We start from the raw sequence: 57,671 nt of genomic DNA, 5'->3' as shown, positions 1-57,671 counted from the left end.
CGCACAGCCGGTCATCGCGTACGCGGCCGGGCTGGCCCTGCGCCTGCCCGCGCCGCAGTTGCTCGCCGTGGTGGTGTGCGCGGGCCTGCCGACGGCGCAGAACACGTTCATCTTCGGTCAGGAGTACGGCGTCGGCGAGACGGTGGCCAACCGGGCGGTACTGGTGACCACGACGCTGTCGCTGGTCACCCTGGCCGCGGTGGCGGCGCTGCTCGGATAGGCCCGTCACGTCAGATCGACGAGCTGCTGGGGCGCGGCCGCTCCACCAGCGACCTCTGGCTCCGCACCTGCCTGCTGGCGCCGGTGAAGTCGCGGTTCGCCGCCACCGGTCCCGCCTCGCACCCAGTTGCAGGTCTGGGGATCGGTGCTCGTCGGCCCCGAAAACCGGTCCCACCCGTTCGACCACCGCTGGTAGCGTGCGCCGAACATTGAAGATCACGGGGGAAACATCGAAATGAACCGAAATCGACTCATCCTGATCGGCTTGGCCGTCACGGCGGCGATCGCAGTGTCCGGCTGCGATCCGCAGCCCGAATCCGCGGACACCGCGACCTCGCCGTCCCCGGCGGCCTCGAGCGCCGCGCCGACCGGCGGCACGGCCAGCGCGACGACCAGCACCGCGGCCAACGACGCGGTCACGGTGAAGGCCTGCGCCGACATCAGGAAGGACATCAAGGACAACGCGGCGAAGATCACCAAGGCTGAGAAGATCGGCCCGCCAGCCGGGCACTTCGCGGTCAGTGCCCAGTGGGCCGCCGGCTCTGTCGCGATCCTGGCGCACTCGATCGGCGCCAACGAGGCGGTCACCGCCGCCTCCGAGAAGATCCAGGACGAGATGATGGCTCTGAGCGACGCGTACAACAAGTCGGCCGACGCCAAGCCCAGCAAGAAGGCCCTGGACGCCGCCGTCAAGGAGCTGGACGCGGCCTGCTCGGCCAGCTGACCGAATCGACCACGCAATCGGCGGCGACCCTCATCCGGACGGTCGCCGCCGATTCGCGTGTCGGCCGTGCCCAGACGCCGCCAGCGAGCAGAACTCCGAGGAGCGGACGACGCGCATAACGCCGCGGGCACAGCCGACGGTGACTGCCCCGGCCGTGCCCGCACCGGCGCGGCCGGATCAGGGGCGAAGCCACCAGGGGCTGGTGTAGGCCACCGCGAAGTCGTTACACGGGTGACCGGCCGGGCCGGGGGTGCCGTTGGGCAGGGACGGATCGGAGATCCGCAGCACCACCCAGTCACCGTCGCTCACGTCGAGCGGAACGGTGAAGTCGGTGACCTGACCGTTGACGGTGTCGATGACGTCGACGACGGTCGGCGCCGAGGTGCCGGGACGCAGCACCTGGATCCGCAACGGCTTGCCGTCCCAGGCCGAGCCGCGGTCAAGGTCCAGCAGGAACCGGACGTCGCCGGCGGTCACGTTCAGCACCCCACCCATGCGTACGCCGTTGGCGGTGGCGTCCACCCGAAGGCCCGAGACGCGGGTGGCGAAGGACCGGCGGGCGGCCATCGCCTCGAACACGGCGGCGCGGGTGTTCTCCGCGACCCACAGGCCGCTGCGGCCCTTACCCTCGTGAAAGCCCCAGGTGGTGCCGTGCTCGTCGGTGACGCCGGTCAGCGCCGGCCGCCAACCCGCGTTCAGGCACGCCACCAGCGGTGACGTCACACCCGACGACCACCCTTCGAAGAGGAAGTCGTCGGTCCGGTTGAACATCTCCAGGCCCACGAGCTGATCCCGGGCCGAGGAGTTGAAGGAGAAGTTGTCGAACCGGCCCGCCTCCCGACCTGGGTGGTTGAAGCTCGCCAGTCCACCGGGCCGGCCGGTGAGCCAGTTGTACAGGCTGCCGGGGCTGCTGGCCCGCAGCAGGTCGGCGAAGTCGGAGGTGTTCCAGACGTTGATGTGCCCCTGCAGAGGATGCGACCACTCGAACCCGCGGATGGCGGTGAACCGCCCCGGATCGTTGGCCGCGTTGGCCAGGTCACCAGTGGTCCGCCACTCCGACGAGCTCAGCCCGTCGATGGCGAAGAGCGTGGCGTGGTCGGTCAGCGCGGCGACGTCCAGACCGGCCTCACGCATCGAGGCGAACGCCGCTTCGGCGCTGCCGTCACCGTCCGACATGACCGTGTGGTTGTGCATGTCGGCGTGGACCAACATCGTGCCCTGGGTGATCCGGGATGAACGGCCGGCACCGACCGCCGCGGTCGGGGCGCCGGCCCTCGTCGTGTTGGCTGCCCGGGCCGCGGCCGGCAGCGCGGCCAGCATCAGTGTCCCGCCGGCACCGGCCAGCAGCGTCCGCCGGGCGAAGCCGGTGGGGACCGCAACCTGACCGTACGGCACCTCGTCGTCGGATCCGTGGTCGTGGTGGCAGTGGTGCGGGTGATGTCCAGTCATGGATACATGGACACCGATGGACCTGACGGGGACGTCACGCCGAGCCGTCAGTCGGACGAACAGTGTTCGAAGGTCGCCGAACCGATACCGGTGACAGCCGCCGCCGTGACCGACGGGACGGTGTCAGTGGATGACCGATCAGAAACCGTCCGCTCCGTCGTCAGTTCTGGTGGCCCTCCTGCCCGAATGGAAGGATTCATGACCATGACCGACGCTCGACCACGGGGCGACGACGAGGCCACGTTCATCGCGGCGGTCCGCTCCCGGGACACGGCGCGCTTCGCACAGCTGACCGAGCGGCACCGCCGGGAGTTGCAGGTGCACTGCTACCGGATGCTCGCGAACTACGAGGACGCCCAGGACCTGACGCAGGAGACGTTCCTGCGAGCGTGGCACAAGCGAGAGTCGTTCCGCGGCCACGCGGCCCTGCGGACCTGGCTGTACCGGATCGCGACAAACGCCTGCCTCGACTTCCTGGAGAAGCGCGACGACCGCACGCCCGTGACTGCCGAACTGCCGGACGAGGGCTCGGAGGTGCGCCACCTGCAGCCCTACCCGGACCAGATGCTCCCTCCGGACCCACAGGAAGCGGTGGTGGCGCGGGAGACGATCGAACTGGCCTTCATCGTCGCCGTCCAGCACCTGCCGCCGCGGCAACGGGCGGTGCTCATCCTGCGCGACGTTCTCGGCTGGCCGGCGTCGAAGGCCGCCGACACTCTCGAGTTGACCGTCGCATCGGTGACCAGCGCGCTGCAGCGGGCACGCGTGACGATGCGGGAGAAGCTGCCCGACCGCCGCCTCGACTGGCGGAGCCCCGCCACGCACGAACTGTCGAAGGACGAGCGCGCCGTGGTGAAGTCGTACATCGATGCTCATGAGCGCAATGACCTCGACGGTCTGACCGCTCTGCTGCGTGACGATCTGCGCTTCGCGATGCTTCCGACGCCGGGCACCCTGGTCGTCACCGCCAAGGAGGCGGTCGACGGCTGGGTCTCCAACGGGCTCTTCCAACGCGGCTACGACGACTGGCGCTGTATCACCACGACGGTCAACCGCATGCCGGCGGCCGTGCTGTACCGCCGGACTCCCGACGACCCGAGGTACCGACTCTTCAACATCGCGGTCCTGCACATCGTCGACGGGAAGATCGCCGAGCTCACCGGTTTCGACGCCACCGACAAACCATGGCTGGACCTGCCCCCGACGCTCTGAACACGGCCACCCGTCGGTGATCCACACGAGGTCGCCGAACTCGGGGTATCCGGGGCCGGTTGATACCGCCGGGTCGGCCATGTCGAGTCGATCACGCCGATCCGACCACCCCGCCGGCGTTGCCGGCGGGGCAGCGAGCACGTCGGCAGGCGGTCGACCTGGTCGTACGAGCTGAGCACTCGGCTCGTGTCTAACGTCGCGTCTCGTATCGGGTCAGCACGACGCCGCCGGGAAAGGTTCGCGTCTCCACGAGGTTCAGGTTCACCCAGCTGTCCAGCTCGGTGAAGAACGGTGTGCCGCCGCCCACCAGGACCGGATGGGTGACCAGGAGGTACTCGTCCACCAGCCCGGCCCGCATCGCCGCCGCGGCAAGCGTCGCGCCGGTGATGTCCATCGGGCCGCCGTCCTCGGCCTTGAGCCGCTTGATCTCGGTGACCGCGTCGCCGGCGACCAGGCGGGTGTTCCAGTCGACCGTGCTGATCGTCGAGGAGAACACCACCTTCGGCATGTCCCGCCAACGGCCGGCGAACTCGATCTCCGCCGCCGTGGCGCCGGGCTGCTGGTCAGCGGTCGGCCAGTGGGAGCTCATCGTCTCCCACAGCTTGCGCCCGTACAGCGCCAGGCCAGTCGCCCCCACCCGGTCGGACCACCACTGGAACAGCTCGCCGCTCGACGACGAGTCCGGTCCCTCACCCCCACTCCAGCCGAGGTCATCGCCGGGCGCGGCGATGTAGCCGTCCACCGTCACATTCATCCCGAAGGTCAATTTCCGCATGCTGCCAGCCTCCCGTGGGTTGATCTCACAGGTACAGACGGACGCGGCGCGCAAACCTCATCGGTCGAAGCGCCGCATTCCTTCATCTGCCCCGCCGGCGGACGATCAGCGCCAGGACGCCGAACGCGGCCGCCGTGATGGTGCCGACGGCGGCGATGCCCGACGTGGCGGTCGCGTCTGCCTCACCCCAGCTCGCGAGTACCGTCAGCAGCACCACGGTCAGGAGTCCACTGCCGGCGGTGAGCCAGATCCAGCGCGCCATGACGCCCTCCCGGCCGCCCTCGTTGCCCGTGTGGTCCGGGAGATTCATCGCAGTCCCCTTGTCCGCGCTTCGCCAGTCGGTCGTCCTGACCGGGCGCTTGCCGCCACCTACCCTGCTAAGTAGACAGTCAGCGATGAGAATATGCGAATGGGAGAGCGCCGATGAGATTCCCATGCTCATACCGACAATACGGTCATGTTGATGAGAATCGGACTTGGCCTGGCCTCGATCATGATCTAGCGTGACGCCGTGCCGGGCAGGTGAGCAGCGACGGAACAGCCAGCTCCACTCGCGGACGCTCCCGGCCCGAAGGTGGCGTGGCATCGTCCCGGAACCCACGGAACAGCGTCGGATGAGCACGCCCGGAGACGCCGGCACGGGTACCCAACTCGTTCGAGGTGACTCTCATCGGTGCGCTACGGCCATGGGTCGGAAGCGCGGCGCGGGGGTAGGTCATCGTGGATGACGCGGCGGGAGGAGCGACGGTGACCCAGGAGGAGACGACGCTCGTCGATGTCAGCGCGCGCCGACCCGACGCCGGCGGCGAGCGGGGAAACCTGGTCCGATACTCGGTGCTCGCCTCGCTCGCCCGACTGGCCGACGAGGGTGCCCGCGTAGGGCTGGTTCTGCTCGCCGTCGAGACCACACAGAGCGCCGGGTTCGGCGGTCTGCTGGTCGCTTCGATCATGCTTCCGCACGTGGTCGCAGCGCCGCTGGTCGGCGCGGTGGCCGACGCCACGTCCCGGCGCAAGCTGTTCTACAGCGGAGCCCTTCTGGTGTACGCCGCCGCGCTCGCGCTGACCGCGGTGGCCACCGGTTCACTCCCCCGCTGGGTGGCCGTTGCCGCCGCACTGGCTGCCGGCTGCGTCGGCCCGCTGCTCAGCGGCGGGCTCACCAGCCTGCTCAACGAGCTCGTCCCCGGGCGCCTGCGCAGCGCGTACGGTATCGACTCGACCCTGTACGGTCTGGCCGGCATCGTCGGACCATCGGCCGCAGCCCTGCTGGCCGGCGCGTTCGGCGGCCGGATCGCGGTCTACTGCCTCGCCGGCTCGGCCGCCACCGCCTCGTTGCTGCTGTGGTCGCTGCCGTTGGCCCGACGCGACCGCTCGGAGAGGAATCGTCTGCGCGCGGCCAACGTCCTCGGCGCCGCCAAGGTCATCATCGACCGGCCGGCCCTCGGCTCGGTCACGCTCGGCAGCTGCCTCGGGCAGTTGGGTGCCGGTGCGCTGCCGGTGACCGCCACGCTGATGGCGCAACGGGCCCACAGCACCTCGCTGACCGGCGTCATCCTGTCTCTCATCGCCCTGGGCGCGCTGGCCGGCTCGCTGCTGTACGTGTATTTCCCGATGCGCTCGTGGTCACCCGAGAACGCCATCCTCGTCTGCCTGCTGGCAACTGCCGTCCCCTTCGCCGCAGCCGCCGTCTTCCACGACACCCCTGCGGTCTACCTGCCAGCCTTCGCGATCAGCGGCCTGGTCAACGGCCTGATGTTCTGTTCCCTGTTGGTGGTACGTGGCCGCGAGGCGCCGCCCGAGCTGCACACCCAGGTGTTCACCGTCGGCGCCGGACTGAAAAGCGCGTCCGGCGCCATCGGTTCCGCAGTGGCCGGCGGGGTGGCCGGCGGCGGCGTGGCCGCCCTGCTGGCCGGGGTGAGCCTCTGCCACGCGCTCGGCGGGCTCCTCGGTGCTGCGGTACTCCGCGCGCCACGGCGGAGACGGCTACTCGACACGACGCGCTGCGGATCGGCTCGGTAGACCTGGGCGACCGGCCGTCGTCCCGCCTCGCCGGGCGGTCGCCGCAGTCGTGGTCGACGAGCCCGACCGGCGCGTACGCGACCCGTCTGCGGAAGCTGGACGCGGTACATCTGGCGAAGGAGTGATCCCATCAGTCAACCGACGACCGAGGTCGATCCCACGACTGACCGGCGGACCGCGGTGGCGGCGCTGCTCGCGCTCGCCGTGGGCGCGTTCTGCTACGTCGCGATGGAGACGATGCCCGTCGGCCTTCTCCCCCTGATCTCGGAGGATCTCGGGGTGTCGCTCGCCGACGCCGGGATGCTGGTCACCGGCTACGGGTTGACGGTCGCCATCGTCTCCGTGCCGCTGGCGTACGTCACTCGCCGGGTACAGCGACGGCTGCTGATTTCCGTGCTGCTGGGTGTCTTCGTGGTGGCGACCCTGCTGTCGGCGGTAGCGGTGGACTACCTGATGTTGCTGGCGGCGCGGGTCGTCGTGGCGCTCAGTCAATCGGTGTTCTGGGCGGTGGTCGGGCCGGCAGCGGCCAGCCTCTTCCCGCAGCGGGTACGCGGCCGGGCCATGTCGACGGTCTTCGGCGGCTCGGCACTCGCACCGATGCTCGGCGTATCGGCAGGGACCTGGCTGGGCCAGCAGACCGGTTGGCGGTGGGCCTTCGTGGCGCTGGCTGGTTTCGGCCTGCTCGCGCTCGGGCTGGTCGTCCTCCTGATGCCAACCACACCGGTCGGAGCCACACACGCCGCGACCGGCACCGCGCCGAGCGTCCCGCGCTATTGGATCTTGGTCGCGACCACCATCCTCTCCATCACCGGGCTGTTCACCGCGTTCACCTACACCGCCCCATTCCTCACCGACGTGAGCGGCTTTCCCGCGGCGGCGATCGGCCCCCTCCTGCTGCTGCGGGGCCTTGTCAACCTCGGTGGAATCGCGGTCGCCGGTGCCGTGGTCGACGGCAGTCAGCGAGGGACCACGGTGGGCTCGCTCATCGTTCTCGTGGTCTCGCTGGTCGGCCTGTACCTGTTCTCCGGCTGGCAACCGGCTGTGGCCGTGATGCTCGCCCTGTCCGGCTTCGCACTCGGCGCGCTGACCCCGGCCCTACAGAACCGGGTGCTGGAGGTGGCCCCGGGCAGTTCGGACCTGGCGTCGGCCGGCAACTCGGCTGCCTTCAACGTCGGTATCGCCGGTGGGGCGCTCCTCGGCGGGGCCGTGCTGTCCGGAACGGGCGTCGCCGGCACCGCACTGGCGGGCGGGCTAATCTCCGCCGCTGCGCTGCTGATCGTACTGGCCGAGCCGCTGATCGCCCGCGACAGCCGGCGGCAGCAGGCCGTCGACGGCTCGGGTAGCGCAACTGTCACCAACGACGCGTGAAGGGGCCTTACGGCGCCCGGTCTTGCACCGCCGATGCCCACCGGTGATCGTGCACGACGACGCGGCCGCCGCGCTCATCGACGACACGTTCGCCGCCGGACACGCTGCGCGATGTGGGCGGGGAACGCCGGTGCGGACAGCCAGAAGATCCCTGCGCGTCTATCGTTGGATCCACGCTCCCGGCCGTCTGAGTGTCGGGTCTGGATGGTCACGAGATGAGCCAAAAGCCGTGAACGTTGCCGACGAAGCGGAGAACCGCAGGGTCGCGCTGATCCGGGAGCTGGCCGCGGGCGGGCTCGGTGTCGTAGCGACCTCGTTCCTCGCCGTGGTGTTGTTCCCCGCCGAGGAGCCCGTCGGGCGTGTGCTGGTGATGGCAACGGCCTGCGGTCTGCTGGCCACGTCGTTGAGGGATTGGCGCGCGGCACTGGTCACGGCGACGATCGCCGAGGGTGTCTTCCTCACTGTGCTCACTGATGGCGCTCCGCCGGCTCCTGCCCCGTTAGGCTTCACCCCGGTCTTCGTGGTGGCGGTGGTGTTGGGCGTGGGTAACCGGCGCCTGCGACTGCTGGCGCGCGGTGACGAGGCCCACCGCCGGCGGTAGTCCTGGCAGTCCGGTCGAGCCCGGAAGTGCCGGTACGATGGGTTCCGGTGCGCCGGGAAGTCTGGTCGGCAGGTGGATCCGACCCGTCTTCCGGAAGCTGGCTGCATGACATCGAACCCCCAGTCGCCCCCTCGCGTCCTCGGCCGCGGATCCTGGACCGAAGCACGTCGCATCGCCGACGTGCTTCGCAAGGAGACGATCGGCGGCGCGCTGCTGCTGACCGGCGCCGTCGTCGCGCTGATCTGGGCGAACTCGCCGTGGGCACATCGCTACGAGGCAATGACGGGGCTTGTCGTCGGCCCCCACGCGCTACACCTTGACCTGTCGCTGGCGACGTGGGCCGCCGACGGGCTGCTGGCGGTCTTCTTCTTCGTCGCCGGTCTCGAACTCAAGCGTGAATTCGTGGCCGGTGACCTGCGTGATCCCCGTCGGGCTGCGGTCCCCGTCGCCGCAGCGGTCGGCGGCGTACTCGTCCCGGCCCTGCTCTACGTGATGCTGAACGCAGGTGGCGCGGTGCAGGGTTGGGCGGTCCCGACCGCCACCGACATCGCGTTCGCTCTCGCCGTGCTGGCAGTGATCGGCCGGCATCTGCCGAGCGCCCTGCGTACCTTCCTGCTGACCTTGGCTGTGGTGGACGACCTGCTGGCGATCGTGATCATCGCAGTCTTCTACACGACCCATCTCTCGGTGCTGCCGCTACTGGCCGCCGCGGTGCCGCTGGGCCTGTTCATGCTGCTGGTGCAGCGTCGGGTGCGTTCGTGGTGGCTGTTGCTGCCGTTGGCGTTCGCAACGTGGGCGCTGGTACACGCCTCCGGCGTGCACGCCACCGTCGCCGGGGTGGTGCTCGCCTTCGCCGTCCCGGTCCTGCGCTCCAGAAGCGCCGGCCCGGGGCCCGGCTTGGCCGAGCACTTCGAGCACCGATTCCGGCCGATCTCCGCCGGCTTCGCGGTGCCGGTCTTCGCGCTGATGTCCGCCGGGGTGGCTGTCGGTGGACTCGCCGGCCTGGCGCAGGCGTTCAGCGACCCCATCGCCGTGGGCATCATGCTCGGCCTGGTCGTCGGCAAGCCGCTGGGCATCCTGCTGGCGACCTGGCTCGTTGCCCGGATCACCCGGGCTGAGCTGGACACCGGACTGGCCTGGATCGACGTGGCCGGACTGGCCGTGCTGTCCGGCATCGGGTTCACCGTCTCGCTGCTGATCGGCGAACTCGCCTTCGGCATCGGTAGCGACGCCGACGGCCGGGTCAAGATCGCCGTGCTGGCGGGTTCCCTGATCGCCGCGGCGCTCGCCACGATCATTCTGCGCATGCGCGATCGCGCGTACCGGCAGATCCTCGAGACCGAGCAGGTCGACCGCGATCATGACAACGTTCCCGACGTCTACCAGCGGTAGACCGGGGCCCGGCGGCGGCGTCCACCAGATCGACGTGGCCGATCGCGCGTATGGTCGGTGCATGCGCGCGAGCGATGTGGCGACCTCGATCGAGACCGTTACCGAGGACATGCCGGCCCGGGAGGCCGCGCGGATCCTGGCGGCGCAGGACCTGCCCGGCCTGATCGTGGTGGATCCCGCGGGCCGGCCGTCGACGGTGTTGGCCGGCACGCAGGTGCTGCGGATGGCGTTGCCGTCCTACTGCCAGGACGATCCGGCGTTGGCTCGGGTGATCGACGAGGCAGCCGCTGACGTGATCCTGGAGGGCATCGGCAACCGCACCGTCGCGGACCTGCTGCCCCGCAACCGTCTGGATCTGCCGGCCGTCAGTGCCGATGCCACCCTGCTCGAGGTGGCATCGGTGATGGCTCGATCGAACGTGCCGCTGGTCGCAGTCGTCGACCGCGACCGGGTGATGACCGGTGCGATCACCCTGGACGGGTTGCTCGACCGGATGCTCGGCACCTGAGCGTCAGAAGAAGCGCAGCCACAGGTACGGCACCGCGATCGCCACCGAGATCACCGTGACGATCAGACCGTACTTGGTGAATCCCCAGAATGTGATCTTGTGGCCAGCACGTTCGGCGATGCCGAGCACCACCACGTTCGCGGACGCGCCCACGGCGGTGGCGTTTCCGCCGAAGTCAGCACCGATGGCGAGCGCCCACCACAGCACCTGGCCCTTGTCGAGCCCGCCTTCGGCGTTCACCAGTTCGCTCACGATGGGGCTCATCGTCGCCACGTACGGAATGTTGTCCACGATTGCCGACAATCCCGCCGACGCCCACAGCAACAACATCGTGGCCGGCCACAGCTTGCCCTCGACAGCTCCGGTCGCCGACCGAGCGATGGTGTCGATCACGCCGGTGGCGACCAGGGCGCCGACCATGATGAACAAGCCGGCGAAGAACACCAGTGTCGGCCACTCGACATCCTTGGCAACGTCCTGCGCGTCCAGCCGGGACAGTGCCAACAGCAGCAGGCCGCCCAGGATGGCCACCACCGACGGTTCCAGGTGCAGCACCGTGTGCAGGCTGAACGCGAGCAGCACCGCGCCCAGCACCACCAGGCTGATCACGACGAGCCGCCGGTCGCGAATCGCATCCGCCTCCCGCAGCGCCATCACCCGGGCGGCGCGCTCGGCGTCGTAGCGGAACGCCTTGCGGAACATGATCCGGCACAGACCGATGAACACGACGATCACGATCAGCACCAGCGGCGCCATCACGTTCAGGAAGTCGGTGAAACTCAACCCCGATCGACTGGCGATGATGATGTTCGGCGGGTCGCCGACCAGGGTGGCCGCGCCACCGATGTTGGACGCGAGGACCTCGGCGATCAGAAACGGGATCGGCGGTACGTCGAGCCGCTCACAGACCAGCAGGGTCACCGGCGCCACCAGCAGGACCGTGGTGACGTTGTCCAGTGCCGCCGACACCGCGGCGGTCACCACGACCAGGATGACCATGATCGGGAACGGACGACCCCGGGCCTTCTTGGCGCTCCAGATGGCCAGGTACTCGAACAGCCCGGTGCGTTTCAGCACGCCGACGATCAACATCATCCCCAGCAGGAGGAAGATGACGTTCCAGTCGATGCCGGCCTCTTCGGAGAAGAACGCGTGCTCGGCGTCGGTCGCGCCGACCGCCAGCATGATCGACGCACCGCCCAGGGCCACCGTCACCCGGTTGATCTTCTCGGTGGCGATCAGGACGTAGGCGGCGACGAATACGACCACCGCGATCCAGGCCAGGGTGCTCATGAGGCGTCTCTCCTGTTCTGGTCAGCCGTCGTCGCAACGCCGACCAGGCTTCCCGGCACACCCGAGATCAACCTATCAGCTTGGCAGGTGGACAACCGGGATGCAGGCCCTGGGCGAGGGGCCCGACCGGTCGATGAGCTGGCCGAGGCCAGCAGGGCTCGGGGACAAGCGTCGGTTGTCGCGGGGCCTCGTCGGCGGCGTCACCCCGTGTGCGTCTGCCCGTCCACGGGCTCGTCGTCGACCTTGGACGCGGCAGAAGTCGCAGGCTCGCCGGCCGACCGACTCGGAACCGCTGCCCGTCGACGGACCCGACGCAGGGCGTTGTGCCAGTTGGGCGTGTCGGCGGTGTCATCGAAGGCCCGTGCGATCACGACGTCGGTCGAGGAGTGCGCCAGGATCGAGATGACGATCGTCAACGCGACCAGGTGGAAGATCTCGTCTGCCGCGCCGATGCCAGACTCGATCACCAACAGTCCGTACACGACCGACGCGAAGCCCTTGGGCCCGAACCACATCGCCGCCGCCTGCTCCCGCAGGCTCAGCCCAGAGCGCAGGAACGAGATCCACAGCGCGATCGGCCGGGCGACCACGATGGCCAGGACGGCGAAGACCCAACCGGCCAGGGAGATGTCGCCGAGGAAGTCGACCGAGATCAGGGCCCCGAAGACCAGCAGCGCCCCCAGCTTGAGCAGTTCGGCGACATTCTCCCCGAAGTGCTCGAACGCGGCGCGCTCCCGAGGCCCGAAGGTCGCCACGGTGATGCCGGCGGCGAACGCGGCGAGGAACAGGTTGCCGTGCGTGGCCTTGCCGAGCGCCAGCACCAACAGCCCGATCGCGACTCCGTTCAGCGGCGCGTACGCCGCCGAGGCGGCGAAGAAACGGGTTCGCTCCAGGGCGAGCGCCGCCAGCGGCACCAGCACCCCGATCGCCAGGCCGACGGCCAGTTCAGTGGTCAACTCGCCGAGGTGCAGGTCGTCGGAGCCGGCCGCGACCGCGAGCAATATCACCACGAAGGGCAACGCGAGCCCGTCGTTGACCCCGGACTCGACATTGAGCAGATGCCGCAACCGTGCGGGCACCTTGTCGTTGCCGACCAAGGCCGCCGCGAAGACCGGATCCGTGGGCGCCAGGATCGCCCCTACCAGGAGGGCCTCCGCCCAGCCCAACCCGGCCACGTAGTGCGCCAGCGCCGCCGTCACCAGCAACGTCAGGGGCAGGCCCCAGCCCAACGCCCTGCCCGGGAGTTTCCACGCGCTGCGCAGGTCGGCCCAGCCCACGCGCATCCCGTCGGTGAACAGCACTGCGAACAGGGCCAGCTCGGCCAGTTGCGCCACGATCGGCGAGTCGGCCCGTAGGTCCAACACGCCGGTGGTGCCGTCACCGAGGACAAACCCGGCGACCAGGAACAACGCCGCGGTGGACAGGATCGTCCGGTGCGCGAGCGCCGACACGAGCACGGCGGCGAGCAGGACAGCCGCGAAGCAGAGGAGCAGCACGGAAACCTCCGGGGGGCAGGGTTCGACACGGTGCCGACCAGACTTCCCGGCGCTCCAGAGATCTCGCAGATCATAACGGCCCGCCGAGCGCGCCGCTCCTGCCATGGGGAGCCACCCGTGCCGCACCGCGCATGCGGGGCTCCCTGCGCGTGCGGGCGGGGAGTACGGTGAGCCACAGGTGTGCCGGGAAGTCTGGTCGGCGGTCATCGATCCATACCGACCGAAGGGCTTCGGGCTATGACCGATCTCGCGCTGCGCGCTGTCGACCTCACCAAACGGTACGGCCACCTGACCGCTCTCGACACCTTGAACCTGGACGTCATCCCGGGTGAGGTGTTCGGGTTCCTCGGTCCCAACGGCGCCGGCAAGTCGACCACCATCCGCCTCCTGCTCGGCCTCGCCCGACCCACCGCCGGCCGGGCCGAGGTGTTCGGCGTCGACGCCGCCGATGTCGCCCACGCCCACCGACACCTCGCCTACGTGCCGGCCGATGTGGCGTTGTGGCCGCAACTGACCGGCGCCGAAATCCTGCACCTGCAAGCCCGAACCGGTCCCGGCACCGACCTGGCCTACCGCGACGAACTCGTCGACCGCTTCGCTCTCGACCCCTCGAAACCGGCGCGCACCTACTCGACGGGTAACCGGCAGAAAGTCGCCTTGATCGCCGCGTTCGCCACCCGGGCCCGGCTGTTGGTGCTGGACGAGCCGACCAGCGGCCTGGACCCCCTGATGGAACGTGAGTTCCGCACAGCGGTCCGGCAGGCCCGCGACCGCGGGCAGACCGTCTTCCTGAGCTCCCACCAACTCGCCGAGGTCGAAGCCGTCTGCGACCGGGTCGCCATCCTGCGCGCCGGCCGGCTCGCCGAGGTCTCCACGATCAGCGACCTGCGGGATCTGCACCGCGCCGAAGTGACGATCACCTACAGCGGCGTGACCCCTGATCTGAGCCAGATTCCCGGCGTCGAGGCGGTGGAACCAGCCGGCGAGCGACGACTGCGGTTCACCCTCAACGGCGAACCCGGCCCCGTCCTGCGCGCGCTCGCCGCCGCGGAGGTCACCGCCCTGACCATGCGGGAACCGAGTCTGGAGGAGATCTTCCTCGACTACTACGGAGCGGAGGCGGCCCGATGAGCCTTGACACCCGTTCCGCCCCGGCCGAGCGCCAACTGACAGCGGACCCCAGGCCGGGGCGGGCTGTCACGCGGCTGGCCATCCGTCATGTTCGCCGCGGTGGACTCATCGTTGTCGGCCTGGCCGCCGGAATGACCGCGTTGGTCGCCGCCACGTACGGGCAGGTGATGGCCGACCCGGCGGCGGCCGGCAGCCTGCGGGCCCTGGCCGGCAACCCGGCGATCCGGACGCTGTTCGGCGCCCCGGTCGGCCTCGACACCGCTGGCGGATTCACCGTGTGGCGGGTCGGCACCGTCCTCGCGGTCCTGCTCGGCGCCTGGTCGGTCCTCGCGACCACCCGGATCACCCGCGGTGCGGAGGATGCCGGCCGTTGGGACCTGCTGCTGTCCGGTCGTCTTCCGGCACCAGCTGTTCTGCTGCGCCACCTGGGGCCCGTGATGGCCGTCAACGCGGCCGCCGCCACCGCCATCGCGGCCGCACTGCTGCTGTCCGGCACGGGACCGGCAGGCGCCCTCCTGCACGGCGCCGGCACCGGCCTGCTCGGGATGTTCCTCACCGCGGTCGCAGGACTGGCCGCCCAGGTCTTCCCCGCCCGGTCGCCGGCGACCGGCGCAGCCGTGGCGGCGCTGGGCTGCGGCCTGCTGATGCGGATGATCGGCGACGGCGTCACGGCACTCGGCTGGTTGCACTGGCTCTCCCCGTTCGGGCTGCTGTCCCTCAGCGGCCCCTACGTCCACAACCGTGTCCTGCCGCTGCTCCTGCTCGCCGCCGCCACCGCCCTGATCACCGTGCTGGCCCTGAGCGCAGCCCGTCGCCGCGACGTGCACGACGGTCTGATCCCCGCAACACCCGGACGACGCCCGCGAACCCTGTTGCTGGCCAGCGCGGAAGCGTTCGCGGCACGCCGGGTGTTGCGACCGCTGACCGGCTGGCTGATCGGCGTCGGTGCCTATTACCTGCTGATCGGGTTGACCGCGGTGTCGATCACCGAATTCCTGCGCGACAACCCGGCCATGGCCGCCGAGGCCGCCCAGGCCGGCTTCGCAGGGTTGGGCAGCGTCACCGGATTCACCGCGACCCTGTTCGCGATCCTGGCCATGCCCGTCGGTGGCTTCGTCGCCGTCCGGATGACCGCGTTCGTAACCGCCGAGACCGACCGGCGCCTGACCCTGCTCGCGAGTCAACCGATCACCCGGGCCCGGCTGATCGGCACCGAACTGGCCGTCACCGCCGTGGCTGCGGCGATCCTGGCCACCTGCGCCGGTCTGGCGACCTGGCTCGGGGTGACCGCCATCGGCGGCGAACTGGCCGCAGGCGCCGCACTGCGCGGCGCCTGGAACATCCTCCCGCTCGCGCTGCTCAGCCTCGGCGCGGCGGCGTTCGCGGTCGGCTGGACGCCACGCCTGACGATGCTCCTTGGCGGGCTTCCCACCACCGGTGGGTTCCTGCTGCTCGTCATCGCCGAGAGCATCGCCGCACCGGACTGGGTACGCGACATCTCCCCGTTCGCTCACCTGGCGCCCGTACCACTGACCGAGGCCAGCACGACGGCCCCGGCGGTGATGCTGGCCATCGCCACGCTCCTGACCGTGCTCGGCGTCGCCGGCTACCGTCGCCGAGATCTGCGTTCTTGAACCGGGGGACGCGACGTGATTCACCTCGCAGCATTTGCCTCTCACGTCAACGTGAGGTTCTAGCGTGGTGGTATGCGAATCAACGGCTCCACAGCTCTCGTGACCGGCGCCAACCGCGGCCTCGGCAAGGCCTTCGTCGAGGCACTCCTCGCCCGCGGCGCCACCGTCTACGCCACCGCCCGACGCCCGGAGAGCATCGACATCCCCGGTGCGACCGCCCTCCAGCTGGACATCACCGATCCGGCGTCCATCGAGGCCGCGGCGGCCAAGGTCGGCGACCTCGACATCCTCATCAACAACGCGGGCACCTCCACCGATGCCCCGCTGCTCGGACCCTCCACCGAAAACATCCGCAAAGACTTCGACACCAACTTCTGGGGCACCCTCAACGTCACCCGCGCCTTCGCGCCGAGGCTGGCCGGTGGCGCCATCCTCAACGTCATCTCGGCGCTGAGCTGGTACACCTTCTCCCCCGGCAGCAACGGCTACGCCGCCTCGAAGGCTGCGGAGTGGTCTCTGACGAACGGCATCCGACTCGAGTTGGCCGACCAGAAGACCCTGGTCACCGCCCTGGCGCTGGCGATCGCCGACACGGACATGATGGCCGGCATCGACATTCCCAAGCTCCCGCCCCACGAGGTGGTCAGCCAGGCTCTCGACGGGCTGGAGGCGGGCAAGATCGAAGTCATCGCCGACAGGCCCACCGCCAACGTCAAGGCCTCCCTCTCCGGCGACCCCGCCCTGTTCTACGCCGACATCACCGGCAATCTCTTCGCGTGACTCCGCAACCGCGCACGTCTTCGACAGGATCGCCGCTCGTGCGCCGTAAGCAATCGGTAATCCGGCCTCGCCTGGCGACGACGGGTCCCGGTGGTTTGACTTGAACCGTGACTCGCCGTCTTCTCCGCGCTCCCGTCGCCTGGATCGTCGTTGCCGTGCTGGGCATCGGCGTGGCAGGAGCGCTCTACTGGTTCCAGCCGTGGCGGTTGTTCACCGACAGGGTCGTGACGGAGACCCTCTCCACCGTCCCGCAGCCGTCTCGATCCTCATCCGAACCTGCGGACATCCCGGTGGCGCCGGTCGTTCTCGCGGAGGGCACCTTCATCACCCACGAGCACGACACCAGCGGGACGGTCCGGATGGTCCGCAACCCGGACGGCAGTCACCAGCTGGAGATCGACGGGCTGGACACCAGCGACGGTCCTGATCTACGGGTGTGGTTGTCCGATCAGAAGGTTCGCGCAGGCACCGCCGGGTGGCGGGTGTTCGACGACGGCCGGTACGCGGAACTGGGCAAGCTCAAAGGCAACCACGGCGACCAGGTGTACCGGCTGGCTGCCGGGGTCGACCCGGCGCAGTTCCGCAGCGTCAGCATCTGGTGCAAGCGATTCGCCGTCTCGTTCGGCGCTGCGGAACTCGCCGCCGTCCCGTCGTAGCTGACGTCGGTTATCCAGCAGAGCGGCGGATGAGGGCGCCCAGCCAACCGGCGACCGCGAAACGGACCACGCCGAGCATGAGGACCGTGGCGAGGGGCGGCCGCGGGGTCGCCCAGCGAAGGCGCAGGGAGCTCGCATCGTCCGGCACGCGGACAGAGTACGAGGCAGCTCCGGTTACGGCCGTCCGGTGGCAGTGTCAGCGACATGTCCAGCATATAACCGGCCCGGACTGTTGTCAGTCGGGTGAAAAGCCCTGTTGAGCTGCGGTTTCGCGGCTATACCCTCACTCATCGTGATCACCGACGACTGTTGGACGGCACTCCGGCCGGCCTTGGATTCCTCGACGGACGACGGCCAGCTTCGTACCCCCAGGGTCTTCTACATTCACGGCAACCCCTGGTTGGACGGGCCGGCCGGAGACCCCGTGGCACGGGGCCTGGCGGGTAACCCAGCGGCGCCGGTCGACGTGCTCCTGCGCCTGCTCGACAACCACGCCGAGGCCGTACCGGCGGCATTTCGGCGACGGGCCGACCTGCCGTCCGCGGTCGTCGCGGCGGCGATGCGGCACCCCGTGGCCCGAGTACGCGGCGCGCTCGCGGCCAACCCCCACGTCGACCCGGTGATCCGGCTCCGCCTCCTGGACGACCCCGAGCGTCGCGTCGTCGACCTTGTCCGTGCGGATCCGGACCTGGCGTTGCCGGACCGCGCGTTCCTGCCGTACCTGGATCGGCTCGTCGAGCAGTTCCGGCGTGACCTCTTGACGGCCGTCGAGCTCCGGGGCGAGGTGATCGAGGTGGGGATCCGCGACCAGCGATCGGTGTCGGCCGTCGCCACCCACCCCGAACCTCTGGTGCGCGCCGCCGCCGTCGACCTGCTCGGCCTCGTGCGGGAGACGTCCCGCAACCGGCTACGCGAAGCCCTGCTACAGGACGACGTGCCGGAGGTGCGGGCGGCGACCGCTCACTTCTTCGCTGAGCGGGAACGGGTGCAGGAGCCTGCGGACCTGCCCGGCAACGGGTACGCGTACCGGGGCATGCTCAGCGAACGGCGGCTCTCGCCCGCGCTGATCGAGTACGTGCTCGCCGACCGGGACGGCTGGCACGGCGCCGAGGCGATGGCGACCAACCCGACGCTGCCACCGGAGGTGGTCGAGGCGTTGTTCGAGCACCCGTCGGCAGACGTCCGGCGCGGCCTCGCCCAGCGCGACGACCTGACCGGCGCGCAGTTGGCGCGGCTCGCCGCGGACCCGGACGTGTCCGTGCGCACCGCCGTCTCCGTCCATCCCGGACTCAGCGAGAAGGACCGCGCGGCGATCGACATCGACGTGACCACGGCACCGTGGGATCGCCGTGTCGACCTGTGCTGGCACCACCGACCGGCGTTGCCGTCCCCACCACTGCCACCGTCGGCGGAGTCGGTGCGCTTCGCCACGTCGGTCAACCCGCTGCTGCGCCGGCGGGCTGCGGTCGATCCACGCCTGCCCGCCGACGCCGTCACCACGCTCGCCGACGATCCCGATCCCGCCGTACGAGCCCTCCTCGCCCACCACCATCCGGCCGCGCCACCCGACCTGCTGCTGCGGGTGTTTCGCGAGTACGAGCACCGCCGCTGCGACCGCGGTCGGCTGCTGGCCCTGCCGAACTTCCCGACCGCGGCGCTGGCCCGGTTCGCCCACGACCGGGATCCAGCGGTCCGGCGGCTCGTCGCCCGCGATCCGGAGGCAGATCCGGCGATCGTCGACCGGCTCACCCACGACCCCGACGCGACGGTACGCGAGGCGATGGCGGCATGCCCCCGACTACCGGTGGACCGAATCGTCGACCTGCTCGACGACACCGAGCTGGCCGAGTCCGCAGCGGCGAACCCGGCACTGCCCGTACCCGTGATGCGGGAGCGAGTCGGTTCGCCCTCCCGCTGACGGTGCTGACTCGCTATCCGAGCGGCGCGCCGGGGTGCGCGGGAGGCGAGTGTCGCGGTATCTGGTGGCGGTGCCGGCAACGGACGACAATGAGCCGATCGGTGCAGGCAAGGCGGACGGGAGCAACCGGTGAAGCAATTCGCGGTCGTGGTCGGTGCCGGCTCGTTCAGATCGAATGACGGCGCCGCGATCCGGTTCCCTCATCGCTGGACAGCCGAGGGGGTCACGGTCGAGGCGGATTTCACCGGCGCCCACCTGTTGCACCTCGCTGCGGCGGGCTGCGTCCTGAACGACATCTATCGGGAGGCGGGCGTACTCGGCATCCGGATCGACGGGGTACGCGTCACGGCCGAGGGAGGCTTCGACACGCAGACGTGGACATCGAGCGGCATCACCTACCAGGTCGAGTTGCGCTCACCCGCGTCCGGCGACGAACTTGCCATGCTGCTGGACCGGGTCGACGATGTCGCCGAGATACCGCGGGCGATCCGGGCCGGGGCCACGGTACGAAGAGGCTGACCCGCCATGCGTCGTCGTCGCGGAGAGCGGGTCCACGGTGACGACACGATCACCGCGTCTCGGTGCTCAGATGGCGCCGCGCTCGTCGAGCGGCCGGCGGCGCAGGTTCGGGTTCGACAGGGCCGGGGGCAGGTAGGCCTGGTCGAGCCGGGTGACATCGGTGCCGGGCGCGACGATCTCGTCGATCCGGTCGAGGATCTCGTCGGTGAGCGTGACGTCGACGCCCGCGAGCAGGTTGTCGAGGTGCTCCATCGTGCGCGGTCCGAGGATTGCGCTCGTCACGCCGGGGTGAGCGATGGTGAACGCCATGGCGAGGTGGGTCAACGGGATACCTGCCTCGTCGGCGAGCGGGATGAGTTGTTCCACGACGCCGATCCGGCGTTCGTCGGTCAGGTGCTTGGAGAAGCGGGCACGGCGCAGGTCGTTCTGCGCACCCCTGCGAACCCGGCCGGTGAGCATGCCCTGCCCGAGAGGGCCCCACACCAGAGTGCCCATCCCGTAGCGCTGCGCGGCCGGCAGCACTTCGCTCTCGATGCCCCGGTTGAGGATCGAGTAGGGCGGCTGCTCGGTGTGGAAACGTTCCAGGCCGCGCCGCTCGGCGACCCACTGGGCCTGGACGATGTCGGACGCGGGCATCGTGGATGACCCGATCGCCCGGACCTTGCCACTGCGGATCAGGTCGGACAGCGCGGAGAGTGTCTCCTCGATGTCGGTGTCGGGGTCCGGCCGCTGGATCTGGTAGAGGTCGATGTGGTCGGTCTGCAGGCGGCGCAGCGAGTCCTCGACGGCTGTCATGATCCAGCGGCGGGAGGCGCCTCGCCGGTTGGGGTCGATGGGCCCGGCCGCGCCGGGCGTCCGGGGCAGGGCGTTCAGCCGGGGAAGGCCCACCTTGGTGGCGAGGACGACGCTGTCCCGCCGTCCCTTGAGGGCTCTGCCCACGATCTCCTCGGAGTCGCCGTAGGCATCGGCGGTGTCGACGACGTTGATCCCCGCGTCCAGCGCCTTGTGGATGACCTTGACCGAGTCGTCAGGGTCGGGGTTTCCGATCACAGTGGCGAACATCAACGTGCCGAGCGCGTACGGGCTGACCTTGATGCCCGTCCGGCCCAGGGTGCGGTACAGCATGAGCGTCTCCCTGCGGTATCGTGGTTATCCGGAACGTCTTTCCAGAACTATACGGAAAGGCTTTCCGGAACAGCAAGGGAGGGCAGCTGTGTCCGACAGCACGGCGGGTGCGGAGGGCCGCGAGCGCGCTCCGCGCCGGATGCGCACCGACGCGCGCCGCAACATCGATTCGTTGCTCGATGCGGCGAAGACGGTCTTCGGCACGACCGGCGTGGACGCCCCGGCCAAAGAGATCACCGATCTGGCCGGCGTCGGCGTCGGCACCCTCTACCGGCACTTCCCGCAGCGTTCCGACCTGATCAAGGCCGTCATCGAGCGCGAGATCGACGCCTGTGCCGACGCCGCCCCGGTGCTGGCCGCCGCGCACGATCCGTGGACCGCCCTCGCGAAGTGGCTCGACCGGTTCACCGCGTTCGTCGCGACCAAACGCGGATTTGCCGCAGCCCTGCATTCCGGCGATCCGGCGTTCGACGGTCTGCCCGGCTACCTGGTGCAGAAGCTGGGACCGGCCCTCGAGTCCCTGCTCGAAGCCGCGACAGCCAGCGGCGAGATCAAGGCCAACATCAGCGCCCAGGATCTGCTGTACGCGGTTGCGAAACTCTGCGCCCCCATCCCGGACGAGGAACCCGACTACGGTCAGCGCATGGTCGCGCTCCTCGTCGACGGACTACGGTCCGGCGAATCCCCGCGCTGACCGATGCACCCTCTGGCGACGCGCGGAACCCTTGCCGACCGAAGGCCATTCCCCACGTCGCGCTCGCACGACGTGGGGAAGGCCGGATCACCGGGTTGCGATCAGGTGGTGGGGCGGCACAGCGAGTTCAGGTTGGCGCTGCAGTCGGTCAGTTGCAACGTGTCCATGTGCATGGTCAGGGTCGCTGGCTGCGAACCACCGGCCGGCGCCACCACGGAGATCTGCACGCTCGCCGCGTTCGGTGGCGCGACCGCCTCGTAGGACCACTCCCACCAGTTCGACGTCAGGCCGAACGAGGTGCCGGGCGACGTGGACAGCAGCGTGCCCGCGGAGTTGTACCACCGCATACGGAGCGCCGCGGTGCCGGAGTCGGCGCGTAGCCGGACGAAGAACTTGTAGTTGTGTCCGGCCGTCACCGACGGCCTGCGGCTCACGATGACCGACTTCTCGGCCGATTGCGGTGAGCTGACGAACTGCAACGAGCGACGGTTGTCGAAGTAGCGGGCGGACACGCCGGCGTACGAGCCCTGCGGTGTCACCGAGATGGCTGCCCCCGATCCGGAGGTGGTGAACCCGGTGGGGTTCGAGGTGCCCGGCGCCTGCGCCTCGATGGTCCGTTCCTGCGCGGTCAGCAGGTCGTTGTTGGCACCGACGTCGCAGCACACCGGCGGGGTGAGCAGCGGGTGAACCGCCGCGTTGTTCATCGTGGTCGACGGGTAGTTGTCCACGTAGAACCGTGCGCTGGTTTCGCTCGGGTCGTAATTCTGGCGGTAGCCCATGTCGAAGGCCCACCAGTCGCCGGCGCACATCATGATGTCGGGGCAGTACTGCTCGGCCTGCCAGTTACCGTTGGAGTCCTGCCAGACGTGCTCGCTCATATAGGCGTGACCGGCGCCCAGCAGGTGTGACACCTCGTGCCCGACCACCCCGCTGTCCCACGCCTCGACGACGGAGACACAGCCGCTACCCCCACTGGTGGGACACCAGTACGCCGAGTTGGACGGGGCGGGGAATTCCGTCAGGACCACGTACCAGCGGTTGCTGTCGTCGTACCCCTTGGTCGAGAGCTCGTTCGCGATCGACCAGTAGTCGGTGTTCGGGGTGTCGATCTTCTCGGGTGTCACCATGGCCTGCGCGTACTGGTTGTACGTGCTGGTGGTCGTCGACCGGCAGCTCAGCTTCAGGTGCTGGTCGTAGTTGCTGGCCTGGTCGAGCAGCCAGTCGACGCGGTCCATGACGCGGGCGGCATGCTCGACGTTCGTCGCGTACTGGTTCCCGGTGGAGTCGTTCCACGCATAGATCACCTGCACCGCCGCCGGACTGCTGGCCGGCGGACTCTTCGGGTCGGTGGCGGTCGTGTCGCATCCCGCTCTGGGCAGGCTGGCGTTGGTCGGCTGCGCGTAGGGCAGGGTCGGCTCGCTGCCGAGGTTGGCGGCGTGGACCGGCTGCGCGGACGACATCACCACCACCACACTCACGAGCGCGGAGGCCAGCCCCAGACGGTATCCGCGCCCGGGCCGGCGTCCTTTGCCAAGCATACGAATTCTCCCTCACGTAGGCCGTCGTTACGGCGTCTCGTCGGGTATCGACGCGCCATGTACCGACCCGATCAGCCGCGCTGATCACCAGCGTCGATGCCAACACTCCTCGTCGGGACCAATAGCGGCATCCCGTGGCGAGCGGGTTTTTCGCGTCCCACCAAACGATCGATGAGAATCGAAGCTAGCCCTCTCCCCCGCCAAGCTCAATGCGACGAGTACGGTTTTCCTGTTCCGAACAGTCCCGCACGGTCCCGTACAGATTCGGACACCTGTCAGGTCGCCTCAGGTTTTCCGCCATTGGGAGGCAATCTCCCCCAGCCACGCCCCGAGAAGAAGACCGGCGAAGAACAGGACCTGCTCGTTGATGAGCCCGAACAGGATCCGCTTCCAGCGCTCCTCGGCAGTGACGAAGTAAATGGCAGCGGATTGTTCTCCGGGCACCGACCACCGCACCGTCCGGGGCAACGGTTTGCGGTCCGGGTCCGGAAGCGCGTTGCCGATGCGGCTCTGCGGCGTCACGGCGACGTCGAGGTTCACCCGGGACAGGGAGGCGTCGAGCCCGTTGCCCGGACGCAGTGACACGGTGGGCGGATCGAAGAAGAAACGGTCGCCGGTGAAGTACGGGACGCCCAGGTTGCGCCGGCCGAAGAACGACTTCTTCCAGCCACCGCTGTCACCCGGGTGCCACTGGAAGTCCAGCTCGAATCTCACCCCAGGTCGTGGGAAGATCTCGGTGAACGTGACAGTTGCCAGGTTCGGTCGACCGGCCTCCGCGCTCACCACATCGATGGGGGTCACCTTCAACCGCACCCCCGGGTGGGAGTGCTCCGCAAGCGTGAAGTGGTCGGAATCGTGTGGGGCGATCACCATGAGGCGCGCGTTCGTCCTGCCCGTTTGTGTGCCCATCAGCCCAGCGCGGACAACGACGGCGACGGTTTCCGGGGATGACTGATCGAGTGTGACGGACATCGTCGCCGGACAGGTCAGGGCGCAGCGCAGTCCGGTCACCGTGCCGGGATCAGCGGCGACACCGAACGAGCCGGTGAAGAATCCCTCGAAGTCGCCGTGGGACACCACCCCGGTCGCCGACGGGTCGAACGTCCGGTACTCCTCGGGTTGGTCGAGCAGCCGTAGCCCGATGCTGGCGGAGAGGAAGAGAACGCCGACCAGCGACAGCACCGTGAACCACGTCGTGGAACGACCCACTCGACGCGGCGAGGCCGGACGAGGGGATCCGAGGTCCATGACGTGATCGTTCCCGACACCGCGCCGGTCCGCATCGCCGAAGTCGGCAGGCCGCCACAGACGGATGACGATCGGTTGCTGACGGTCGTCCTACCCGCGAGCATCGTGCGTCTGCACCAGCCACCTAGACCAGGCTGATGCGCGGGGCCGGGAGCCCGGGCAGCCGACGGCCGCCCGGGCTCCCGGATCGGGAAGCGTTCGTCACGGATACATCTGCGCGACCGTGAAGTTCATCGACTGCGCGTAGAGGCTGACACCGGTCGGGCTGTTGGGGTGGAAGGACTGCGTCGACGTCGGGCCGTCCGGGGTGTCGCCCGGCGACTTGTCCGTCACGACTCCGTGGATGCCCGCCGGCGAGCCGCAGACCGCCTTGCCCGCGAACTCGTCGATCGGGTCGGAGTAGTACGCGATCGTCGCGCCGTGGGCCGTATTGAAATCGCGGACGACGTCCAGCTGCTCGTCACGCAGCAGCACGCTCATCTCGGTGAGCCACACCCGCTCCTCGTCGCTGAGGACGAGCTTGAGGGCGCAGGTCGGGTCGCCGCCGATCTCGACGAGCTTCGGGTATCCCATCAGCATGATCTTGGCGTTCGGCGCCTTCTTGTGGATCTCCTCCAGCACCTTCGCGTTCGATCGCGGTACCGCGTCGGCGATGCGGCGCCTGGTCGACACGTCCACGGTGTCCGTCTCGCCCGACAGCTTCGCCTTGAAGCAGTCCAGTGGGCCGGCCATCACGAGGCACTCCTTGACCACCGGACCGAACCTCGCGTCGTTGCCGCCGATCGAGATCGTGACGAGCGTGGTGTTCTCATCCAGGTAGCCCTTGTCGAGCTGGGACGCCTCCAGGTACTGGCCCTTGCCCCGTTCACCGTCGGCGTTGCGGGGTTCGTTGCTGACGGTGTGCAGGGGCAGGATGTTCTCCGTCTCCGCGCCCGAGCAGGCGATCAGGTGGTAGTCCATGTTGACGTCGTGCTGTTGGCTCGTGATGTCCGCCCGCAGCCCGATCGGCGTGGACGACCCGGGCAGTACCGCCTTGCGCGACCACGCGTTCTTCGAGCGGTGGCAGCCGTTGCGGAAGGCGTTCTTGCTGTTGTTGTCCGTCTCGCGGTAGTAGTCCGAGCCGTTCACCGGCGAGGCGCCCTCGCCCGAGGAGAACGAGTCGCCGAGCGCCACCACCTGGTGCTGCGGCTTGCCCGGCAGCGGGATGAACGCCGCCGCGTCGAAGGCAACGTTCTCCTGCGGCCGACCCAGGGCGAGGTCGCCCTGTCCGCTGGCCGGCACATCGTCACGCAGCTGCGCCAACTCCTCGGGTGTCAGGTCCGACACGATGTTGGTCAGCTCCACCTGCGGGACGTTGTTGAACTCGAACACGCCGAGCGCGACCCATCGGTTCGCGTACCCGCGCTGTTGGACCATGCGGGTCTTGACCACGCCGTTCTTGGTCGTGATCTTGTACGCCGCCTGCTGGGTGGTCCCGAGGTGATCGGGAATGTGGACCATGACCCGCATCCAGCCGTTCACCGTCCGGTCCAGCGTCCACGTGCCGCTGACGTAGAGGTTGCTGCCCGGCGCGCGGGTGTGCGTGAACCAGTAGTGGGCGCCGTACCCGCCGCCGACCTGGTGCAGGTCGATCTTGCCCGGGTACTGGAGCGTGCCGCTCTGCGTCTCGCCCGCGAACCCGTGCGTGAACGTGCCGCTGTTCGTTCGTCTGGTGCAGAGCCAACCGGCCTCGTCACGGCGTGGGCTGACGACTTCGTTGACCACATCGTCGACCACGAGCGCGTTCGCCGGCAGGTCGGTGCCGCACTTCGGGTAGTAGCTCACCCCGGCGGCCGGATACTCCCAGCCGGGGTCGTACCTGATGGCGGCGTTACCACAGTCCAGACAGCCCGGTTTCCAGTCCGCGGACCGGTTGTACCAGCACTTGAGGTCCCGTTCGCCGATGACGTTCACGTGGTGGCACGGGCCGGCCGGCTCGTCGATCACCTCGGGCGCCGTCGGCGGGAGGTTGTTGCCGTAGTAGCAGTCGTTGGACTGGTCGCAGAACGTCTGGAGGTGCGGCTTCACCCGCGCCCGCCCGTCGTTGGTGCTCCACCACGCGTACCGGTAGCCGTCGGTGTAGGTGTCCGGCTTCTCGATCGCGTTGAGCGGGTGTCCGGCCCAGCCCATGATCTTTTCCGGGTACGGCCAGTCGCTCGGATGCCGCGCGTCGTCGTAGGTCTCCTCCAGGAACGCCTTGCGGTTCGCCGGGTACCGCGGGTTGGCCGGGTTGTTCGCCCAGCCGACGCCCCACGGCCCGTCCGTGCTGCCCTGCGGCTCGTAGAACCCGGTGTTGTAGGCCCACACCGCGAAGAACCAGCTCTCGATGTACTTCGGGTCGCCGCCGTTGACCTTCATGTTGTACGCATGGACCTGGTTCCACTTGTCCTGCAGGATCCGCAGCGACTGGGAGATGTTCGCGGCGAAGTCCACGGCGATGGCCAACTGCTGGTTGTACGGCAGCGGAACCTCGTTCGGCTTCTGGAACCCGGCCTTGCGCATACCGTCGGTGACCTGCCCGACGCCGTAGCCGCAGTCGGACTTGTCCCAGCGGATCGTCCAGTCGTCGCTCGTGTCGGCGTCGTAGATGTCGAGCCCGTAGTAGTTGCCGATGAGCGGGTTGCCGAACTCGCCGGGCAGGACGTGCGGCGACGCCTGCCACAGGTTCGACTCCTGGGCGAGGATGCCGAGCATGATCTGCGCGGGCACGTGGCCGCCGCCGGTGAGGGGCCGCATCGGGAACCATTGCGCGACGTTGTAGCCGGGCAGGCCGGACTGGTTGAAGTTGTTGACCCGGTTGAGGATCAGCGAGTCCTGCACCGCCATGTCGACGACCCACTCGATCTCCCGGGCGCGCGGCTGGTACACCTGTGCCCGCACGTCGTTGCGCGGGACGGCGCACCAGGCGGCAGTGTCGACCGGGTCGTGCAGCGGTGTCGCCAGCGTCGTGGCACCCGGTGCCGACCGGGCCCGCCCCGGCGTCCTCGGGTTCGCCCGAGCGCCGGCGTCGCCCGACGTCGGAGTGGTTGGCGCGACCGCGAAGTTCACGCTGCGACCGGTCGCCGGCACCGTGGCCCTCATGGTGAGCGACCGTCCGCGGGAGTCGTCCGTGGCCGGCGCGGCACGCGGGTCGGTCGTCCACTTGATCTCGTCCAGCAACAGGTCACCCTCGCTGGACATCTCCGCCTGCACGGTCGCGTCGAGCTTCGCGACACCCGTGGGCAGTTTGTGCATCCTGCCGGGGGTACCGGTGATGCCGACCCGACCGCCCGCTCCCCTGACCACGTTCATGTCGGTCGTGCCGCCCTCGGCCAGCGTGGCCGTCGCGCCGGACCGCACGACGGTCCGCTTGACCCGGCCTGCCTTGCTGTCGGCATCCATGTACACGACGCCGTCGCCGTTGGCCGCCAGCCGGAACGGTACGCCGGTGGTCCTCGCGACGGCCGACCGGCGGCCCTTGCGGTCGACCGTGACCAGCGCGCCACTGTCGGCGGCGATGATCTTGTCCTTGACCGGCAGCGCGGACGTGAGCTGGCCCGCCACCTGGATCGGCGCGGCCACGGTGCCGGTCGCCGCGTCGAGCTGCGTCAGGCGGGTCTTGCCCGAGCCGGTGTCGCCGCCGGTGAACGTGCTCAGCACGACGTTCTCACCGGTACCGCAGCCGGGGCTGAAGTACGCGAGGGACGCGTGTGCGGCCACCTTCCGGACGGACTGGTCCGTGAGGTCCACGACCGCCACGAAGGCGCCGCGGTCGAACAGGTCGGGCTTGTTGGTGTAGGCGCGCGGCGCGTACGTGACGACCAGCCGCCGGCCCGACTCGGTGAGGCAGCCGTTGCCGATCCACTGGTCGGTCTCCAGTCCGGGCTCGCTCAGCGTCGCCGCCGTCGTCCAGCTGTAACCGGAGGCGGCCGACGCCACGAGCACGTGCAGACCGGTCATGTCGCCGGAGAGAGTCCAGGCCCGGTCCTGCGACGTCCGCCAGCCCCGTTTGAGGGTCGAGTCCCGCTGAGCGGGCGGTACCGCGGTGGACGCCACGTCCTTCGGGGGCGGATCAGGCGCCGCGGCGGCCGGCGCGGGGAGCGCCACGAGACCGCCGGCGACGAGCGCGGTGGCGGCGAGCGCGGCGGTGACGCCGCGACGGGCGGCGCCGGGAGTGAGCCCGCGCGGCAGCGCGGGGTGGGGTGGTGATGTCGACACTGCGGCTCCTCCAGGATGCTCGGGGTCGATGCAGTGTCGGAACCGCGCGCACCGTCGGCGTACCAGAACGGCATCGTGGGCGTACCGCTCCGGCATCACGGCACGGCGTACGCCGGCTGCGTCGTGGGCCCGCTCGTTCGTCGTCCGGCGGTGCACGCCGACGGCGATGGCGGTACGACGCGGCGCGGATGGCCTGACGATGCGGCCGCGATGCGGCGACGCCGAAGGATCACCTCCACGACACGCAGCACGACTGAGGAGGACAGCATGAAGGTAGCGAAGGTCCGGACGCATCGCCTGGCACGGACGCTGATCGCCCTGGTGGCGTTCATGGGATTCGGCGTGGTCGCCGCATCGGTACCGGTGTCGCCGGCGCTGGCCGCGTGTTCGGGCACCGGCTGTCACAACGTCGATCCCAACGGCCAGTGCAGCGGCACCCGGTACGGCTGGACCGGCGGCGGCTACGACAGCGGACTCGGCATCGTCGTCGTGAAGTCACCCGGCTGCAGGGCGGCCTGGGCCCGCCTGCAGAACGACCAGTACGTCCGCTACGCGGGCGCCACGTTCACCGTACGCATCGAGCGCCGGGTGTGGTCATCCTACGGATACTGGTACACGGGCAGCCTCAGCAAGCAGTTCCTCTCCACCAACGGTGGGGTGTGGACCAACATGCTCGAGGATCTCGACTCCTCAGACGAGCACCAGGCCTGCTTCAACCTCAACGGCGGCGCCTGGACGTGCACTCCCTGGATCAGCTGAAGGCAGGCGGACGTCAGGGTCCCCGGGCGGCCCGGGGGCCCTGAGATCCGTCATCCGCAGCGGCTTCGGCCGACCGGGAAGCTGACCGCCGGGTGCGTCCCACATAGACACATGGCCCTCCGTCGACGTCGGTACGCCTTGTTAGCCTGCGGCTGTGGAGCTGCGACTACTCGGCCCCGTCGAGGCTGTCATCGACGGACGGGTCGTGCCCGTCCGACGTCGTCAGGAGCGACGGCTGCTCGCCATCCTCGCGATGCGACCGGGCCAGTTCCACTCTGCGGAGCGACTCATCGACCTGCTCTGGGAAGATCAGCCTCCGGCCCAGGCACGAGCGGGGCTGCAGGCCATGATCTCGCACCTGCGGTCCACGCTGGAGCTGGGCCGGTCGAGCGAGCCCGCGTTGCTGGCCCGACCCAACAGCTACGCGTTGGAGATCCGGGCAGAGCGGGTCGACGTGCACCGCTTCACCGCTCTGGTGGCGCAGAGCAGGGACGTCACCGATGCCGGTCAGCGCATCGCGATGCTCAGCACCGCGCTCGGTCTGTGGCGGGGCGCCGCCCTGGCCGACGTCTTCGACGACGCCCAGCGGGGCCGGCTCTTCCCGGAGCTCGACGAGGCACGCCTGACCGCGCAGGAAGAGCTGCTCGGTGCCCGCCTCGACGCCGGCCAGCACCGGGAAGTACTGGCGCCGCTGCACGAGCTGATCGGTGAGGCGCCGACGCGCGAGCGGCCCGTCGAGCTGCTGATGCTGGCCCTGAACGGGATCGGTCGTCGCAGCGAGGCCATCGCGGCCTACGCCAGCCTCACCGAGCGGCTCACCACCGACCTCGGTGTCGCTCCCGGAGAGCAGATCCAGGCGACCTACCGGACGTTGTCCCGCGCCACCGCACCCTCGGACGGCACACCGGCCTCTACCGGCGGGCCGGCGCAACTACCGCTGCCGCCGGGACACTTCGTCGGCCGCGACGCCGAGTCGCGTCAGCTCGACCGCCTGCTCGCCGACGCGGTAGCGCCGCAGGTCCTGATCCTCTCCGCGGTCGTCGGCACGGCGGGTGTCGGGAAGACGGCGACCGCCATCCGGTGGGCGCACAGCGTCCGTGACCGCTTCCCGGACGGTCAGCTCTTCCTCAACCTGCGGGGCTACTCCGCCGGCCGGCCCATGCGCTCGGCGGAGGCGCTTGGCGCGCTGCTGCGAGGTCTCGGGGTGCCGGCGGGCCGCATTCCGGCCGACCCGGAGGAGGCGTCGGCGCTCTACCGTACCGTCGTCGCCGACCGCCGGCTGCTGATCGTTCTGGACAACGCACTCGACGCCGAGCAGGTGCGGCCGTTGCTGCCCGGCTCTGTGGACAGCCTCGTCGTGGTCACCAGCCGGGACCGCCTGACCGGGCTCGTGGCCCAGCAGGACGCCCACCGCCTGACCATCGGACTGCTTCCGGAGCCCGACGCGATCGAGCTGCTCACCGTCCTGCTCGGCGCCGACCCGCGAGCCGCCGATCGCGACGCGATCCGGGACCTCGCCCAGGTCTGCGGTCGGCTCCCACTGGCCCTGCGGATCGCGGCGGCACTGCTGCACGACGAGCCTGACCTCGCGGTGTCGGCGTACGTGCGGCAGTTGCGGCAGCGAAGCGTCGCCGCCCTGGCGATCGACGACGACCCGAGTGTCGCCGTACAGACGGCGTTCGACCTCTCCTACACCCGGCTTCCCGGCGAGGCCCAGCGGATGTTCCGCCTCCTCGGCACCGTTCCAGGGCTCAGGCTGTCGGTCGACGCGATCGCACACCTGGCGCAGACAACCCCGGATGCGGCCCGCCGGACGCTGGCCCGACTCTTCTCGGCGCACCTGGTGGAGTTCGACGACGATCGCGTCACGCTGCACGACCTGCTGGGGCGCTACGCGGGCCAACACAGTGCGCGGCAGGCCGGTCGGCCCGAGGCACACACCGTCCTCGCCCGCCTGTTCGCGTGGTACCTGGTCCGCGCCCAGGCCGCCGGCGACCTGTTGGCCCCGGGGCGGGTCCGCCTGGAGCTGCCGACGAGCCTGGCGGTCATCGACGCCGGCATCGGTGACCGTGACGCGGCCCTGGCCTGGCTCGAGGCCGAGGAGTCGAACATGGTCGCGCTGATCAGGGCGGCCGCCGACGGCACGTCGAGGGACGCTGCGGCCCTGCTCGCCGACCAGTTACGAACGTACTTCTGGGTCACCCGCAATTCCCTGAACTGGCTGCTCGTGGCACAGGCGGCGCTGCACGCGTCGAGGGGGGACGCGTACCTGGCTCTGCGGGCGTCGGCACACATGAGTCTGGGCAACGTGTACCACCTCACCGGCAACCATCTGGTCGCGATCGCGCACCAGCGCCGGGCGGGTCACCTGTTCCGCAGCGCCCGGCACGCGCAGGGCCAGGCCGCAGCGACCGGTTCGCTCGGCGCGGTCTTCGGCGACCTCGGGCAACTGGCGACGGCGGCGGCCTGCTTCGAGCACGCGTTGCGGCTCAACGAGCGGATCCGCCACCGTTACGGCATCGCGGTGATGTCGAGCAACCTCGGGACGATCTACGCCATGGCGGGGCGGCTGCGGCTGGCGGTCGAGCGACTCACCGCCGCCATCGTCATCCACCGGGAGGACGGCGCACGCCCCAACGAGGCGGTCATCCTCACCAACCTCGGCCTCGTGCACACCAACCGGGGTGAGTACCCGGCCGCCCTGCGGGATCTCCAGGCGGCGGTGCGGACGGCCCATGAGGTCGGCATGGCGTCCATCGAGGCCAATGCGCTGGCGGGGATCGGCCAGATCCACACGCTACGCGGCGACGTGGCGGAGGCGAGGTCGGCGCTCGCCGCCGCGCAGCGTCTCGCCGACCGTACCGACGACTGGCACTGCAAGGCGTCGATCGACATCGCCGAGGGCTCCCTGCTCCGGCTGACCGGCGACCTCACCGGCGCGGCGGCCCGGTTCACCCGGGCCGCCGAGTGGGCCAGGTCGGCGCGCACGTTGGCGACCGAGGCCGAAGCCCTGGTGGGCCTCGCCGCGTCCGTCGCCGAACGGACGCCGCTGTTGGCCAGCTCCTCGCTGGAACGGGCGGTCACGTTGGCCCGACAGTCCGGCGCCGCGGTGATCGAGGTCGACGCGCTGGCGGCGTTGGGCGAGATCGCCCGTAAGGACGGCGATCCCGTGCAGGCGGCCCGGCTCGCCGGCGAGGCGGCAGATCGCGCGGCGGCGATCGGGGCACCCCTGGTACGCGCCCGCGCGCTGATCACCCTGGGTCACCTGGAAGGTTCCCCGCCGGCCTGGCGGGAGGCGCTGGGCATCCTGGAAGCGCTCGGCACTCCCGAGGCGGACATGGTCCGGGTCCTGCTGGAGCGGCACGACGGCCGTCCGGTCGGCGTCCCGGCCGGATAGCCGATGTTCCTGTGGGGCGGGGCCGGCCTCCGTGCGATGCGACGGTGATGGCGGGCTGAGATCGGGGATGCTCCGGTCGGTTGGCAGCGCCGTGCGCGCTGCCAAGAAAACGCCAACCCGTGCTGGGCAACCTGGTGGCCAGACCGTGCGAGGGGTGCGGTCGGCATGGAGGTCATCGCATGGATTTCCGGATCCTCGGCCCGCTGGAAGCGTCCGTCGAAGGAACGCCCCTGTCACTCGGCGGACGCCGGCAGCAGCGGATCCTGGCCGTACTGCTACTGCGGGCCGGCCGGGTGGTTCCGGTCGACAGGCTGGTCGACTGCCTGTGGCCGCTGCGGCCGCCGGCCACCGCAGCGAATCAGATCCGTAACTGCGCCGCGGCCCTGCGCCGCCTGCTCGTCGCCGGTGGCCTGCCCGAGCGCGCGCTGGTGCGGCGGCCGAGCGGTTACCTGCTGGATGTGGAGCCCGGCGAGCTGGACCGAACCCGGTTCGACGAGGAAGCCCACCAGGCACGACGCTCGCTGGCCGCGGGTCGCGCGGCGGAGGCCGTCGGGTACTTCCTGCGGGCCGAGAACCTGTGGCGCGGACCGGCCATCGCCGGTCTCGCCGATGGCGTGCTGGAGCCGGAGGCGATGAGCCTGGAGGAGTCGCGGCTGCAGGTGATCGAGGACCGGCTGGAGGTCGAGCTGAGTCTGGGGCGGCATGCGCGAGCCGTACCGGAACTCACCGCGCTGACCCGTACCCACCCGGGGCGGGACCGTCTGCAGGCGGCCTTCATGGTCGCGCTCCACGGCAGCGGGCGGGGTGCCGACGCGCTGGCCTCCTTCGACCGGCTGCGCTCGTCGCTGCGCCGTGAACTCGGCCTGGAGCCGAGCCGGCGGCTGCGGGACCTGCGCCAGGCCATCCTCACCGAGGACGAGGTCCGGCTGCCGCCGATGGGCGGGTGAGGGCCGGCGCGTGACGGCGAGCCACACCGACAGGCATCTCCCCTTCTTCCGCGGGCGAGGTGACGAGATACTGCTCGGGCGGTCTGGACGTCGGCAGAGCATCGTCCAGTCCCCTCGCTCATCGCACGCCGCGCTTCTCGGGCGTACCCGGGCGGGACGGCTTGCCGCCGTCGCCGCCGCTCCCGGCGACGAGCCGCACCCATTGGCAATCGCGGCCGAGCTGCATCGTCAACAAACCGTCAAGGTTTGTGCAAGCCCGGGCGTGCATTGTCGGTGTGGCAAGCATCAGTCACGAGAGAACGTGGTCTGGTCCACCACGAGGCGTCATCGGGGCGGTAGCCGAAGCCGTGGCCCTTCTCGGGGCTCTCGCTGCGGCCGCGATGTGCAGTACACGACTCAAGAGGAACGATGACATCAGTACTCATCGTTGAACCGGTATCTTCCGGCAACGAGCTCGTCGTCCGAGCCGCAGCCATGGGTTGGAACACCGTGGTTGCCAGCTTCGATGCCGAAGACCGGACTCTGACGGCGGCGACCAGGGATCTGGCATCCACCATCATCCAGGTGGATACGAATGACGCACACGCCATCGTCGAAGCCGTGAATCGCTCTCCGGCGGGGGCTGGGCTCGACGGTGTCGTCGCCGGTTCGGAGTTCCACGTCGAGATCGCGGCCCTGGTTGCGGAGAAACTCGGCCTGCCTGGCCTGCCGACCACCGCTGTCGCGCTCGTTCGGAACAAGGCCGAGATGCGCGCGGCGTTGCAACGCGCCGGCGTCCGATCGCCCCGACACCGGAAGGTGGCCTCCCGCGCCGAGGCGGAGCTCGCGTGCGCGGCGCTGACGTTCCCGGTGGTGGTCAAACCTGTCGAGTCGGCGAGCAGCATCCACGTCTCGAAGGCGCGTGACACGGCTGAGGCGGTGCGGGCGTACGCCGCCATCGAAGCGGACGGGATGGTCGACCTCGGCAGGCCACTCGGTGACGAGGTCGTCATTGAGGAATACGTCTCCGGCGATGAATACAGCGCCGACGGATACGTGTGGCGCGGCGACGTGCGCATCGCCGCGGTGACCAGGAAGCTGCTCGGCCCCGAGCCGACCTTTGTCGAGCTCGGTCACATCACGCCCGCCCCTCTGGGACCGAGCGATCAGGGTGCGATCGAGCGGTACGTCGGCCAGGTGGTCCGGGCGGTCGGGCTGGACGACAGCGTGTTCCATTGCGAGGTACGCCTGTCCCCGAACGGACCGGTACTCATGGAGATCGCCGCACGACTGCCGGGAGACCAGATCGTGCACCTGGTCGCCGACGTCACAGGTGTGTCGATGGCGGACGCCGCCTTGTTGATGGCGGTCGACGCGAACCCGGACACCTGTCTCGACGAACAAGCGGCATCCGGGAGGGCAGCGGGCATCCGCTTCGTGGACCCCGGCAGCATCACCGCCTACGCGCAGATCGAGGGATGGGACGACGTGCCGCGCTACGCCGATGTCGTGGAACGAAAGGTGCTGGTCCCCGCCGGCGAACAGATTCCCTCGGCCTATGAGGCCCTTCGGCGCGTGGCCTATGTCCGCTATCGCGCTTCCGATCCGGACACCGCTTTGGCGATCAACGAGCGACTGGGCCGGGAACTGCGACCAGTTGCCGCGTATCTGCCGTGACTATCGCGCGATATTATGCAATGCGGTTCGCCAGCTGGCTGTGCGACTACCTGATCCTGTTCGCCGTACCAGTACTCGCCTACACCGTGACCGCCGATGTGCGCTGGTCGGGCGCGGCGGTCTTCTTCCAATGGGGACCGCGACTTCTGGGACTGTCGGCAGCGATTCTGCGGCTCGACAACATACCGCAGCGGACCTTGATGGTCGTGGCGGATTCGACCAGGACCGCGACCGCGCTCGTGGCCGGGTTGATGATGGCGGTGTATCCCGGTGCGGTGCTGCCGGTGCTGATGATATTCGCGATGGTCGTGGGCCTCTGTTTCGAATTGACATTCGTCGGTGGCGAGAAGATTGGACTGTCCTTGGTCGGCCCCGAGGGGCAGGAGCGATTCCAATCCCAGCTGACCGCCTTCGAGCAGGCGGCGATAGTCCTGGGGCCGGCGGCGGCGGGCGTGGTGCTGTCGTTCCCACCGCCGGTGCTGATGTTCGTGGCGGCAGGCTTGTTCGGAGTCTCGCTGCGGATGTCGATATCGGTCCCCTCGGGCGGCACGGCGCCCCCGTCGACAGCGAAGCGCACCCTGCGCGCGACCGTACGCGCCGCGCTCGAGGACCCCGTCCTGCGCCGGATCGTCCTGGTCACCATGGGCCTGAACTACGTGCTCGCGCTGATCAACGGGGCTGCGCCGCAGATCGCGTTCGGAACGTTCGGGACCAGCAGCAGTCAGCTGGGCCTGATGTACGCGGCGAGCAGCGTGCCGGCCATCGTCGGTCTGTTGACCTTCCACCGGCTGACCTCGCGCGCGTCGCTGTCGACGATCGGGATGGCGGTCGCGGTGGGGATGTGCCTGGCCGCGCTGGGCCTCGCGCTGGCGGCCCGGCTGTGGGTCTTCGCTGGATGCCTCGGTACGTTTTTGCTGCTCGACGCGTTCTTCAGCGTGTACATCCGGGTCGTCAGAGCGCGTCGGGTGCCACTGGAGAACTACGCGGCGACCGTGGGGCTCTTCGGCATGCTGCTGATTGTGCCGATGCCGCTCGCCGGGATCACACTGGCCGCCGTCGGGAAGTTCATTGACCCAACGGTGCTCATCTCGGCGTCCGCCGCGGCCGTGCTTGTCGCCGCCGTCACCACTCTGCCGAGAGGGCGAGCCCTCCTGGTGGCTCCCGTACCCCTGCGGGCAGGGACGGCCCACAGCAGCCACGACTCCTGAGTCAACGACCACGGCCCTCTCCGGGCCGCCGCGAGCTCGGCCGGCCGGCCCACGCTGGGGCCGGCCGGTCGGCCGATCAGCGTCCCCAGCCGGTCCCGGATTGCGCCTGCTCGAGACCGGTCAGCCGTTCCCGCACCGTCTCGGCGTCGGGGTGGTTCAACTCGTCGAGGATGACCACGGCCTGCTGCCAGCATTCCTTGGCACCCGCGAAGTCGCCCAGTGTCAGCAGAGTGTTGCCGAGGTGGTGCTGGCTGTCGGCCTCGGCGTAACGGTTCCCCGCCTCCCGATTCAACCTGATCGCCTCGCGGTAGCACTCGATCGCCTCGGCCGAGTTGCGCAGCTGGTGGTTGATGTAGCCCAGGCTGTCCCAGGTCGCCGCCTGCCCGGACGGATCGCCGATCTCCCGCAGCACCACCAGGGCCCGGCTGCAGTGGTCCTTGGCGGCCTCGTACTGCTCCAGCATGGCCAGCGACCAGCCGACATTGTTGAGCGAGACCGCGTGCGCCAACCGGTCGTTCGCGATCTCGGCCAGCATGAGGGCGGCCTGATCGTGGTCGAGCGCCTCGCGGTGGCGGCCCTGCCGCTCGAACACGCGCGCCAGGGCCAGATGCGCCTGGGCCTGATCACGCGTCGAACCGACCTCGCAGGCGAGGTCGAGCGCACTGCGGCTGTGCGTGTACGCGTCGTCGTACTGGCCCAGCCAGGCATGGGCCACCCCGATGCCGCGGTGCGCCTGACCCATGGCGCGCCGGTCGCCGAGCCGCCGGGCCGCGTCCAGGGCGAGCCGCTGCGTGTTGATCTGGTCCCGCCAGTGGCCCTGGCGGTTGAAGTACTCCATCAGCGATCGGGCGAGGCTGCACAGGCTCGCGTCATGACCCTCGTCCCCGGCCCGGCGAACGATGTCGAGCAGCATCGCGTGCTCGGCGGTGAACCACGCCACCGCCTCCCGGGCCGTCGTGATACGGGGAAACTCGGCGTCCGGGCCCTCCGCGGCCTCCTGGGACAGATGCCGCTCCAGCAGTACGGCGGCGCGGCGTGACGAGGTCACGTAGTGGGTGAGCAGCCGGCGAACGGCGGCGGAGCGCTCCTGGGCGCTGTCCACCGCGAGGACCAGGTCCATCGCGTACCCGCGGAGCAACTCGTGCAGGGACAACCGGGTCAGCTTGTGCTCGCTGACCATCTGGGCGTCCTTCAGCTCATTGAGCAACGTCCTGGTCGTGGTCAGGTCCAGCGCCGCGAGTTGGGCCGCGGCCAGTTCGTCGATGTCCGGACCGGGCGAGAGTCCCAGCAGGCGGAACAGCCTCGCCGCGGCCGGGCTCAGCGTGCGGTAGGTCCACACGAATACGACGTGGACACCCCTCTCGGCCTCGGCCGGCACCTCGGTCGATCCGACAGCCGCGTCGAGCTCATCGGCGAACGTACGGAGGTCCAGGTCAGGGTGGGTCGCGACGCGCGCGGCGACGAGGGCCAGGGCGAGCGGCAACCCGGCACACCGGGCGATGAGCCGGTCGACCGCCGCACTGTCCGCCGCGACCCGGGCGGCGCCCAGCCGGTTGGAGAGCACCCTCCTGGCCTCGTCGTACGGCAACGGGCCGACCGCGATCGGATGAGCGCCCTCGCTCGCCACGAGGCTGGGCAGCGCACGGCGACTGGTGACCAGGACCAGGCAGTCGGGGGCGCCGGGCAACAGGGGCCGGACCTGGTCGACGTCGCGCGCGTTGTCCAGAACCACGAGCATTCGGCGTCCAGCGAGGTAGCTGCGGTACAACGCCGCCTGCGCCTCCAGGCTGATCGGAATGCTCTGCGGCGGCACCTGGAACGCGTCCAGGAACATGCGAATGACCTCTTCCGGCCGCACCACCACGCCGCTCGGCTCGAAGCCCCGCAGGTTGGCGTAGAGCTGCCCCTCCGGGAACTGCTGCGCCACCCGGTGTGCCCAGTGCACCGCCAGCGAGGTCTTGCCTGACCCAGCGGCACTCCAGAGGACGCACAGCGCGGGCTGCTTCTCCGCCTGGGAGCTTTCGAGGATGCCCGACAACTGGGCCATCTCCGATTCGCGGCCGGCGAACCCCCGGACGTCGATCGGCAGCTGCGCCGGAACGACCAGGTGCCGGCGCGGTGCGGGCCCGGAGGCGGCATGGGTCGGCCGCGGCGTGATCCGGACCTGCGGTGCGACAACGGCATCACGGCTGATCGCCGGAACGCTCGGTCCGATCCGGTCACCCTGCAGGATCGCCTGCTGCACCTGCTGCAGCTCGGGACCCGGCTCGATACCGAGCGCGTCGACCATCTGCCGACGCACGGCCGCGTACCGGTCGAGGGCCTCGCTCGTGCGTCCCGCAGCGTACTGGGCCTGAATCAGCGTCGCCGCCAGGCTCTCCACCAGCGGAAAGTCGTAGGCCAGCACGTTCAGCTCCGCGATGACCGCCTGTGGGTCCCCGATCGCCAGCTCCGTCCGGGCCCAGGCGACCACGGCGTCCAGCCGCTCCAGCGTCCACGCGTTGCGAGTGCGCTCCGCCCAGGCGCTGGTCAGGCCGGCCAGTGGCTCGCCGCGCCACAGGGCGACGGCTTGCCGGAGCAGTACCCGCGCTTCGGCCTCGGAGCACAGTCGCCTGTCGGCCCGCTTCACCAGCCTGCGGAAGCGGTGCAGGTCGATGTCGTCGGGCGCCATGTCGAGGCGGTAGCCCCCGGAGCCCAGCAGCAACCGGGCCGGATCCCCGGATTCCGTGTCGATCATCTCCAGCGATCGCCGGATGCGGGTGATGTGACTGTGCAACGTGCGCCGCGCCCGCTCGGGTGGCTCCTGGCCCCACACCCGCTCGACGAGCACGTCGGCCGGCACCGTCCGTCCAACCTCCACGGCCAGCGCGGCCAGAACCGTGCACTGCTGCGGTCGTCCCATCGACGACGGCCGACCCTGCGATCTGCCCTCCACCGGCCCAAGAACCATCAAGCCCACAATGCCCCCGTAGATACCCTAAGCCCGAAATACCCTGCGGCTCAGGTCGCACCTCACCGTGTCGACGTCGCTGTCAACTCGCCGTCAAGAAATCAGCCTACATCACTGGCGATGCTTGTCCAAGACAGATGACCGGGGGGTCATGATCGTGCCTATATCACGGTGGTGCAATCAAGTTACGGGGGAATTTCGATGGCTCGACAGGACGAGTTTGCCCAAATATCCAGACCTCTGACATCAGCATTCGAGGATTGGATTGAGGGCACCGATTTCTCTTGCCTCGGAGCACGCGCGTCGGTACGCCAGAAGCAATTGCATTGCGTCGAACTGAAGTCGATGCTCGACGTCGACAGCACTCGGGAACTGCACCGGGAAATTGTCGGATTCGTCGACCGAACCCGGCTGCACGAGACCAGGTTCAGCTCCTTCGCGGCGATCTTCGAGAATCCGCGGCAGCTGAGCGAGGTGGAGTTCGAGCACACCCTCTGGACGCAGCTCGCCATGCTTCGCCAGGTGGATCGGGAGAACTACCCGTGGGCGCCGGGCGTCTCCAGTGACCCCCACGCCCTGGACTTCGCCTACAGCGTCGCCGGACATCCGTTCTTCGTCGTGGGTCTGCACGCCCAGGCGTCGAGGATCTCCCGTCGGTTCACGCACCCGGTGCTCGTCTTCAACTCCCACAAGCAGTTCGACCGGTTGAAGCAGGACGGGCTCTACGCCTCGCTCCAGGACAAGATCCGGGCCCGCGAGCTGCGGCTGCAGGGGTCGCTCAACCCGAACCTCGCGGACTTCGGGGAGCAGCCGGAGGCCCTCCAGTACTCAGGACAGCCGCAGCCGGCGGAGTGGCGGTGCCCGATCTCGAACGCCTCGGCCACGTTCAACGAGATGTCTCGGTGAACACCTCCGTCAGTCAGGCTCGCCTCCTGTCGTTGCGACGAGCCCGCCGGGCGGACGCGGAGGCCCTGCACGAACTGTCCGCTCCATTCGTAGCACTCGGTCGGCTGCGCCATCGCGACGTCGGTGAGTTTGTCCGCCGTCACGCCGACTTCCTGGTCGTCGAGGACGACAGCCGGATAGTGGCCTGCGCCGGCATCCAGCGTTTCGGGAACGACTGGGTCCTGGACAACCTGTGCGTCCAGAGCAGCTTCCAGGGCCGCCGGACCGGGAGCCTCCTGCTCGACAGGATCCTCCAGGAGGCGGCCCGGTCAGCGGCGCGCGCGCTGTACGCGGCGTCCAGCCCGACCAACGCGTGGTTCCTCGGACACGGGTTCGTCGAGGTCGAGCCCGCTGCCGCGCCTCGGCGCTGGGTGAGCCAACTGGATCCCACGCGCAATTCCGTCGTCTACCGCCGCCGGATCTGACGGTCGTCGACCTACGGGAAAGGGGTACAGAACAGTGACAAACCTGCCTTCTGCGATAGTGACCGGCGCGTCATCGGGTTTCGGCCGGGCCACCGTCGAGCGACTGGTGAAGACCGGGCGGCCGGTCGTGGCGCTGGCCCGTCGAAGCGAACGACTCACCGAGCTCGCCGACCGTCTCGGCCACGACCTGGTGCATCCGCTGACCGTCGACGTACGCGACGGAGACGCCGTCGCCCACGCCCTCAGCGACCTGCCCGCACCGTTCTCCGATGTGGGCATCCTCGTCAACAACGCCGGACTCTCGAAGGGCTTCGGCCCGATCCAGGATGCCGAACTGCGCCACTGGCGCGAGATGGTCGACACGAATGTGCTGGGACTCCTGCACTGCGTCCGCGCGGCCCTGCCCCTCATGCTGGCCGCCGGTCGCGGCCACGTGGTGAACATCGGCTCCATCGCCGCGGTGTACCCGTACCTCGGAGGGAACGTCTACGGCGGCACCAAGGCGTTCGTCCACCAGCTCAGTCTGAACATGCGTACCGATCTGGAGGGCCGCGGCATCCGCGTGAGCTGTATCGCCCCCGGCATGGCCCGAACGGAATTCGCTCTGACCCGGTTCGACGGGGATCAGGACCGCGCAGACGCCCTGTACGACGGCACCGACCCGCTCACCCCGCAGGACATCGCGGAGGCCGTGGAGTGGTGCATCTCCCAGCCGCAGCGAGTCAACGTGAGCCTCATCGAGCTCATGCCCACGGACCAGCCATTCGGCCTCAGCCTCCGACCGAGTCGAACCAAGGAGCAGTGATGACGCACACCGTCTGGAGTGTCAACGACTGGGATCCGCTGGAGGAGGTCATTCTCGGCTCCGCGACCGGTCTCACCCCGCCTCCGGTGGACGTTTCGCTGAGGCACTTCTTCGAGCCTCCGGCGGACGCCGGGGACGAGCGGATCGACGCCAGCACGCTGCAACGCGTGGTGGACGAGACCGAGGAGGACTTCGCCCAGCTGACCGAGACGCTGACGAGTGCCGGCGTACGGGTGCGCCGTCCGGACGCGACCACGGTGGGCCGGCGCTACGCCACTCCGGAGTGGGAATCCGTCGCCATGCACGCGCTGATGCCGCGGGACTGCCTGCTGGTGGTCGGCGACCGCATCATCGAGGCGCCGATGCCGATGCGTGCCCGCTACTTCGAGACCGCCCCGTTCCGGGGCCTGCTCCGGGAGTACTCCGATGCGGGCGCCTCCTGGTTCTCGGCACCCAAGCCCCTGCTGCCCGACGAGACCTACGTGTACGAACCTGGTGCCTCGGTCGTGGCGGAGCACGAGCCGTTGTTCGACGCCGCCAACATGCTGCGGTGCGGGACCGACATCTTCTTCAACGTGAGCAACACCGGCAACCGGCGGGGGGCGGCCTGGCTACGCCGGCAGCTGGGCTCGGACTTCCGGGTGCACGAGATCTCCATCTGCAGTGATCACGTCGGAACGACCTTGCACATCCTGCGGCCGGGGCTGCTGCTGGCCAACTCGGAACGCCTCACCCCGGATCGGATTCCCGCCCCGCTGCGGTCCTGGAAGACCATCTGGGTGGACACACCGGAGGACGACGGCTATGCCTTCGACTGGCCGCGCGCGTCCGTCTGGGTCGGCATGAACATCCTGGCCCTCGGCCCCGACACGGTCGTGGTGCCGGCCAACCAGACCCGGGTGATCAAGCAGCTGGAGAACGCCGGCATCACCGCGGTCCCCACCAGCTTCCGGCACGGCCGCACCTTCGGCGGCGGACTGCACTGCTGTTCGCTGGACGTCCGCCGGCGCGGCGAACTCGAGACGTACCTGTGACTCCGTCGCATCGGCGACGCATTTCCGGAGCTCAGCAGAAAGGGCCAGCCGGATGACGCTCACCATTCTTGCCTCGTTCGCTCTCAGTGCGTTCCTGCTGAACCTGAGCCCCGGGCCGTCGATCCTCTACGTGATGTCGCGCAGCGTCGTCAACGGGCGGATCGCCGGAGTGTTCGCGGCCTTCGGGCTGGCCAGCGGGAGTGCAATGTGGGCGCTCCTGACGGCGATCGGCGCGTCCGCCCTGATCGCCTCGTCCGAGATGGCCTTCACGGCGCTGCGGATCGCCGGTGCGGCGTACCTGCTCTATCTGGGCATCTCGGGGCTCCGTGACCAGCCGTTCACGGTAAGAACCGAGAGACCGGCCAGGGTGTCCGGCTTGCGGAGCTACCTCCAGGGCTTCGTGGTCGAGGGTACGAATCCGAAGACGGTCACGTTCTTCCTCGCCCTGGTCCCGCAGATCATCGTCAGTCTCGACGACCCGGGTCTGCTGGTCCTGATCGGGTTCTGCTTGATCGTTCCGCTGACCGCGCTGCCCATCGATGTCACCGTCGGGGTCACCGGAGGCACCCTGGCTTCCAAGATCGCCACACGTCCCCGGGTGGGCCGTGCGCTCAACTACCTGTCGAGCGCCGTCCTCATCGCTCTGGCCAGCCTGGTGCTGTTCGACCGATGACCCGACCCGGCCAACCGTCCGGGCCTCGCGCGAAGGAGTCTCTCGTGTCCGCTGTCGAGGCGACAGTCGAAGCACTCTACCGGTACCCGTTCAAGTCCATGCAGGGCGAGACGGTCGATGACGTACGGCTCGACAGCCGAGGAGTCTCCGGCGACCGCGAGTGGGCCGCCACCTTCCCGGATGGGCGGGTGGGCAGCTGCAAGACCTGGAAGCACGTCCGTCGCCTCAACGGCCTGCTCGACTACGCGGCGCGCACACGCCACGGTCGCGTCGAGGTGCACACGCCGACCGGCGCCGTGCTGGCTGCCGGCGACCCCGACCTCGACGCGGCGCTCACGGCGCTGGCCGGCGAGCCGGTGCGGGCCGCCCGGGAATCGGGCACACCGCACTTCGACATCGGCGCGGTCCACCTGATCTCACGCTCCTCCCTCACCGCGCTCGCGGCCGAGGTGCCGGGAGAAACCGTGGTCCCGGTGGCCCGCTTCCGGCCCAATATCGTCATCGCCGGGCAGTGGGGGCCGGAATTCGACGACAACTGGATCGGCCGTGAGGTGTTCATCGGGGAGACCACGAGACTCGAGATCACCGAGCAGACCGAGCGGTGCGTGACGGTCACGCTGCCGCAGCCGGGCGTGCCCCGCGACAAGGAGGTCCTCCGGGTACTGGCCGAAAAGAGAAACACCAACTTCGGGGTGTACGCGAGGGTCATCACTGCGGGTCCGGTGCGGTCCGGCGACCGTGTCCGCGTGCGGTGAGGCGGTCTCCGGCCAGAACGCGGCCGCCCGGCGGCTCTGATCCTGCCGCGCGCGACCGCAGAGGCGTGGACGTGCCCGGCTACCTGCCACCTGATCGAGGGGATTGCCTATGACCGTTAACGCTGTGTGGAGCAGTAACGACTGGGACCCGCTGGAGGAGGTCGTCCTGGGCACCGCCGTCGGCTTCACTCCCCCGCCGGTGGACCCCTCCCTCCGCCACTTCTTCGAACAGCCGGCCGAGGCGGAGGGCGAGAAGATCCCCAGCGCGCTGCTGGATCGGGTCATCGACGAAGCGGAAGAGGACTTTCGCGATCTCACCGCGGTGCTCGAGTCGCACGGTGTCACCGTGCGACGCCCCGACCCCCTGGTGCCGGGCCAGCATTACGCGTCGCCGAACTGGGCGTCCGTCGCGATGCACGCGCTCATGCCGCGAGACTGCCTGTCGGTCATCGGTGACACGCTGATCGAGGTTCCGATGCCGATGCGGTCCCGGTACTTCGAGGTCTTCCCGTACCGCGGCCTGCTGAGCGAGTACTTCGATTCCGGAGCCCGCTGGCTGTCGGCGCCGAAGCCGGCGCTGCCTGACTCCACGTACATCTACGAGACGAATGCCTCCGTCGTTGCCGACGATGAACCCTTGTTCGACGCCGCGAACCTCCTGCGGTGCGGGTACGACATTTTCTTCAACGTCAGCAGCACCGGTAACCGGCGAGGTGCGCGTTGGCTCCAGCGGGTTCTGGGGCCGGATTTCACGGTCCACGAGATGTCCATCTGCGCCGATCACGTGGACACGACACTGCACATACTTCGGCCGGGCCTGCTGTTGGCCAATGCCGCCAAAATGACACCCCAAATGATTCCGAGCCCACTACGGAGCTGGAAGACGCTGTGGGTCAACGATATCGAGGATGACGGTTTCGCCTTCGACTGGCCACGAGCTTCTCGCTGGGTCGGCATGAACCTCCTCGCGCTCGGCCCGGATCGCGTGCTCGTCCCGTCCAACCAGGTTTCCCTCATGCGTCAGTTGGAGCAGGCCGGCGTGGAGCCGGTGCCCGTGCGGTTCCGGCACGGCCGTTCCCTCGGGGGCGGACTGCATTGCTGTTCTCTCGACATCCGGCGCCGGGGAGAGTTGACCAGGCACTTCTGATCGAGTCGGTGATGGTCCTCGATGCTGACGGCATCGAGGGTTTCCGGATGCCCATTTTCCATAGCAGATTTCGGTAAGCAACCTCTCGTACGGACGGCCTTGACGCCCACTAGGCGCACTGGATACTATTCACTTACTTCGATATAAATGCCCAGGTCACAGGGCAATTGAAGAGTCGGCGACAAATCGGGGTGACAACGATGACCCCCGAGTCTTCTCGTCGCCATCACGATTCGGCCAATCGGCACCTCTCCCGCAGACGACTGCCCAGCAGAACGGAAATCTCGAATGTCACGACTCGTCGACGGCTATGCCATCATCGATCTGCCTCCGATCTCGCCGGAGGTGTTGGACAGCTACGACAATGTCCCGCTCGACGTCTACATGGGAAACAAGACGCGCTACAAGCGCTTCTCGCAGTACAAGCTCGACTACGTCTCCGACGCCTGGACCTTCGAGCTTCTCCCGCACCGCCCCTACGGCCAGTCCCGCGAGTACAACACGGTCGCGGGCGGCATCATGCGCGAGTACGAGCCCCTGGAGGCCGACTTCCTCCCCTACCTGCACGCGGTCGCCGCCGAGCTGCCACTGGACCGTTCCGAGAGCTGGCAGGTGAACGTTCACCAGAACCGCAGCCGCGCCACGGAAGCGAAACCCGGGCTGGTCACCCCGGAGGGCGTCCACAAGGACGGGCACGAGTACGTCGCGATCCTGGTCTTCAACAGGCACAACGTGACCGGGGGTGAGATGCGGCTGTGGAAGGGCCTCGACTCCTCCGAGCCGTTCTGGCGTGGCACCGTCCAGCCTGGTCACGCCGCGCTGCTCGATGATCGCGCCGTCGCGCACGACGTCACGGACCTGCACCCGGACACCTCCGGCCAGGAGGGCCACCGCGACATCGTCATCGCCGCGTTCTCGCGCTGGTCCGAGCGTTGGTACGGCGAGGAGCACGACCAGGCGGTGCTCAACAGCAAACCCTTGGCGCAATGAGGACGGCGGGTAGACGTGGCACTGTGGTCGACCGTGAGGTCGCGGGTGGCTGCCCGTTGGACTGCCCGGACGCCTGTAGCTGGATAGTGGGCGTCCGGGACGGTGCCGCCGTCACGTTGCGCGGTCGCCCCGAGCACCCCTTCACCCACGGCACTCTCTGCGTGAAGGTCAACCAGTACCTCGACCACGCGGCATCGCCCAACCGGCTCCGTCATGCGCTGCGACGCACCGGCTCGAAGGGCACCGGCAGGTTCACGAGGATCAGCCTGGACGAGGCGTTCGACGAGATCGCCGAACGGTTCGACCAGGTTCGTCGCCAGTACGGCGGCGAGTCGATCTGGCCGTACCAGGGAACGGGCAACCTGGGTTACCTCCAAGGGCTCCAGGGCCAGGCCGGCGCACGGTTGTGGAACGTGCTCGGCGCCTCCGAGCACGACATGACGATCTGCTCGGTGGCGGGGCTGGTCGGCGCGGACCTCGCCACCGGCACCCACCGCGGCATCGATCCGGAGTCGTTGGCCCACTCGCGGTTGATCGTGCTGTGGGGCGTCAACACCCTCACCACAAGCCATCACCAGTGGCGGTTCATCAACAAGGCACGCGAGCAGGGCGCGCATGTCGTCGCGATCGACCCGGTCGCCACACGGACCGCCCAGCAGGCCGACGAACACCTGGCACCGCGACCCGGCACCGACGCCGCCCTCGCGCTGGGCCTGCTCAACGTGGTGGTCGCCGCCGGCGGGGCGGACAACGCCTACCTGGCCGACCACACCGTGGGGTGGCCCGAGTTCCGCGCCCGCATCGAGCAGTTCACTCCGGAACGGACCGCGGAGTTGACAGGCGTATCCCGCGCGCAGATCGAGCAGCTGGGGAAACGCATCGCCACCACGAGACCCACCGGCATCCGGGCCGGCAGCGGGATGCAGCGCCACGCGGGCGGCGGCGCGGCCGTTCGCGTGCTCGCCTGCCTGCCCGGCGTCACCGGCGACTGGGGCAGGTTGGGCGGTGGCCTCACCTACTCGACGGACGGATACTTCGGCGGTAACCGGGAGGCACTTCTTCGCAGCGACCTGCGTGCGGCGCCGGTGCGGCGGCTCTCCATGACCCTGCTCGGCCAGAACCTCCTCGACCTGACGCCGCCGGTCAGGGCGCTGTTCGTGTACGGGGCCAACCCGGTGGTCAGCAACCCGGATCAGCAACGCGTTCGCCAGGGGCTCGCCCGTGAAGACCTGTTCACGGTGGTCGTCGACCATTTCCAGACCGACACCGCCGACTACGCCGACATCGTGCTGCCCGCGACCATGCAGACCGAGCACCTCGATGTTCTCGACGGCTACGGCCACATGTACGTCGCGTGGAACGAGCCGGCGACGGCCCCTCCGGGCGACTGCCTGTCCACGACGGAGATCTTCCGCCGGATCGCCCGGCACATGGGGTTGTCCGAGCCGAGTCTCTACGATTCGGACCACGAACTGGCGGCCCAGTTGCTGGCGTCGGACCATCCGTCGCTGGCCGGAATCGATGTCGAGTCCCTACGCCGAGACGGCTGGGCGAGACTGAGTTATCCGGCCGATTTCGTGCCGTTCGCCGACGGCTTCCCGACGCCGTCGGGCAAGTTGGAATTCCGGTCCGAGCGAGCCGTGGAAGCCGGGTTCGAGGCGGTGGCGGGATACACCCCGCCACGCGAGTCGACCGACCCGGAACTGGCCGCGCGGTACCCGCTCTCGCTGATCGCCGGCGCCTCGCACTTCTTCCTCAACTCGGTCTTCGCCAACAAGCCGGAACTACGGCGTCGGGCTGGTCCGCCACGGGTCGAGCTGCACCCGGACGACATGGCCGCTCGTGGGCTGACCGACGGCACACCCGTCGTGGTCTTCAACGACCGCGGTTCTTTCGTCTCCACCGCGTACGCCTCCGAACACGTCCGCGGCGGAGTCGTGGCGACCACGAAGGGCCATTGGATGAAGCTCACCGGCGGCTCGACCGTCAACGCGACGGTGAACGAGCGGGACGCCGACATGGGCGGCGGTGCCGTGTTCCACGACAACCGCGTCGAGGTCGAGGAATGGCAACCTCCGCAGCGCGCGACCGATATCAGATGACACATCATTTCCATGGGGGTACACCGTGCAACAAACAGCTTCTGTGCAACGTACGGCGTCTGTCGTCGACGACATCTCCAATTGGCTGTCGATATCAGCGGATGAGCTTGACCGCGCGGTGCAGGGTGCGCTGCGAGAACAGGTTCTCGATCGGGTGCGAGAGCTGAACCTCCGGGCCGCCGCGGGTGACCCGGATGCATTTCTGCAGCAGCAGCAGATCCTCGCCCGGATCTATGACCTCGGGTTGCGGATCGCTCCGGGCGAACCGAGCGCCGAGGGATCGGTCGTCATTCACGAGATCGCCCGCCTGGTGGAGTCCGCCACCGGCGCCGCGGAGGACGCCCGCATCGAAGCCGGCCTGCTGGACGACATGCCGAGCGAACCGGCCGCCTACGTCTCCTGGTTGAAGGCGCTGGCCAAGCAGCACCGGGTGTACAAGCACCCCTACTACACCGACTTCATCAGCAACTTCGCGGACGCGGAGGACCTGCGTCTGTACATGATCCAGGAGTCGGTCATCGACGCGAGGTTCGACGACCTGCTCGCCCTCATGCAGGTCGGCACCGACGGTCCCGCGAAGATGGAGATCGCGGCGAACTACTGGGACGAGATGGGCAACGGCCGGCCGGACGAGGTGCACACCACGCTCTTCCGACGGATCTTCGAGGTCTTCGACGTGCGGGAGGACGAGGTCGCCGACCGGCTCACGGGCACGGCGCTGCTGTCCGGGAACCTCGCGGTGATGTTGTCGCGCTACCGGTACCGGTACGCCGAGGCGGTCGGCTACCTCGGGATGACCGAGTGGCTGGTGCCGGACCGGTTCGTGTGCGTCGTGCGCGCGTGGGAGCGACTGGGGTTGCCAGAGGTCGGCATCACCTACCACCGACTGCACATCACGGTCGACTCCCAGCACGCAGCCGGGTGGTTCCACAACGTGGTGAAGCCGGCGGCGACCTCCGAGGCCATGCGGATCGGCATCGCGCGCGGAACACTGTGGCGACTCAACTCGTCCGCGCGCTACCTGGACGAACGGCTGGCCGAGACCCGCCCACGGTGGGCTGACGGCAGCCGCAGGTGACCTCGCCACGAGGGGCCGGCCTACCGCGCTTCGCGAAGTACCAGGCGATGGGCAACGACTACCTGGTCGTGGACCCGCAGGACGGGCTACCCGCCGCGCCGGCGACAGCCGTCGCGATGTGCGACCGGCACTTCGGGATCGGCGCGGACGGGATCGTCTTCCGGGGCTCGCCCACGGGCGCGGATCAGCCCGTACCGGTCCGGTTGTTCAACCCGGACGGGAGCCCGTGCGAGCGGAGCGCGAACGGGCTGCGCATTCTCGGCCTGCACCTGTCCCGGGACGACGGTGCGGAGTTCGTGCTGGACACGGGGTTCGGCCAGACCAGGATCCAGGTACTGGACCGGTCCACGGGACTGGTGTCGATCGACCTCGGTCGGCCGGACTTCGACGCGGACGCCGTCGGCCTGGTCGGGGGTTCCGGTCCGGTCGTCGACCACGCGTTGCCCGTCGCCGGCCGGACCCTTCGGGTCACCTGCGTCCACAACGGAAACCCCCACGCGGTCGTCGTCCTACCGGCTGTCGACGGGTCGGCCGCGCGGGAGCTGGGGCCGCTGATCGGCCGGCACTCCGCGTTCCGCACCCGCGTCAACGTGGAGTTCGCGGTGGTGCGCGATCGGAGTTCGCTCGAGGTCATGGTGTGGGAACGCGGTGCCGGGCCGGTGCTCGCGTCCGGGAGCGGGGCGTGCGCGGCGGCAGCTGCGGTGCGGCGTCTCGGTCTGGTGGGCGACGAGGTTCACGTCCGGATGCGCGGCGGTGCCGTCACCGTGTCCATCGACGCCGGCGGCGCTATCCGGTTGACCGGACCGGTCGAGGAGGTCGCCACCGGACAGGTCTCCGCCGGCCTCGTCGCTCGAGCGGGTCGACCGACCCATTCGGCGCCGACGTCGGTCTCCTCCTGAACAAGTCACCACATGTGTTGATGAATGAGTAGTCATCGTGCTCAACCCGGGAGATGTGCGTTTCTGCGACATCTTCCGCCCCGAAGATGATGGAGGACCAGCTCGATGAACAACGCTGTCCAGACACAACCCCGCGACACCTTCACGGTGGCAACGAAGAACGGCGTCGCGCAGGTCTCGTTCGACGGCTCGCACCACTCGAACGCGATGAGCAACGGCCGGATGCGTGCGCTCACCGAGATCCTTCGCGAGGTCGAGGCCGACGACGCGGTGGCCGCCGTGGTGCTGCACGGCGGCGAGGGCAACTCCTTCGCCGTGGGCGGCGATTTTCACGAGGTCAGCCACTTCTCGGGCGGTGACGAGGTGGACGAGTGGATCGACAACATCACCGAGCTCTACGTCGCCAGCCTCGAAGTCACCAAGCCCACCGTGGCCGCCGTCGAGGGTTATGCCATCGGGATCGGCCTGCAACTCCTGCTCACCTGTGACTACCGGGTCGGTGCGGACTCGTCGATCCTGCGCATGCCCGAGTTCAAGGTCGGTATCGCCTGCAATTTCGGCGCGTTCATGCTGGAACGCTCGGTCGGGCGCTCGGTGATGCAGCACATGCTCCTGTCGTGTGACGAATGGTCCGCCGAGTCCTCCCTGCGGGACGGACTGCTGCACGAAACGGTGCCCGCGGCCGAGGTGCTGCCGACCGCACTGGCCCGCGCGGCGGCTTTCGCCGAATACAACCCGGCGGCCGTGCGCAACACCAAGCCGCAGATGAACCGCGAGTACATCCAAGGGCTGCACGTCCTGCGGGACAACGCCAAGAGATCACACCGGGCAGGATTCGCCTCGGGGCGGCCGCAGCGGGAGATGCGCCGGATCGTGGGCAAGGCATGAGCGGCGGCTGGGTGGTCGTCGCCAACCGGCGCCTGACCGGACTTGAGTCGATGGGCGCGTGCGTCGAGGTCGGAGATCTGTTCGTCTACCACCGTGGCCTCGCGGCAGGGCTGCCCACGACCGTGCCGTTCGATATCGACGTCCGTACGCTGACGGCGACGCCCGCGCTCGGCGAGCTGCCCACGCAACCGGCGCAGCGGACCGTCCTGCAGGTGGCCGAGGACGCCGTGACCGCGTTCACCTCGGTGTTCAACGAGGACGCCATCTACGTCGCCGAGGACCCCGCGACCGACGGCTTCGCCCTCTTCACCGACCTGCTGCTCGCCGCGGCGATCCTGCCCGCGTGGGGCCTCGCCGCCCGGGTGCGCCCGGGTCCCGTGGGCACCGATCCGGAGGCCACGCTTGTCGACGGGATCCGACGGTTGGACCACTCGGTCCGGCAGCGCCGTGCCCGGACCGCTTCGGGCTGGCTGACCAGCACCGCCACCCGGGCCGAGGACTTCCTCGAGCAGTTCCGCAGGCCGTTCCGGGACGATCCGCTCGCTGCCGGGCAGGCGCAACTTGCCGAGCTGGAGACGGTGATCGCCGACATCGCCGCCGCACGCCCCAACGCCGCGTACGCATCTCTGCTCTCCGGCGGGATCGACTCGGGCACCGTGACCTACCTGGCCGCGGCGCGGAACCTCGACGTGCGGCCGTACAGTGTCGGCACGCCCTGGGGAGACGAGTTCTCCGACGCCGCGGAGCTGTGCGAGGTCGCCGGCCTCAAGTTGCATCCGCTGCTGCTCGACGAGGACAGCATCATCCGTGCCGTCCCCGCCGCCGTCCGCTGGCTCGGCGTGACCACGCCGGAGGTGGTCGAGGTGGCGCTCACGGCCACGGCGTTCTACCAGTCCGGCGTCGTCGAACCGGGTCGCGTGCTGCTCACCGGGTACGGCAGCGACCTCATCAATGCCGGGCTCTTCACCCCGTTCGAGCACCCGGACGAGCTGATCGAGCAGGGCATCGCGGCGGTCGCGCGCACCCGCACCAGCGGTGAGCTGGCCAACCGGATGGCGCTGGCGTACGGCGTCGAGACGTTCCACCCGTTCTGGACGCTCCCGGTGATGCGTACCGCGCTGGAGACCACCCCCGCCTGCAAGGTCCGCGACGGCCGGGAGAAGTTCCATCTGCGGACCGCGATGGCCGCCCACGTCACCCCCGCCATCGCGTGGCGCCGCAAGATCGCCGTACACCACGGCGGGAATCTGCAGGACGGGGTACGGCGGCGGCTCAGCGCCGACTCCGGGCAGAACGACCCCTCCCGCGTCTACCAAGCATGCTTCGCCGACCTTCTGGCGCTGGCCGGCCAAGGACACCTCGACGACTGGAACGCCGACGAGGTCTACGCACGCGCGCTCGCCACGATCCGATGAACGAGGAGATGATGATGGCTGAGAACACACTGACCGATTCGGGTTTCGGCACGGTGTTGACGTCGCCGCCCGGGGAGGCCCTCGAAGAGCTGGCCCGGCGGACCCGCGATGCGGCGCTGACCAGCGGGGTCGCGCTGACCCGCGATCTGGACCTCACCGAGAACGCCTTCCAGCGGCTCGTCCACCTCCTCGGTCAAACCGTGGATCACAAGTTCGGCGAGGGCCAGGCCGATCTGTTACTGCTCAACGCCTCGAGGGACGAGGGGAAGGTCGTCACCGGCCGCGGCCCCCTCCCGCTGCACACCGACGGACTGTTGGTGGGCGAGCAGGTCGACCTGATCGTCCTGTACGCCAAGGACTTCGCCGACGAGCCCGGTTCCGGCGAGACCACGGTGTGCGACCAGCTCAGCGCGTGGCGCGAGATGCCGGCGCACCTCGGCAAGGTTCTTGCCGACGGCCGGCTCGAATACCTCGTCGAGGAACGGGGCTACTTCCCGCAGGTACCCGCCGACTGGTACGAGATCCCGACCACCCGCGACTACGGCCGCGTACGCTCGCTGAACCTTGCACTCGGATTCCCGCCGGATGTGCCCCAGGGCTGGCAGGTGCGCGTCGCCGGCGTCAGTGCCGACGACTCCGCCGCATTCTTCGCGGAGCTGTCGGCGCACCTGCATTCGCCGCGCTACCTCTACCAGCACCGTTGGCAGACCGGTGACCTGCTGGTGATCGACAACCAGCGGACGCTGCACGGCCGCACCGCGATCGGGTCCGACGGGGTGCGGCTGCTCTATCGCGGCCAGGTCACTCTGCCGACGGCCGCCTGAGGAGGCACCGTGCTACTGAACGAGTTCCGTGCCGTGGTGGCCCGCAGAGCCGACGCCCCGGCGGTGCTGGTTCCCGACGGCGAACGCCTGAGCTACGGCGAGCTGGCGTTGCGGGTCGACCGCGCCCTCGGCTGGCTGCGGACCAGGGGCATCGGCGAGGGCCAGACGGTGGCGACCTGGCTGGACAACGGAATTGACTACGTGGCACTGGTGCTCGCCCTGGCCGGCAGCGGCGCTGTCCACGTGCCGATCAGCCGATCCGCGACGCCGGAGCACATCGCATGGCTGGTCGAGCAGACGAAACCGACACTCGTCGTCGGCGCGGAGCCGCTGCCGGACGTCGTCGTCGAGCAGGTGACGACCGCCGAGCTGGCGACCGGCTCCGAGCTGGTCGGCGCGCGGCCGTTCGCGGCGTACGAGGGCGCGTTCCGGCTGCTGGAGACGTCCGGCTCCACGGGGAAGCCCCGGCTCGTGACCTGGCGCCAGGATGACCTGCTCCACGACCGGCGACAGTGGATCTCCTACACCGCGACGACCGAGGCGGACGTGCTGTTCAACCGCCACACCCTGGACGTCGCACACGGCTGCGACGTCCATCTGTTCCCGGCGCTGCTCTCGGGCGCCCTCCTGGTGCTGGCCGATCCGTCCGCCGCGCCCGACCAACTGCTGCGGTGGCTGGAAGAGACCGGCGCCACCGTGTGCAGCGCGCTGCCGAGGCACTACGAGTTGCTGACGCAGGCGGCACGTGACCGGTCCGTCGACCTGTCCGCGCTGCGGATGCCGCTCTGCGGCGGGGCGTACCTGAGCGGCCAGGTCGTCGCCGACGCGGCCGAGGTCCTCGGCATCCACATCCGACGCATCTACGGCTCGACCGAGTTCGGCATCGTGCTGGGGAACATGGACGATGTCGTACAGGACACCCGCGGCATGAGCCCGGTCACCGGAGTCGAGATCAGGCTCGCTCCCCTCGACGAGGCGTGGCCTTCGATCGGTGAGGTGCTGGCCCGCTCGACGCACACGAGCGTCGGCTACTTCGGTGACCTGGCGGCGACCTCCGCCACGTTCCGCGACGGCTGGTACCACACCGGGGATGTCGCCGAGTTCGACGGTGAGTACCGGATCCTCGGCCGCGTCGCCGACCTGCTCGGCGGCTCGGCCGGTCCGGTGTTCGGTCCGGGCGTCGAGGCCGCGTTGATGGCCGCGTGCCCGATCACTGAGGTCGCCGTACTGGCACCGCTGCCCGGGGAGACCGACGGTGCGTTCGTGGTGGCGACCCCCGCGCCCGGGGTCGAGGACGAACGCGTGCGCGCGGCGATCCGTACCGTCCTCGAGGACCTGGGTGTGGGTGCGGAGATCGTGCTCGCCGCCACCATTCCCCATACCGCCGTCGGGAAGGTGGACAAGCCCGCCCTGCGCAGGGGGCGGACGTCGAACGTGCGCCAGCACTGACCGACGACGGGCCGCGCCCGGTTCGCCTGGGTCAACGCCGACCTGGGCACCGGGCAGCGACTCCCGCTGATACGCCTGCGGCCGATCCCGGTCGCGCACGGTGCGCCCAGGATGCGCGGCCTGATCAGGTGGTGTAGTCGGCGTTGATGCGGATGTAGCCGTCGGTGAGGTCGCAGCCGTAGACGGTGAAGGAACCGGTGGCGATCCCGAGGTCGATGTCAATCATGACCTCCTTGCCGCGCATGTACTCCGCGGCCCGGTCCAGGATGTCGTCGGCGGAGCCCTCGGGGAACATCAGCAGATCGCCGAAGCGGATCGTCACCCGGTCCGGGTCGATGTCGGTCTCGTCCTCCAGCTTGCCGATCGCCATCGCGACCCGGCCCCAGTTCGGATCAGCGCCGTGCACGGCGGTCTTGACCAGCGGCGAGTTCACGACGCTCTTGCCGACCAGCTTCGCCTGCGCGTCGTCGCGCGCACCACTCACCCGGACCTCGATGAGCTTGCTCGCGCCCTCACCGTCGGAGGCGATGTCCCTGACCAGGTGCAGGGCCGCCTGGTGCAGCGTCCGCTCGAACTCTCCGAGGTCGACCGGGCCGGCAATGCCGTTCGCGAACACCGCGGCGGTGTCACTGGTCGAGGTGTCGGTGTCGATGCTGAGCGCGTTGAACGTGCGGTCGACCACCCGGCGGAAGATCGCGTCGAGGTCCTCCCTGTCGACCCGCGCATCGGTGAAGAAGAACGTCAGCAGCGTCGCCATGTTCGGCTCGATCATGCCGACGCCCTTGGCGATGCCGACGATCACGGCGTCTCCACAGCGCAGCCGGACCACCTTGTGGCGGGTGTCCGTCGTCATGATCGCGCGCGCACTGGCGTCGAAGTCGGCGTCGGGGAACGGCCACGACAGCTCGTCGAGCCCTCGTCGGATCTGCGCCATCGGATAGGGCCGCCCGATGACCCCGGTGGAGCCGATCAAGAGCTGGTCGGCGGGGATCCCGGCGACGTCGGCGACCCTGCGCTGAAGCTCGGCGGCGTTCTCGGCCCCGACCTTCCCGGTCGCGACGTTGGCGTTGCGGGAGACCACAACCATGCCCCGGAAACTCCCGGCCGCCGCGGACTGCCGACTGAGCTCGACGCTGGGCCCGGCGAACCGGGAGCGCGTGAACACCGCCGCCGATGTCGCGGGAACCTCGGACACGATGACCGTGAAATCGTCATCGACGTCCTTGAGGCCCAGGTTCCTCGTCACGCCACGAAAACCCTGTGGCACAAGAGCGGCCCGCGGCCCAAGGAGATCTTGCGATTCAGCTGTTGACGACATCCACTCACCAGTTTCATCAGTTGGCGGCATTGTCCCACAGCCGCGTCCGACCACCTACGGACCGGAAGGAGTACTGCTACGGCGGGTCGTGCCTCCATCGCTCGCGGCACACATGGAATTCGCTCGACGTGACCCGGAGGTGAGGCGGTTCCCGGGACGCACGGAGGGTACTGGCATCGTGTCGGTATCCACCTGCCCCACCGTCGCGCTCGCCGCTCGTCCGGCGGAGTCCATCCGGTGAGGGAGGAGATGACCAGGTGCGTACGAGGGCAGTTCCGGTATTCGTCGTCTTCCTGCTCAACGGGATTGTCGCCGGCTCGTGGGCGCCGCGTATGCCGAGCCTCGCCGAACAGATCGGGGCCAGCCCCGGGGTGCTCGGTCTCGTCCTGCTCGGCGCGAGCGTCGGACTGGCGGCGGCGGCCTCCGTCGCGGGTCGGTTGTGCGCCCGCTTCGGTGCACGGGTCATGATCCTTGTGTCGGCCGTCGCGGCCGCCGGCCTACTGCCCGTCCTCGCGCTCGTGACCTCACCGCTGCAACTCGGCCTCGTGCTGGTTCTGCTCGGCGTGTCGTTCGGCCTGTTCGACGTGTCGATGAACGTCGCCGCCGTCACCGTCATCCGTCGCGCGAACCGGCCCCTCATGCCGGTCTTCCACGCCGGCTTCAGCTTCGGCGCGCTGGGTGGCTCGCTGGCCGCCGCGGTCGCCGCCGGGCACCGCGTGGACCTGCTCTCGTACTTCACGCTGGTAACCCTCGCGTCGCTGGCCGTCGCCGCTGTCGTGATCCGGCACGTGCCCACCGCGGCACCGACTGCCGGTGCCCCTGAGCAGCGCGGCGGGTTCGACCGGAGCATGCTGCGCCGCCCGGTGCTGTGGTTGCTGGGCGGCGTCGCGTTCATCTCCGCCGTCGTCGAGGGGTCCAACGGCGACTGGTCGGCGTTGTTCGCGGTCCGGGAGCGGGGCATGTCCGAGGCGGCCGGCGCCATCATGTACTCCGTCTTCTGCCTTGCGATGGGAGTGGTCCGGCTCGTCGGCGAACGGATCGAACGCCGCTTCGGCGCCATCCGCATCCTGGTGGCCGGCTCGCTGCTCGCCGGGGCCGGCCTGCTGATGGCGGCCATCGTGCCGGTGGCTTCGCTCACCTACGCCGGGTACGTACTGGCGGGCACCGGCGTCGCGTTCGCCTTCCCGGTGGCGATCGAGTTGGCCGGCGCCGTCGGCCGGCGCAGCGACGGCACCGGCGGCGAGCGGGAGATCGGATTCGTCACCACCATCGCCTACTCGGGCTTCCTCATCGGTCCTCCCGTGATCGGAGGGGTCGCGGAGCTGACGAACCTGTCGGTCGCCGTCGGGTTCATCGGAGTCGTCGCGATGCTCATGGCACCCGCCGCACTCGCCGCGGCCGCCGCCCGCCGCCGCGAGGACCGCAGCCGTCACCCGCAGACCGATCCCCCGCCGCCATCGCGTACGCGTCCCCGT

Annotated in this window: 47 protein-coding genes (2 of these 47 cut by a window edge); 36 read left to right on the top strand and 11 right to left on the bottom strand. The window is 69.3% G+C overall.

The genetic code is table 11. The features are described 5' to 3' along the window. Both AC3EN4_RS07125 and AC3EN4_RS07120 read left to right on the top strand, forming a co-directional pair. A protein-coding gene (locus AC3EN4_RS07125; RefSeq protein WP_435205125.1) for an AEC family transporter crosses the window boundary here: on the top strand, positions 1-220 show its final stretch. It extends 773 nt beyond the left edge of the window; 220 of the gene's 993 nt are visible here — the last part of the coding sequence; the start codon falls outside the window, past its left edge; it ends in the stop codon at positions 218-220. Between the two features lie 234 nt (positions 221-454). Beyond that, positions 455-943 carry a hypothetical protein gene (locus AC3EN4_RS07120; RefSeq protein WP_435205124.1) on the top strand — a complete coding sequence of 163 codons (489 nt, stop codon included), beginning with the start codon at positions 455-457 and terminating at the stop codon, positions 941-943. 177 nt (positions 944-1,120) lie between these two features. Here the strand turns inward: AC3EN4_RS07120 and AC3EN4_RS07115 are convergent, their stop codons facing one another. Then, a complete protein-coding gene (locus AC3EN4_RS07115) occupies positions 1,121-2,392 on the bottom strand; it encodes a CehA/McbA family metallohydrolase (RefSeq protein ID WP_435205123.1) in 1,272 nt (423 codons plus the stop codon). 204 nt (positions 2,393-2,596) lie between these two features. Between AC3EN4_RS07115 and AC3EN4_RS07110 the strand changes: the two genes are divergently transcribed. Then, positions 2,597-3,604 (top strand): RNA polymerase subunit sigma-70, encoded by a 1,008-nt coding sequence (locus tag AC3EN4_RS07110; RefSeq protein ID WP_435205122.1) that lies wholly within the window; start codon positions 2,597-2,599, stop codon positions 3,602-3,604. 190 nt (positions 3,605-3,794) lie between these two features. On the opposite strand, the gene AC3EN4_RS07105 is transcribed toward AC3EN4_RS07110, so the two are convergent. Together AC3EN4_RS07105 and AC3EN4_RS07100 are read right to left on the bottom strand one after the other, a co-directional pair. Then, positions 3,795-4,379, bottom strand: coding sequence for a dihydrofolate reductase family protein (locus AC3EN4_RS07105; protein ID WP_435205121.1), 585 nt, complete (start codon positions 4,377-4,379; stop codon positions 3,795-3,797). Positions 4,380-4,461: 82 nt separating this feature from the next. Continuing rightward, entirely contained in the window at positions 4,462-4,689 is a 228-nt protein-coding gene (locus tag AC3EN4_RS07100; RefSeq protein WP_422735621.1) for a hypothetical protein, read from the bottom strand. Between the two features lie 437 nt (positions 4,690-5,126). On the opposite strand from AC3EN4_RS07100, the gene AC3EN4_RS07095 reads away from it, so the two are divergent. The 5 genes from AC3EN4_RS07095 to AC3EN4_RS07075 all read left to right on the top strand — a co-directional run bounded on the left by AC3EN4_RS07095 (position 5,127) and on the right by AC3EN4_RS07075 (position 10,264). Then, positions 5,127-6,395, top strand: coding sequence for an MFS transporter (locus AC3EN4_RS07095; RefSeq protein ID WP_435205120.1), 1,269 nt, complete (start codon positions 5,127-5,129; stop codon positions 6,393-6,395). Between the two features lie 180 nt (positions 6,396-6,575). Next, the gene (locus tag AC3EN4_RS07090) at positions 6,576-7,763 is read left to right on the top strand and encodes an MFS transporter (protein ID WP_435205119.1); all 1,188 of its coding nucleotides are present in this window, start codon (positions 6,576-6,578) and stop codon (positions 7,761-7,763) included. A gap of 43 nt (positions 7,764-7,806) precedes the next feature. Further along, positions 7,807-8,364, top strand: coding sequence for a hypothetical protein (locus AC3EN4_RS07085; RefSeq protein ID WP_435205118.1), 558 nt, complete (start codon positions 7,807-7,809; stop codon positions 8,362-8,364). Positions 8,365-8,469: 105 nt separating this feature from the next. Continuing rightward, the gene (nhaA, locus tag AC3EN4_RS07080) at positions 8,470-9,756 is read left to right on the top strand and encodes a Na+/H+ antiporter NhaA (protein WP_435205117.1); all 1,287 of its coding nucleotides are present in this window, start codon (positions 8,470-8,472) and stop codon (positions 9,754-9,756) included. Between the two features lie 61 nt (positions 9,757-9,817). Beyond that, positions 9,818-10,264: a CBS domain-containing protein gene (locus AC3EN4_RS07075; RefSeq protein ID WP_435205116.1), complete on the top strand. Its 447-nt coding sequence runs from the start codon at positions 9,818-9,820 to the stop codon at positions 10,262-10,264. 3 nt (positions 10,265-10,267) lie between these two features. Here AC3EN4_RS07075 and AC3EN4_RS07070 read toward each other — a convergent pair whose 3' ends face one another. Continuing rightward, complete coding sequence (locus AC3EN4_RS07070) at positions 10,268-11,557, bottom strand: ArsB/NhaD family transporter (protein WP_435205115.1); 1,290 nt, start codon at positions 11,555-11,557, stop codon at positions 10,268-10,270. Positions 11,558-11,757: 200 nt separating this feature from the next. Beyond that, a complete protein-coding gene (locus tag AC3EN4_RS07065) occupies positions 11,758-13,053 on the bottom strand; it encodes a cation:proton antiporter (protein WP_435205114.1) in 1,296 nt (431 codons plus the stop codon). A 237-nt stretch (positions 13,054-13,290) separates the two neighbouring features. Between AC3EN4_RS07065 and AC3EN4_RS07060 the strand changes: the two genes are divergently transcribed. The 6 genes from AC3EN4_RS07060 (at position 13,291) to AC3EN4_RS07035 (ending at position 19,691) form a co-directional block, all read left to right on the top strand. After that, positions 13,291-14,184: an ABC transporter ATP-binding protein gene (locus AC3EN4_RS07060; protein WP_435205113.1), complete on the top strand. Its 894-nt coding sequence runs from the start codon at positions 13,291-13,293 to the stop codon at positions 14,182-14,184. 131 nt (positions 14,185-14,315) lie between these two features. Beyond that, positions 14,316-15,818: a hypothetical protein gene (locus AC3EN4_RS07055; RefSeq protein ID WP_435205112.1), complete on the top strand. Its 1,503-nt coding sequence runs from the start codon at positions 14,316-14,318 to the stop codon at positions 15,816-15,818. Positions 15,819-15,890: 72 nt separating this feature from the next. Then, on the top strand, positions 15,891-16,598 hold the full coding sequence (locus AC3EN4_RS07050; RefSeq protein WP_435205111.1) for an SDR family oxidoreductase: 708 nt from the start codon (positions 15,891-15,893) through the stop codon (positions 16,596-16,598). A gap of 107 nt (positions 16,599-16,705) precedes the next feature. Beyond that, positions 16,706-17,254 (top strand): DM13 domain-containing protein, encoded by a 549-nt coding sequence (locus AC3EN4_RS07045; RefSeq protein WP_435205110.1) that lies wholly within the window; start codon positions 16,706-16,708, stop codon positions 17,252-17,254. Between the two features lie 424 nt (positions 17,255-17,678). Beyond that, positions 17,679-19,172, top strand: coding sequence for a hypothetical protein (locus tag AC3EN4_RS07040; protein ID WP_435205109.1), 1,494 nt, complete (start codon positions 17,679-17,681; stop codon positions 19,170-19,172). A gap of 129 nt (positions 19,173-19,301) precedes the next feature. Continuing rightward, the gene (locus AC3EN4_RS07035; RefSeq protein WP_435205108.1) at positions 19,302-19,691 is read left to right on the top strand and encodes an OsmC family protein; all 390 of its coding nucleotides are present in this window, start codon (positions 19,302-19,304) and stop codon (positions 19,689-19,691) included. A 66-nt stretch (positions 19,692-19,757) separates the two neighbouring features. On the opposite strand, the gene AC3EN4_RS07030 is transcribed toward AC3EN4_RS07035, so the two are convergent. Beyond that, complete coding sequence (locus tag AC3EN4_RS07030; protein WP_435205107.1) at positions 19,758-20,816, bottom strand: aldo/keto reductase; 1,059 nt, start codon at positions 20,814-20,816, stop codon at positions 19,758-19,760. Between AC3EN4_RS07030 and AC3EN4_RS07025 the strand changes: the two genes are divergently transcribed. Continuing rightward, positions 20,815-21,510, top strand: coding sequence for a TetR/AcrR family transcriptional regulator (locus AC3EN4_RS07025; RefSeq protein ID WP_435205105.1), 696 nt, complete (start codon positions 20,815-20,817; stop codon positions 21,508-21,510). The genes AC3EN4_RS07030 and AC3EN4_RS07025 overlap by 2 nt on opposite strands. 101 nt (positions 21,511-21,611) lie before the next feature. Here the strand turns inward: AC3EN4_RS07025 and AC3EN4_RS07020 are convergent, their stop codons facing one another. The 3 genes from AC3EN4_RS07020 to AC3EN4_RS07010 all read right to left on the bottom strand — a co-directional run bounded on the left by AC3EN4_RS07020 (position 21,612) and on the right by AC3EN4_RS07010 (position 28,532). Next, on the bottom strand, positions 21,612-22,970 hold the full coding sequence (locus AC3EN4_RS07020) for a hypothetical protein (protein ID WP_435205103.1): 1,359 nt from the start codon (positions 22,968-22,970) through the stop codon (positions 21,612-21,614). Positions 22,971-23,333: 363 nt separating this feature from the next. Continuing rightward, complete coding sequence (locus AC3EN4_RS07015; RefSeq protein WP_435205102.1) at positions 23,334-24,125, bottom strand: hypothetical protein; 792 nt, start codon at positions 24,123-24,125, stop codon at positions 23,334-23,336. A gap of 372 nt (positions 24,126-24,497) precedes the next feature. Continuing rightward, positions 24,498-28,532 carry a golvesin C-terminal-like domain-containing protein gene (locus AC3EN4_RS07010; protein ID WP_435205101.1) on the bottom strand — a complete coding sequence of 1,345 codons (4,035 nt, stop codon included), beginning with the start codon at positions 28,530-28,532 and terminating at the stop codon, positions 24,498-24,500. A 15-nt stretch (positions 28,533-28,547) separates the two neighbouring features. On the opposite strand from AC3EN4_RS07010, the gene AC3EN4_RS07005 reads away from it, so the two are divergent. From AC3EN4_RS07005 to AC3EN4_RS06985, 5 genes are all read left to right on the top strand, one after another. After that, a complete protein-coding gene (locus AC3EN4_RS07005; protein WP_435205100.1) occupies positions 28,548-29,291 on the top strand; it encodes a hypothetical protein in 744 nt (247 codons plus the stop codon). Positions 29,292-29,445: 154 nt separating this feature from the next. Beyond that, a complete protein-coding gene (locus tag AC3EN4_RS07000) occupies positions 29,446-32,688 on the top strand; it encodes an AfsR/SARP family transcriptional regulator (RefSeq protein WP_435205099.1) in 3,243 nt (1,080 codons plus the stop codon). A 179-nt stretch (positions 32,689-32,867) separates the two neighbouring features. After that, complete coding sequence (locus AC3EN4_RS06995; RefSeq protein WP_435205098.1) at positions 32,868-33,635, top strand: AfsR/SARP family transcriptional regulator; 768 nt, start codon at positions 32,868-32,870, stop codon at positions 33,633-33,635. 408 nt (positions 33,636-34,043) lie between these two features. Further along, entirely contained in the window at positions 34,044-35,291 is a 1,248-nt protein-coding gene (locus tag AC3EN4_RS06990; RefSeq protein ID WP_435205096.1) for an ATP-grasp domain-containing protein, read from the top strand. A gap of 20 nt (positions 35,292-35,311) precedes the next feature. After that, positions 35,312-36,499: an MFS transporter gene (locus AC3EN4_RS06985; protein ID WP_435205095.1), complete on the top strand. Its 1,188-nt coding sequence runs from the start codon at positions 35,312-35,314 to the stop codon at positions 36,497-36,499. Between the two features lie 76 nt (positions 36,500-36,575). On the opposite strand, the gene AC3EN4_RS06980 is transcribed toward AC3EN4_RS06985, so the two are convergent. Continuing rightward, positions 36,576-39,401 carry an AfsR/SARP family transcriptional regulator gene (locus AC3EN4_RS06980; RefSeq protein WP_435205093.1) on the bottom strand — a complete coding sequence of 942 codons (2,826 nt, stop codon included), beginning with the start codon at positions 39,399-39,401 and terminating at the stop codon, positions 36,576-36,578. Between the two features lie 249 nt (positions 39,402-39,650). On the opposite strand from AC3EN4_RS06980, the gene gntA reads away from it, so the two are divergent. The 15 genes from gntA to AC3EN4_RS06905 all read left to right on the top strand — a co-directional run bounded on the left by gntA (position 39,651) and on the right by AC3EN4_RS06905 (position 54,878). Next, the gene (gene gntA, locus AC3EN4_RS06975; protein WP_435205091.1) at positions 39,651-40,355 is read left to right on the top strand and encodes a guanitoxin biosynthesis heme-dependent pre-guanitoxin N-hydroxylase GntA; all 705 of its coding nucleotides are present in this window, start codon (positions 39,651-39,653) and stop codon (positions 40,353-40,355) included. Then, the gene (locus AC3EN4_RS06970; protein WP_435205090.1) at positions 40,307-40,819 is read left to right on the top strand and encodes a GNAT family N-acetyltransferase; all 513 of its coding nucleotides are present in this window, start codon (positions 40,307-40,309) and stop codon (positions 40,817-40,819) included. Before gntA ends, AC3EN4_RS06970 begins: the two co-directional genes overlap by 49 nt. A gap of 58 nt (positions 40,820-40,877) precedes the next feature. Continuing rightward, complete coding sequence (locus AC3EN4_RS06965) at positions 40,878-41,624, top strand: SDR family NAD(P)-dependent oxidoreductase (RefSeq protein ID WP_435205089.1); 747 nt, start codon at positions 40,878-40,880, stop codon at positions 41,622-41,624. Beyond that, positions 41,624-42,658, top strand: a complete 1,035-nt coding sequence (locus AC3EN4_RS06960) for a hypothetical protein (protein ID WP_422735645.1) — start codon at positions 41,624-41,626, stop codon at positions 42,656-42,658. Before AC3EN4_RS06965 ends, AC3EN4_RS06960 begins: the two co-directional genes overlap by 1 nt. Positions 42,659-42,710: 52 nt before the next feature. Continuing rightward, positions 42,711-43,331, top strand: coding sequence for a LysE family translocator (locus AC3EN4_RS06955; protein ID WP_422735646.1), 621 nt, complete (start codon positions 42,711-42,713; stop codon positions 43,329-43,331). 44 nt (positions 43,332-43,375) lie between these two features. Continuing rightward, on the top strand, positions 43,376-44,086 hold the full coding sequence (locus AC3EN4_RS06950; protein WP_435205088.1) for an MOSC domain-containing protein: 711 nt from the start codon (positions 43,376-43,378) through the stop codon (positions 44,084-44,086). Positions 44,087-44,195: 109 nt separating this feature from the next. Further along, entirely contained in the window at positions 44,196-45,233 is a 1,038-nt protein-coding gene (locus AC3EN4_RS06945) for a hypothetical protein (protein WP_435205087.1), read from the top strand. Positions 45,234-45,521: 288 nt separating this feature from the next. Beyond that, positions 45,522-46,223 (top strand): 2OG-Fe dioxygenase family protein, encoded by a 702-nt coding sequence (locus AC3EN4_RS06940; protein WP_422735649.1) that lies wholly within the window; start codon positions 45,522-45,524, stop codon positions 46,221-46,223. Between the two features lie 23 nt (positions 46,224-46,246). After that, positions 46,247-48,325, top strand: coding sequence for a molybdopterin-containing oxidoreductase family protein (locus AC3EN4_RS06935; RefSeq protein ID WP_435205086.1), 2,079 nt, complete (start codon positions 46,247-46,249; stop codon positions 48,323-48,325). A gap of 154 nt (positions 48,326-48,479) precedes the next feature. Continuing rightward, positions 48,480-49,403, top strand: a complete 924-nt coding sequence (locus tag AC3EN4_RS06930) for an iron-containing redox enzyme family protein (protein WP_435205085.1) — start codon at positions 48,480-48,482, stop codon at positions 49,401-49,403. Then, the gene (gene dapF, locus AC3EN4_RS06925) at positions 49,400-50,302 is read left to right on the top strand and encodes a diaminopimelate epimerase (RefSeq protein WP_435205084.1); all 903 of its coding nucleotides are present in this window, start codon (positions 49,400-49,402) and stop codon (positions 50,300-50,302) included. Before AC3EN4_RS06930 ends, dapF begins: the two co-directional genes overlap by 4 nt. Positions 50,303-50,407: 105 nt before the next feature. Then, entirely contained in the window at positions 50,408-51,190 is a 783-nt protein-coding gene (locus AC3EN4_RS06920) for an enoyl-CoA hydratase/isomerase family protein (protein ID WP_435205083.1), read from the top strand. Beyond that, positions 51,187-52,605: an asparagine synthase-related protein gene (locus tag AC3EN4_RS06915; RefSeq protein WP_435205082.1), complete on the top strand. Its 1,419-nt coding sequence runs from the start codon at positions 51,187-51,189 to the stop codon at positions 52,603-52,605. Before AC3EN4_RS06920 ends, AC3EN4_RS06915 begins: the two co-directional genes overlap by 4 nt. Before the next feature lie 14 nt (positions 52,606-52,619). Beyond that, entirely contained in the window at positions 52,620-53,429 is an 810-nt protein-coding gene (locus AC3EN4_RS06910; RefSeq protein ID WP_435205081.1) for a TauD/TfdA dioxygenase family protein, read from the top strand. 9 nt (positions 53,430-53,438) lie between these two features. Then, positions 53,439-54,878, top strand: a complete 1,440-nt coding sequence (locus AC3EN4_RS06905; RefSeq protein WP_435205080.1) for a class I adenylate-forming enzyme family protein — start codon at positions 53,439-53,441, stop codon at positions 54,876-54,878. Between the two features lie 124 nt (positions 54,879-55,002). Here AC3EN4_RS06905 and argJ read toward each other — a convergent pair whose 3' ends face one another. Further along, positions 55,003-56,250, bottom strand: coding sequence for a bifunctional glutamate N-acetyltransferase/amino-acid acetyltransferase ArgJ (gene argJ / locus AC3EN4_RS06900; RefSeq protein ID WP_435205079.1), 1,248 nt, complete (start codon positions 56,248-56,250; stop codon positions 55,003-55,005). A gap of 203 nt (positions 56,251-56,453) precedes the next feature. On the opposite strand from argJ, the gene AC3EN4_RS06895 reads away from it, so the two are divergent. Then, positions 56,454-57,671 carry the 5' portion of an MFS transporter gene (locus tag AC3EN4_RS06895; protein WP_435205078.1) on the top strand. It continues 51 nt past the right edge of the window, so 1,218 of the gene's 1,269 nt are visible here — the first part of the coding sequence; the start codon lies at positions 56,454-56,456; its stop codon lies off the right edge, out of view.

The sequence above is a fragment of the Micromonospora sp. bgisy143 genome (genome assembly GCF_057708145.1).
The sequence above is the reverse complement of the archived record's forward strand: the minus strand, read 5'-3'. Positions and strand labels throughout refer to the sequence as shown.

Excerpts from the sequence above, each read along its gene's own strand:
- gntA (WP_435205091.1), top strand. The coding sequence starts at position 39,651 with ATGGCTCGACAGGACGAGTTTGCCCAAATATCCAGACCTCTGACATCA.
- AC3EN4_RS06910 (WP_435205081.1), top strand. The coding sequence starts at position 52,620 with ATGGCTGAGAACACACTGACCGATTCGGGTTTCGGCACGGTGTTGACG.
- AC3EN4_RS07100 (WP_422735621.1), bottom strand. The coding sequence starts at position 4,689 with ATGAATCTCCCGGACCACACGGGCAACGAGGGCGGCCGGGAGGGCGTC.
- AC3EN4_RS07075 (WP_435205116.1), top strand. The coding sequence starts at position 9,818 with ATGCGCGCGAGCGATGTGGCGACCTCGATCGAGACCGTTACCGAGGAC.
- AC3EN4_RS07070 (WP_435205115.1), bottom strand. The coding sequence starts at position 11,557 with ATGAGCACCCTGGCCTGGATCGCGGTGGTCGTATTCGTCGCCGCCTAC.
- AC3EN4_RS06995 (WP_435205098.1), top strand. The coding sequence starts at position 32,868 with ATGGATTTCCGGATCCTCGGCCCGCTGGAAGCGTCCGTCGAAGGAACG.
- AC3EN4_RS06990 (WP_435205096.1), top strand. The coding sequence starts at position 34,044 with ATGACATCAGTACTCATCGTTGAACCGGTATCTTCCGGCAACGAGCTC.
- AC3EN4_RS06960 (WP_422735645.1), top strand. The coding sequence starts at position 41,624 with ATGACGCACACCGTCTGGAGTGTCAACGACTGGGATCCGCTGGAGGAG.
- AC3EN4_RS07020 (WP_435205103.1), bottom strand. The coding sequence starts at position 22,970 with ATGTCGTCCGCGCAGCCGGTCCACGCCGCCAACCTCGGCAGCGAGCCG.
- AC3EN4_RS07055 (WP_435205112.1), top strand. The coding sequence starts at position 14,316 with ATGACCGCGTTGGTCGCCGCCACGTACGGGCAGGTGATGGCCGACCCG.
- AC3EN4_RS06985 (WP_435205095.1), top strand. The coding sequence starts at position 35,312 with ATGCGGTTCGCCAGCTGGCTGTGCGACTACCTGATCCTGTTCGCCGTA.
- AC3EN4_RS06920 (WP_435205083.1), top strand. The coding sequence starts at position 50,408 with ATGAACAACGCTGTCCAGACACAACCCCGCGACACCTTCACGGTGGCA.
- AC3EN4_RS07110 (WP_435205122.1), top strand. The coding sequence starts at position 2,597 with ATGACCGACGCTCGACCACGGGGCGACGACGAGGCCACGTTCATCGCG.
- AC3EN4_RS07105 (WP_435205121.1), bottom strand. The coding sequence starts at position 4,379 with ATGCGGAAATTGACCTTCGGGATGAATGTGACGGTGGACGGCTACATC.
- AC3EN4_RS06980 (WP_435205093.1), bottom strand. The coding sequence starts at position 39,401 with ATGGGACGACCGCAGCAGTGCACGGTTCTGGCCGCGCTGGCCGTGGAG.
- AC3EN4_RS07005 (WP_435205100.1), top strand. The coding sequence starts at position 28,548 with ATGCTCGGGGTCGATGCAGTGTCGGAACCGCGCGCACCGTCGGCGTAC.
- AC3EN4_RS06915 (WP_435205082.1), top strand. The coding sequence starts at position 51,187 with ATGAGCGGCGGCTGGGTGGTCGTCGCCAACCGGCGCCTGACCGGACTT.
- AC3EN4_RS07115 (WP_435205123.1), bottom strand. The coding sequence starts at position 2,392 with ATGACTGGACATCACCCGCACCACTGCCACCACGACCACGGATCCGAC.
- AC3EN4_RS06955 (WP_422735646.1), top strand. The coding sequence starts at position 42,711 with ATGACGCTCACCATTCTTGCCTCGTTCGCTCTCAGTGCGTTCCTGCTG.
- AC3EN4_RS06940 (WP_422735649.1), top strand. The coding sequence starts at position 45,522 with ATGTCACGACTCGTCGACGGCTATGCCATCATCGATCTGCCTCCGATC.
- AC3EN4_RS07060 (WP_435205113.1), top strand. The coding sequence starts at position 13,291 with ATGACCGATCTCGCGCTGCGCGCTGTCGACCTCACCAAACGGTACGGC.
- AC3EN4_RS07030 (WP_435205107.1), bottom strand. The coding sequence starts at position 20,816 with ATGCTGTACCGCACCCTGGGCCGGACGGGCATCAAGGTCAGCCCGTAC.
- AC3EN4_RS07025 (WP_435205105.1), top strand. The coding sequence starts at position 20,815 with ATGAGCGTCTCCCTGCGGTATCGTGGTTATCCGGAACGTCTTTCCAGA.
- AC3EN4_RS06945 (WP_435205087.1), top strand. The coding sequence starts at position 44,196 with ATGACCGTTAACGCTGTGTGGAGCAGTAACGACTGGGACCCGCTGGAG.
- AC3EN4_RS07120 (WP_435205124.1), top strand. The coding sequence starts at position 455 with ATGAACCGAAATCGACTCATCCTGATCGGCTTGGCCGTCACGGCGGCG.
- AC3EN4_RS07050 (WP_435205111.1), top strand. The coding sequence starts at position 15,891 with ATGCGAATCAACGGCTCCACAGCTCTCGTGACCGGCGCCAACCGCGGC.
- nhaA (WP_435205117.1), top strand. The coding sequence starts at position 8,470 with ATGACATCGAACCCCCAGTCGCCCCCTCGCGTCCTCGGCCGCGGATCC.